The sequence below is a fragment of the Mycobacteriales bacterium genome (assembly GCA_035550055.1).
In the GTDB taxonomy this organism is placed as follows: domain Bacteria; phylum Actinomycetota; class Actinomycetes; order JAFAQI01; family JAFAQI01; genus DASZTV01.
This window is the reverse complement of sequence record DASZRO010000043.1, coordinates 1-57,671: the sequence shown is the minus strand read 5'-3', so window position 1 is coordinate 57,671 and position 57,671 is coordinate 1. Positions and strand designations below refer to the sequence as shown.

Genomic DNA, 57,671 nt, shown 5'->3' with positions numbered 1-57,671 from the left:
CGTACGGCACGAAGTCCACGTCGATGCCGAACGGGCCGAACGGCTCGCGAATCGCGGCCTTCCCGGTCAGAGCGAGCGCCCCGAGCGTGCGGCCGTGGAAGGACGACTCGGCGGCCACGAACCTGCGCCGGCCGGGCCGGGCGCGCAGCGCGGTCTTGATCGCCGCCTCGTTGGCAGTGGCGCCGTCATTGCTGAGGAAGACCCTGACGCCGGGTACGCCGATCAGCGCGGCGAGCCGTTCGGCGAGTGCAAGCGCAGGCGGGTTGATGAAGAGGTTGGAGGTGTGCGCCAGCGTGGAGACCTGGTCGGTCACGGCCTTGACGACCGCAGGATGGGCGTGGCCGAGCGAGGAGACGGCGATGCCGGCAATCAGGTCGAGGTATTCCCGCCCGTCCGCGTCGGTCACCGTCGTACCTGAGCCGCTGACGAGGGCAAGGTGCGGCGAACCGTAGTTGCGCATCATGACGGCGTCCCAGCGCTGCCGGAACTCGGCGTTGCCCGTCATCACGCAGTCACCATCGTGCCGACCCCGGAGTCGGTCAGGAGCTCGAGGAGGAGCGCGTGCGGCACGCGCCCGTCGAGGACATGAGCCGCTGCGACGCCACCCCGCACCGCGCGAAGGCACGCCTCCATCTTCGGAATCATTCCCTCGGACAAGGTGGGCAGCATCGTCGCGAGCTCATCGGCCCGCAGACTGCTGATGACCTCGCTGCTGTTCGGCCAGTCGGCGTAGAGCCCCTCGACGTCGGTGAGGACGACGAGCTTCTGGGCACTGACCGCGACGGCAACGGCCGCTGACGCCGTGTCGGCGTTGACGTTGTAGACCTCTCCGTTCGCACCACGGCAGACACTGGCCACAACCGGGATCCGGCCGTCCGTCAGCAGCCCTTCGAGCACGCCCGCGTCCACGTAGTCGACGTCACCGACCAACCCGATGTCGACCTCTTCGCCCTCGACGATGCCCGGCCGCCGCGACGCGGTCATCAGCCGCGCGTCCTCGCCGGACAAGCCGACCGCGAACGGGCCGTGCGCGTTGAGCAGGCCGACGATCTCGCGCTGCACCTGGCCGACCAGCACCATGCGGACGACGTCCATCGTCTCCGGCGTCGTCACCCGCAACCCACCGGCGAACTTCTGCTCGATGCCGAGCCGGTCGAGGTGGGCGTTGATCTGCGGGCCGCCGCCGTGCACGACGACCACCCGGACGCCGGCGTAGCGCAGGAACACGACGTCCTGCGCAAAGGCCTCCCGCAGCGGCTGGTCGGTCATCGCGTGCCCGCCGTACTTCACCACCACGGTCTTGCCGTGGAACTGCTCCAGCCACGGCAGCGCTTCGACCAGGGCTGCCGCGCGCGACTGGAGGTCGATCTTGCGGTTCATTCGCCGCCCCCGCAAAGCGGTGAGCGAAGCAAGGACCTCCGTTGCGACTTCATGTCGAGTACGCCGAGTTCTCGTGGACGTATTCAGCGGTGAGGTCACTGGTCCAGACCGTCGCGGACTCGCTACCGGCCTTCAGATCCACCACGATCGAGATCTCCCGCCCGCTCATGTCGACCGTCGCCGGATCCGCACCCGGCGCGCTGTCCCGGCAGACCCAGACGCCGTTGATCGCCGCGTCGAGAGTCAGCTCGTCGTAGGCCGCGTCGGTCGTGCCCACCGCAGCGAGGATCCGGCCCCAGTTGGGGTCCTCGCCGTGCAACGCGCACTTGAGCAGGTTGCTACGCGAGACCGCTCGCGCCACCTCGAGGGCATCTGCCTCGCTCGCCGCCCCACGGACCTCGACCTCGATGTCCTTGCTGGCGCCTTCAGCGTCCGCGATGAGTTGACGCGCCAACGACGAGCACACCTCGAACACTGCGGCGTCGAGGGCGCCCTGGCTCGGCGCGACACCCGAAGCGCCGCTGGCGAGAAGCAGAACCGTGTCGTTCGTCGACATGCAGCCGTCGGAGTCGATGCGATCGAAGGTCAGTGCGGTCGCCCTGCGCAGCGACCGTTCCAGGGTCTCGGGATCGGCCACCGCATCGGTCGTGACGACGCACAGCATGGTCGCGAGCGCGGGGGCGAGCATGCCGGCGCCTTTCGCCATGCCGCCCACCGACCACCCCTCGCCGGACGAGGTCGCCTCCTTCGTGACCGTGTCGGTGGTGCGAATCGCGTCCGCCGCGTCGTGGCCGCCGTCGGCGCTCAACGCCGCAACGGCCGCGGCGACACCGCCGCGCAACGTGTCCAGCGGCGGCGGCTCGCCGATCTTGCCGGTGGAGCACACCGCGATCTCACCCGCGCCAACCCCCAACGCCTCGGCAACCGCCTCTGCGGTCGAGTGCGAGATCTGGAAGCCGGCCGGACCGGTGCACGCGTTGGCGTACTTCGAGTTCAGGACGACCGCCTTGACCTCGCCGCCCACGAGGACCTGCTGGGTCCAGATGACCGGGGCGGCCTTGACCCGGTTCGCTGTGACGACGCCGGCCGCAGCAGACTGCGGTCCGTCGTTGACCACCAGCGCCAGGTCGCGCCCGCTGTCCTTCAGCCCGCACAACACCCCGGCAGCCCGGAATCCCTTCGGTGCGGTGACGCTCACGGCGCCACGCCGTTCACCGGCAAGCCCGTCGTCTCCGGCAGGCCGAGCATCAGGTTGGCGTTCTGAATCGCCTGACCTGCGGCGCCTTTTCCGAGGTTGTCGAGCGCGACGAGCACGACGGCCCGCCCAGCATCGGTGTCGGCGGCCACCTGAAGGTGTGCGCTGTTCGAACCCGACGTGGCACCCGTGTGCGGGAGCTGTCCTTCGGGCAGCAGCGTGACGAACGGCTCCCCGTCGTAGCAGGCAAACGCTGCCCGCAGCTGCGCCTCACCCACCCCTGGCCTCAGCCGGGCGGTGCAGGTGGCCAGGATGCCGCGCGGCATCGGGACGAGCATCGGGGTGAAGGAGAGGCTGACCTCGCTGCCTGCGATCGCGCGCAACGACTGCCTGATCTCGGCGATGTGGCGATGCGCGCCGCCGACTTTGTAGGCGGACAGGTCCCCCATCACCTCGGTCGCAAGCTGCTCGACGACCGGACTGCGTCCGGCGCCACTCGTGCCGCTGCCGGCGACCACGACGAGGTCGACCGGCTCCACCAGCTCCGCCGCGATCAGCGGTGCCAGCCCCAGCTGTACGGCCGTTGCGTAGCAGCCCGGGTTCGCGACCCGCAGCTTGCCGGAGATCGCGTCTCTCGCCCCTGGCAGCTCCGGAAGCCCGTACGTCCAGGTGCCCGGATGGTCACCGCCGTACCAGCGCCGCCAGTCGGCGGCGTCGGCCAGCCGATAGTCGGCGCCGATGTCCACGATGTAGGTGTCCGGGGACAGCGCAGCGACGACCGGGCCCGTCGCGCCATGTGGCAGGGCAAGGAAGACGAGGTCGGCCTCGCGGAGCTCCGGCGCGCTCGCGTCGACCAGCACGCGCTCAGCAAGTGTGACGAGCTGCGGATGGAGCTCGCCGAGGCGCCGCCCGGCGTTGCCTCCCGCGACGAGTGCTCCCACTTCGAAGCTCGGGTGGGCGTCGAGCAACCGCAACAGCTCGCCGCCGGCGTACCCGCTCGCGCCGACGACAGCGGCCTGCACACCCACGTCCCGGCCCTACCCTCCGACTCTCGCGTCGCACCGACGCTGGTTTTCCGAGGCTACTGCATTGCCATCCAGGTAGGCGAGTGGATATGCGACGCAGGTCAGCTACGAAGCTCCGCACCGAAACGGTCTGCGGCCGCCGCGACGGCTCGGTCGCGTGCTGCCGCCACCTCCTCCGCGGCCAGCGTGCGGTCGGCGGCACGCAGCCGCAGCGCGAAGGCCATCGATTTGCGGCCCGCGCCGACTTGGACGCCCTGGTAGACGTCGAAGAGCCGGATCGCTTCGAGAAGCTCACCCGCCCCGTCTCGCAACGCCTGCTCGAGGTCGGCAGCGGCGACGGTCTCGGCGACGGTGACCGCGACATCGATCGTGGCCGCGGGGTAGGCAGAGACCACCGGGGCCGCCTGCACCGGCAGTGCTGCGTCGAGCAGCGCGTCGAGGGACAGCTCCACCGCGACCGCACGGGCAGGAAGCCCGAACGCCTCGATCACCCGCGGGTGCAGCTCACCGCCGTGACCGATCAGCGTGCCGTCGACCGACAGCGAGGCGCAGCGCCCCGGGTGGAACGGCGCGTGGCGGTCATCGGCGACGGTGACGGGGAAACCGAGCTCGTCACCGAGCAGCCGAGCCACGTCGATCGCATCGGACCAGGCAGCCGCGCGGCCCGGTCCCCACCAGCCCCCCGGGTCACGTTGTCCCGCGAGCACCGCGGCGATGCGGCCGGGCTGGTCCGGAAGCGCGGCGTCGAGAGCAGCGAGGTCGTCATCGCTCGGCCGAACCGCCGCCGGGAGGACCGGCGCAGCGCCCGCATCTCGGTTGCGGAACACCGGCCCGGTCTCGAACAACGCGACGTCGTGCATGCCACGCCCCACGTTCCGGGCGACCGCGGCGAACAGCCCCGGCAGCAGGCTCGCCCGCAGGAACGGCTCCGCGTCGGAGACCGGGTTCGCGATCCGCACCGACGGAATGCGGCCGTCGCCAGGCTCGAGCATGAGGGCGGCAGCGGTCTCCGGGCCGACGAACGGCGAGCACAACACCTCGGTGTAACCGGCGCCGGCCATTGCGCGCCCGATCACGCGCCGCAACCGCTGCGCGTGGGTCAGCCCGCTGCCGGCGGTCGCCCGTGGCAGGGTCGATGGCAGGCCCGCGTAGCCCTCGAGGCGGACTACCTCCTCGACCAGGTCGACGTCGAGGCGAAGGTCCGGCCGCCACGACGGCGGACGCACGGTCAGCTCCCCGCCGTCACGTTCCGCCACCTCGCAACCGATCTGTGAGAGGCGTCGCACGACGGTCTCGGTCGGGTAGACGACGCCCGCGATGCGACTCGGCAGCGCGGCGTCGATCGTGATCACCTCAGCCGGCGTGCGGTCGTCGACGTCGGTCACCTCGCCGGTACGACGAGCGGCGCCGAGCTCGACAAGCAGCGAGACGGCGAGCTCCGCAGCAGCCGGCGCCAGCTCCTGGTCGACTCCGCGCTCGAAGCGGCGGGACGCCTCCGAGCCCAGCCGGTGGCGGCGCGCGGTGTAGGCCACCGTCGTCGGCTCGAAGTGGGCGGATTCCAGCAGGACGTCACGCGTCGAGCCGGTGATCTCGGTCGCGGCGCCGCCCATCACCCCCGCAAGCGCGATCGGACCGCTGTCGTCGGCGATCACGAGGTCGCGCGGATCGAGGTCTCGATCGACGTCGTCGAGGGTGCGCAACCGCTCGCCCGCCATGGCACGCCGCACCACGATCGCTCCCCTGAGGGAGGCCCGGTCGAAGGCGTGGGTGGGCTGCCCGACCGCGAGCATGACGTAGTTGGTGACGTCGACCATCAGGGAGATCGGCCGCATCCCGCCCTGCACGAGCCTGCGTTGCAACCACGCGGGCGAGTCGACCGTCGGGTCGAGATCGGCGAGGGCGACCGCGAGGTAGCGGTCACAGCCGGCGTCCTCGAGCCGCACCTGATGCCCGGGGCCGCTCGGACTCGGCAACGTCGACGCGGCGGGATCGCGAAAGGCGGTGTCGTAGGCGATCGCCACCTCACGGGCGACACCGCGGATCGACAGGGCGTATCCACGGTCCGGGTTGATCGAGATGTCGAGGATGTCCTCGCGCAGGCCGAGTGAGTCGACGACGTCGCTGCCGAGCTCGACGTCCGGCGACAGGATCAGGATGCCGCTGTGGTCGTCCGAGATGGCGAGCTCGCGGCCCGAGCAGATCATCCCGTCCGAGAGGTGCCCGTACGCCTCTCGTGCCTCGATCCGGAAGTCACCCGGCAGTGTCGCGGGCGGCCGGGCGTAGGCAATGACGTCGCCCACCGCGAAGTTCGTCGCACCGCAGATCACCTGCCGCTGGTCGGCGCCGTCGGACAGGGTCACCCACCGGATCGGCTTCTTGAATCCGGCCAGCTCCTCGATCGCGAGGACCTTCGCCGCAACCACGCCGTCGATGCCCTCGCCTTGGCGTTCGATTCGCTCCACTTGCAGCCCTGCCGCGGTGAGCCGTTCCGCGACCACACGCGCCGTGACGTCGGCGGGGAGCTCGACGTACTCACGCAGCCAGGACAGAGGGGCGAGCATCAGCTCTCACGCCCCAACGCGGCGGTGACACGTACGTCGCCTTCGACGAGGTCGCGGATGTCCTTCATGTCGTGGCGCGACATCAGTGTGCGCTCGAGACCCATCCCGAAGGCGAAACCGGTGAAGCGCTTCGGGTCGACGCCGGCCGACGCGAGCACGGACGGATGCACCATGCCGCTGCCGCCCCACTCGACCCAACCTTCGGAACGGCAGGTGTGACAGCGCGCAGCGCCGGGCTCGGTCGAGGTCCCGTGACACACCCAGCACTGCAGGTCCACGTCCGCCGACGGCTCGGTGAAGGGATAGTGGTCGGGCCGCAGCCGAGTCCGCGCCTGCGCACCGAACATCGCGCGCGCGAGCGCGTCGAGGGTGCCGCGCAGGTCCCCCATCGTGAGGCCCTCGTCGACCGCGAGCCCCTCGAGCTGGTGAAAGACCGCACTATGTGTGGCGTCGAGCGCCTCCTGGCGGTACACCCGACCAGGCACTGCGACGTAGCAGGGCGCCCCACGGGCGAGAAGCGCCCGGATCTGGACCGGAGAGGTCTGGGTACGAAGGAGCACACCCGCTTCCGGCGGGTCGATCCACAACGTGTCCTGCGTCTCGCGCGCCGGGTGTGCGGGCGGGATGTTGAGCGCGTCGAAGTTGTACCAGGCAGCCTCGACCTCAGGCCCTTCGGCGATCTCCCAGCCCATCGCGACGAAGACGTCGGCCACGCGCTCCTGAATCACGGTGAGCGGGTGGCGACCGCCCCGGAATCGGCGCTCCGACGGCAGGGTGACGTCGACCGCCTCCTCGATCAGCACGCGCTCGTCACGATCGCGTTCGAGCAGGTCGTGGCGCTCGTCGTAGGCCGCCGTGATCGCCGCCAGCGCCTCGTTGACCCGCCGGCCGGCGTCGGCGCGGGCCTGGGGCGGCAGCGCACCCAGCTCGCGGCGCGCGAGCGCTACGTCGGAGCGTGGTCCGAGATGCGCCGCGTGTGCGGCCGCGAGGGCGTCGAGGTCCGACGCGGCCGAGAACGCACCTAGGGCGGCTTGGACGGCGCTCGACAGTTCGTCGTCGGACAGCGCAGCCACTTCCTTGGGGTCGTACTGGGAGTTGGGTCCGGACATCTTCAGCTCGGCGTGATTCTAGTGAGCGGCGCTCCGGCGCCTTACGGCCAAACCAGCCTGCTGCCGCGGTACAGCGACGCGACGATCGCGGTGTTCTCCACCTCTGACAGCGGCGGGACGGACTTGGCCAAGCCGAATCTCGTCACCTCAGCGGCCTCCGGCGCCCATTCGGTGGCGCTCTGCACACCTATTCCGCGCCCGGGCAACGTGTGGCGTCGCGACAGCGCGGCCTCGAGCCGCCAGACGGCGCGCTCGTGACTGACCGAGAACTCGGCCCCGGCACTAGCCGCGTACCCCTGCTCGATCGCGACACACGACGCCTGGTGGGTCTCGCAATAGTCGAAGGCGTGCAGATCGGCACGCATGAAGTCGGCAACCGCAGCGGGATGCGCCGCGAGGAAGCCCGTGTTGAAGAACACCACGTTGTAGGTGCCCTTCACTCCGAACTCGGCCGGGGTGAACTCGTTGAACTTCGCATGCTCCGCGCGCAGCGTGAGGGGCTCGTTCGACTGGTAGCAGCCGACGGAGTCGAGCCGGCCTTGCACGATCTGGTTCGGGTCGAAGTCGGGGGTGTTGACCAGCTTCACCCGATCCAGGTCGACGCCCGCCGCCCGCAGCATCTCGAGGTCAGGTGCCTCTTCGACGAAGTGGTAGCCGAGCGTGTGGCCCTCGAGGTCAGTGAGCGTCGTGAACTGGGGCTTGGTGATGATGCAGTAGTCCGACGTGTCGCCGTACGTCGCCACGGCCGTGACGTGAGACCCGTTGGAGGCAAGGACCAGGAAGTCCGCCGCGGAACCCGTGCTCGTGGTCGTCGCCGTCCCCGCCGACACCAGCTCCGCCGAGTTCTGCGCGCTCGTGACGAAGCGCACCTTCAGGCAAAGATCGGCGAAGTAGCCGAGCTTGTCCGCCGCGAACACCTCGATGATCCCTGCCGACGCGTCGAAGCCGAAGGGCGAGACGTAGGTGATCGTGCCGGCGTCGCGGTTCGCCGCGCACCGGGCCGCGCTGACCAGGCCGTGGCTGGCCGTGCCCGACGTTGAGCCGCCGCTACAGCCGGCCAGGGCCCCGACCGCGGCCAGTCCGGCGCAGGCGAGCGACGCCACTTTGGTGCGCATCACGCACGACCTCCCACGACCCTGCGGCCCTGCCGGCGAAGAGTCAGCCGCTCGGTGATGACGACCACGAGGAACAGCGCCACCCCCAGCGCCGCGAGGACCACAACGGCGGCGTAGAGGGTCCCGAGGTCACCGAGCGACGCAGCGGTGACGACCAGGGTGCCCAAGCCTTTCGCCTCCCCCGCTGCTACGAACTCGGCGACCACCGCGCCGACCAGACTCAGCGGCAGGCAGATTCGCGCAGCCGCAAACAGGTACGGCAGGCTACTCGGCAGGCGGATCCGCCAGAGCACCTCGGTCCGGGTCGCATCGAGCGTGGCCGCGACGTCGAGCACCTGCGGGTCGACGTCGCGCAGCCCGGCGAGCACGTTGACGAGGAACGGGAAGAACACCAGCAGGGCCGCGATGACGAACTTCGGCGTCATCCCGAATCCGAGCGCCACCACGAGCGCCGGCGCGATCGCGACGAGCGGGGTGACGTTCAGAACCACCGCGATCGGCATGATCGCCCGCTCCACGACTCGTACGTAGAACATCAGCACCGCGAGCGCGAATGCGGCGCCCATCCCGATCACGCCGCCGACGACCGCTTCCTCGAGGGTCGTCACCGCATTTCGCACGAACAGGGTCGGCTCGTGGTGGAGCCGAGAGCCGACCTTCGACAACCGTGGCAAGACGTACGGATGATGGTCGGCGTACACCTGCCACAGCAGAAGCAGCACCGCGATCGCCACGACCGCCGGCAGCCATGCACTGAGCCGAAGCTTCCTCATCGCGATCGGCTCTCGACGCCACGCCGCAGCTCCAGGCGCACCTGCCGTTCGAGCTTCTGGAACTGTGTCGTCGTCTCGACCAGGTCGCCGCGGGGCCGGTCGAGCGGGATGTCGATCTCGCTCTGAATGCCATGCGTCACCGCGGACATCACCACGACTCGATCGGAGAGCAGCACCGCCTCAGACACCGAGTGTGTGACGAACAGAACCGTCTTGCCGCTCTGCTGCCACGCGGTCAGCAGCTCGTGGCGAAGCGTCTCACGGGTGAGCTCGTCGACCGCCGCGAACGGCTCGTCCATCAGCAGCACGGGCGGGTCGAGGACGAAGGCACGGGCGATCGCGACTCGCTGCTGCATGCCGCCGGACAGCTCGTGTGGCATCAGGTCCGCGACGCCTTCCAGGCCGAGAGCGGCAAGCAGCTGGTGGGCGTCCGGTGGGCGCGACGGCGAGTGCCGTCGGTTGACCTGGAGCGGGAACCGCACGTTGTCGAGCACGGACCGCCACGGGAGCAGCGCCGGGGACTGGGGCACGAGGCCGATCTGCTTGGCCGCAACGGCTTGCGACACCGGTCGGTCGAACAGCGTGACGCTGCCGCTGTCGGGCGTTGCCAACCCGGCGACCAACCGCAGCAACGTCGTCTTGCCGCAGCCGCTCGGACCGATCACGGTGACGAACTCGCCGCGCCCAATCGTCAGGCTCAGGTCGTCGAGCACCTCGACGTCGTCCGGCTCACGCCGGTACGCCTTGAAGACGTTGCGGAAGGCGATCGCCGTTTCGCCGGCCGAGCCTCAGCCCTCCGGGTGCGCAGGTGCACCGACCGGCAGCGCGAAGCCGATCGCGGCACCACCGTTGGCGGCCCGGCCTGCTTCGATGACCCCGCCGTGCGCCTCGACGATGCCCTTCGCGATGAACAAGCCGAGACCGGTCCCGCCGCGTCGGGCGTCGCGCCAGAACTTGGTGAAGATTCGCGGCAGCGCCTCGGCAGCGATGCCTTCGCCCTCGTCGGAAACCGTCAGGCGCGCCCCGTCAGGCTCGGCCGCGAGCTGGACCGTCACGGTGCCCGCCCCGTGGCGCAGCGCGTTCTCGATGACGTTGCCGATCACCTGACCGATCTTGTCGGGATCAGCCCACACTTCGGGGACGTCGTCCTTCTCGACCACGAAGCGGCTCTCCGCCTCGCCGGCCGCGATCCGGCCCGCGACGTCACGCTCGACCAACGCTCGGAGGTCGACGAGCTGCTTGTGCAGCTCGAGGCGCCCCGACTCGATGCGAGAGACGTCGAGCAGCTCGCTGATCAAGCGGGTCAGCCGATCGGCGTCGGCGTTGATCGTGCGGAGCATGTGCAAGCGCTGTTCGTCGGTGAAGCGCTCCCACTTGCTGATCAGCGTCGCGGTGAAGCCCTTCACTCCGGTCAACGGCGACCGGAGCTCGTGTGCGACGACGGACACCAACTCGGTGCCGCTGCGCTCGGTGCGGGCGCGCGCCTTCGTGTCGCGAAGCGACACGACCAGCGAGGTCACCCGTCGGTTCTCGTCGCGCTGGTAGGCCGCCGTCACCAGGAAGGTCTCGTCGGGCCGCCCGGGGCGGCTCAGCGTGAGCCATCGCTCCGGCTGGCGTACCCGGGTCGGCAAGCCGTCGTACGGACGGCTGCACTCCCACCAGTCGCGACCCTGCGGATCGATGAGCGGGAGGACCTCCGCGAGCGGACGTCCGACCCATCCGCCGGAAGTGGCGCCGAGCAGCCGGTTCGCCGCAGCGTTGACGTCGACGACGATCCCGTCGGCGTCAGCCACGACGACGCCGTCGGGCAGCGCGTCGTACGCCGACCCGGTGCCGCCCCGCTCAGGCACGTCCCCGCCTCCCTGGTCCGACCTCAGAGCCTAGGACCTCCCGCGGATCGTTGAGCGTGAGCGGAGGCGTAGAGGCAGATGGCGGCCGCCGCAGCGAGGTTCAGGCTCTCGGCGCGGCCGTGGATCGGGATGCGGACCACCCGGTCGGCGCGATCCAGCAGCTCGCGGGGCAGGCCGTGGGCCTCGCTCCCGAACAGCCAGGCCGTCGGCGAGACCAGATCGCCACTGTCGATGAGCTCGTCGAGGTCGGCGTCACCGTCAGCGGCCGTGGCGAGGATCTGGCACCCGGCATCGCGTAGCTCGTCGACCAGGCTGTCCGTCTGGCGCCCCACGACGAGCGGGAGGTTGAACACGCTCCCGGCGCTCGCCCGCACCGACTTGCCCGACCAGACGTCGACCGACCGCGCCCCGAGGGCGACAACGGCGGCACCGGCGGCGTCGCCGTTGCGAATCACGGTGCCGGCATTTCCCGGGTCGGCACAGTCGTGGAGCACGACCGCGAGCCGCGGTGAATCGGGCAGCGGCGGCGGGTCGGGCAGCTCGACGACGGCAACGACACCCTGCGGCGTCGTGGTCTCCCCGACGGCGCGCATCGCCCGCTCGCCGACCGTGTGAATCGTGACACCGGCGCGCGCCAAGCCGCGCATCAGCTCAGGCTCGCGCGCCGCTGCGGGGTCGGTGACGAAAGCCTCACGAACGGTGAAGCCGGCGTCGAGCGCCGCCAAGACCGCGTGGACTCCCTCGGCGAGGAATGCGCCGGCTGCCCGGCGTCCGCGCGCGTTGTGGAGCTGCCGGGCGGCGACGATCCGCGGGTTGCGCGGCGAGTCGATCGCGTCCGGCGTACCGGCGGGCACCGGCGCCGAGCGTTACGCGGCGGAGCCGGCGGCGCTGCCCGTCGCGGGCAGGTTGGCGCGGGCAAGCTCCACGAGAGCGGCGAACGACGCCTCGTCCGACACCGCGAGCTCCGCGAGGTTCTTGCGGTCCACCTCGACACCGGCCGCCTTCAGACCCTGGATGAACCGGTTGTAGGTCATCCCGTTGGCCCGCGCCGCCGCGTTGATCCGCTGGATCCACAGCTGCCGGAAGTCACCCTTGCGGGCGCGCCGGTCGCGGTAGGCATAGTTCATCGAGTGGAGCATCTGCTCCTTGGCCTTGCGGTAGAGCCGCGACCGCTGACCGCGGTAGCCGCTCGCCCGCTCGAGGACGACTCGACGCTTCTTGTGGGCGTTGACCGCCCGCTTCACCCGTGCCACGGGACTCTCCTTGAAAGATCAGGCCTCGGCTCGTAGCCGAGGAAGACAACGGAATGGCGCGTTCGCGCCGGGGAGACGACGCGCGCCTAACGTCCGAGCAGCTTGTTGGCCTTCTTGGTGTCGGCTGCCGACATGACCTCTTCGTTGGCAAGGCGGCGGGTTCGTACCGACGACTTGTGCTCGAGCAGGTGGTTGCGGTTGGCGCGCCGGTGCATGAGCTTGCCGGAACCGGTCACGCGGAACCGCTTCTTCGACCCGCTGTGCGTCTTCATCTTGGGCATTGCTGCCTGTCTCCTACCTCGTTGTCGGTGCTAGACCGCAGCTTGCTCGGGAGCCTCGGGCCCAGCGTCGGCGTTGCTGGCCGCCTCGCTGTCCGCCCGCCGTGCTCGTGCCGGCTGCGCCTGGTGCTTTCGGTGCGGGGCCATCACCATGATCATGTTGCGGCCGTCCTGCTTGGGCGACGCCTCGACGTACCCGAGCTCTTCGACGTCCGCGGCAAGTCGCTGCAGCAGCCGGAAGCCCAGTTCGGGGCGGGACTGCTCGCGGCCGCGGAACATGATCGTGATCTTGACCTTGTCTCCTGCCTTGAGGAACCGCACCACGTGACCCTTCTTGGTCTCGTAGTCGTGCGGATCGATCTTCGGCCGGAGCTTCATCTCCTTGATGATCGTGTGCGACTGGTTGCGTCGCGCCTCCCGCGCTTTCTGCGCGTTCTCGTACTTCCACTTGCCGTAGTCCATGAGCTTGCAGACCGGAGGACGGGCCTCGGCGGCTACCTCGACCAGGTCGAGATCTGCCTCCTGGGCCAGTCGCAGCGCGTCGCCGATGGCGACGATGCCGACCTGCTCACCGTTCGGACCGACCAGGCGCACCTCGGGGACGCGAATCCGGTCGTTGATACGGGGTTCGACGCTGATGGGACCTCCACGTTTGGGTTGGCTTCCGCGAGGCCTTCACGGGAAAGGCCCCGCACGACGCGCATGCGAGGCCTCGACGACAACGGCGGACCCCACCACCGAAATCTGCTCCCCGGCGGTGCGGCGACCGGTGACCCGTCAATCCGCGGACCGAACGGGTGGGAGTTGAGGCTCCACTTGCAAGTAGGCGATTTCCACCCACTAGTCGCAGCAAACAGCGTACCAGGCCTTTCCCTCGGTGATCTTGACGCTTTCGGCCTGTTGACCACCTCATGGGGCCGAAAACGTCAAGATCAGCGGGGTGGGGGCGCTCAGGCGGCGCGGCGCATTTCCCGGCGTACCTGGTCGACGATCAGCCCAGGCGCGTTGAAGTAATCCTCCGCGCTCACCACGATGACGGTCCAGCCCAGCGCACGAAGCCGATCCCGCCGGCGATCGTCTTCGCGTCGCTGCTCCCAGTGCAGTGCGCCGTCGTACTCGATCGCCAGCTTGATCCCGACGTAGGCGAGGTCGAGGCGGGCGACGAAGCTGCCGGCAACGTCGCGTACGACGTGCTGCGCGGTCGGTCGCGGCAGTCCCGCGGACGTGAGCAGGTGCCGCACCCGGGTTTCCATCGCAGACTCGGACAGCGGTTCGATCGTCCGGATCAGCTGGTCGACCCGAGTCACGTTGCGGATGCCGCGATGACAGTTGCGGTAAGTGCTGAGCTCCTCCACGGTGAGCAGGCCCTGGCCGACCAGCGCGTCGGCGACGACGAGCGCCTCGACCGGGGACAGCCAGCGGGCGCAGTCGTACACCGTGCGGACCGGCGTGGTCAGCAGTACGCCGTTGAACAGGTCCAGATCAGCAGCCGTCACCGTGATCTCGCGAGTGAAGCATCCCCGACGGGTCCGCAGCCGGCTGCCGGTCGGGCAGCCGACCCAGACCAGCTGCCAGCGCCGGTCACGGGCGTCGATCCCGTACATCCACGCCGCAGTCAGGCCGCACACGAACGCGTGCTTGCCGAGGACGAGCCGGACCGCCTCGACGCGGGTCTCCCGGTTGTCGGGGACGTCCTCGTGAACCCATACCTCCCGGAACACATGTCGCCACGGCCCTCGCCGCAGTGCGGAGTCGCTGACCCCGGCGACGGCAGCTTCGGCGGAGGTGAAGGGCGCGTGGGTCAAGGCCAATGGCACGTACGGCGTCGGAGGCACCGCGACAGCATCGACAGTTCGGCCGCGCGGCGGCGCCGGCCATCCACAGGCCTGGCCATACCCGCGGTGATCTTGACGTTTTCGGCCCGATGAGGCGGCTTTCAGGCCGAAAACGTCAAGATCACCGGGGGTGTTATTCGACGATTTTGGCGATGGGGAGTTCGAGGATGTCCCGCGCTCCGGCTGCCTTCAGCGCAGGGATCAGCTCGTTGACGCCCTGTTTGGGTACGACGGTCCCGAGCGCGTACCCACCCCCGGCGAGCTGCGTCTGCGTCGGTGAGCTCATCGACGGCAGCTGGGCCAGCACGGCGCTGAGGTCGCCTTCGGAGACGTTCAGCATCAGGTAGACCGTCCCCCGGGCCCGGATCGCCCCCTGCAGCAGCAGCGCGATGTCCTCCATCGCGGCGCGCTTCTCCGGATCGGCGTAGGCCTGCGGGTTCGCGATGAGCTCGGTACGGGAGGTCAGCAGCGTCTCGAGGATCCGCAGCCCGTGCGCGCGAAGCGACGAGCCGGTCTCGGTCACGTCGACGATCGCGTCGACGATGTCGGGCACCTTGGCCTCAGTGGCGCCGTACGACGGCACGATGACCGCGTTGACGCCGGCATCGGCGAAGAACCGCCGGGTGAGCTCGGGGTATTCGGTCGAGACCCGTACGCCGTCGGGAAGCTGCGCCCCCGTCTGCGCCGGGTGGTCGGCAGGGACGGCAAGGATGATCCGGACCGGGTTCGAGGTCGCCTTCGAGTACTCGAGCTCACACACCGATTCGACCTTCGCCGAGGTCTCGGTGATCCAGTCACGACCGGTGATGCCGAGGTCGAAGAGCCCTTCCTCGACGTAGCGCGGGATCTCCTGCGGCCGCAGGAACATCACGCGGTCGACCCGGGGATCGGAGATGCCCGCGCGGTAGTCGCGGTCGGACCCGCGCCGCACGGCCAGGTCGGCAGCGTCGAACAGTTCGAGGGTCGCCTTCTCCAGCGAACCCTTGGGAAGCACGAGCGAGAGCACGGTGATGGCCTTTCGAAGAGGACAGGACAGGGCGCCGAGATGCGGGCGGAGCGGTCAGCGACCGTCCGCCGGTGCATGGCGGTGGGCGCGGATCGCCCGCAGCACCAGCGCCGTCTCGACCGCAGCCATCGCGGCCTCCCGTCCCTTGTCCTCGCTCGACCCAGGCAGTCCCGCCCGGTCGATTGCCTGCGCAGTGGTGTCGCAGGTCAGCAACCCGAAGCCTACCGGGACGCCGGTGTCGGTCGCGATCCGCGACAGGCCGTCGGTAGCCGCCGAGCACACGTACTCGAAGTGCGGTGTGCCGCCACGGATGACAACGCCCAGCGCCACGACGGCGTCATGTTCTGCGGCGAGGTCGCGGGCTATGACGGGCAGCTCGAACGCACCGGGCGCCCGACAGACGTACGGCGCATCGACTTGCGCGTCCTCGAGGCCGCGCAGGGCGCCGGCGAGCAGCGCATCAGTGATCTCGCTGTGCCAGCGAGCCGCAACGACGGCCACCCGCAGACCGCTGCCGTCGGGCACCTCCTCGATCGGCGCTCCGCTGCCGCTCATTCGGCCTCCTCCACCGGTGTCGCTAACGGCGAGAGCGCGTAGGCCATCCGAACGGCGCTGCGGTAGAGGTCCGGCGCCGCGCGGACCGCGCTCTCCGCTACGGCCGCGGGAAGTACGTCGGCACTCGCCTCGGTCAGCTCCTCTTCGACGACAGCCGGCAGCCCGGGGATGTCGTGGCCCATCCGATCGCGCTTGGTCGTGAGGTAGCGCAGGTTCTCCGGTGTCACCCGCACCGGAAGCGGGACGCGGGCAATGATCGACAGGTCGTAGCCCTCCAGGCCCGCACGCTTCTCGGGGTTGTTCGTCAACAGCCGCATGGAGCGAACTCCGAGGCTCGACAAGATCTGCGCGCCCGTGCCGTAGTCCCGCGCGTCCGCCGGCAGCCCGAGGGACACGTTGGCATCGACGGTGTCCTGACCCTGGTCCTGGAGCTGGTAGGCCTGCAGCTTGTGCATCAGCCCGATGCCGCGCCCCTCGTGGCCGCGGACGTAGAGGACCACTCCCCTGCCCTCCGCGGCGACGGCCGCCAGCGCCGCGTCGAGCTGCGGGCCGCAGTCGCAGCGACGGCTGCCGAACACGTCACCGGTGAGGCATTCGGAGTGGACCCGCACGAGCACATCCTCGCCGTCGCCGATGTCCCCCCGGACCAGGGCGACGTGCTCGATGCCGTCGACCAGGCTGCGGAAGCCCACCGCGCGGAACTCGCCGTGGTTGGTGGGTATGCGGGCGTCCGCGACCTGCTCGACCTGGCTCTCGGTACGACGGCGGTAGGCGATCAGGTCGGCGATCGCGATCAGCGCGAGATCGTGCTCGGCCGCGAAGACCTCGAGCTCGTCGAGCCGCGCCATGCCTTCGACGTCCTTCTCGCTGACGATCTCGCAGAGCACCCCGGCCGGCCGCAGGCCGGCGAGCCGGCACAGGTCGATGGTTGCCTCCGTGTGCCCCGCCCGACGGATCACGCCACCGTCTTTGGCCCGTAGCGGAACCACGTGACCGGGACGGGTGAAGTCCGCCGGGGTGGAGTTCGGGTCCGCGAGCGCGCGCATGGTCAAGGCACGGTCGTGAGCAGAGATCCCGGTGGTGGTGCCTTCGATCAGGTCGACCGTCACGGCGTACGCCGTCCCACGCCGGTCCTGGTTCGTGTGGTACATCGGCGGCAGGTCGAGGCGGTCGCAGTCGGCCTCGGTCAACGGCACGCAGATGTAGCCGGAGGTGTAGCGCACCATGAACGCGACCAGTTCGGGCGTGGCCATCTCGGCGGCGAAGATCAGGTCGCCTTCGTTCTCCCGGTCCGCGTCGTCGACGACGATCACCGGCTTCCCGGCGGCCATGTCGGCGATCGCGCGTTCCACCTCGCTGAAGCCCGCCACCGGCTGATGTCCTCCTGACCTACCCATCACGCGCCCTCCCTGGAACCCAGCAGCCGCTCGACGTACTTCGCCAGCACGTCCACCTCGACGTTGACCCGGTCACCGACCTCGCGCTGCCCGAATGTCGTGCGCGCCAACGTTTCGGGAATCAGGCTGACGCCGACGGTGGTGCCGGCTACGGACGCGACGGTCAGACTCACGCCGTCGAGTGCGATCGAGCCCTTCTCGACGACGTAGCGGACCAGGTCGGCCGGCACCTCGAGATCGACCTCGCGCCAGTGATCCGACGGGCGTGAGGCAACAACGGTCGCCACGCCGTCGACATGGCCCTGGACGATGTGGCCACCGAGCCGGGTGGTCGGCGTGACGGATCGCTCCAGGTTCACCCGGTCCGCCACCGCGAGCCCGCCCAGCGTCGAACGCCGCAAGGTCTCCCGCATGACGTCTGCGGTGAACCCGGAAGGGTGGATGTCGGCGACGGTGAGGCACACCCCGTTGACCGCGACCGACTCGCCGCCGGCCAGTCCGTCGAGCGACTTGCCGGTGAGAGTGAGGCGGACCGCGTCAGTCTGATCCTCGATCGCCGCAACCTCGCCGACGGACTCAACGATCCCCGTGAACATCACGCACCTCCGAGCTCAGCGATGATGCGTACGTCGTCACCCATGGCTGCGACGTCACGCAACCGCAGTCGCTTCACGTCATTGATCGTGCCAACCCCGAAACCTCCGAGCACGTCGCTCCCCGCGCCGAGGAGCGCCGGCGCGAGATAGCCGACCACCCGATCGACCAGACCGTCGCCGACGAACCCGGCGGCGAGCGTGGCTCCGCCTTCCACCAGGAGCAGGTAGAGCTCTCTGGCGAACAGCGTGGACACCAGCGAGCCGAGATCGACTCGGCCGTCCTTGCTCGCCACCTCGATCACCTCCGCGCCGGCGTCACGCAACGCCGCTCGGCGCTTGGCAGGCGCACTTGCCGTCACCGCGATCAGGGCCGGAGCAGCACCGTCGAGCAGCTTCGAGCCCACGGGAGTACGCGCATGGCTGTCGACCACGACGCGCACCGGCTGCCGCCCGACGTCGACCGCGCGCACAGTCAGTGCCGGGTCGTCCGCGAGCAGCGTCCCGATGCCGATCACAACCGCGTCGGCGCGGGCGCGCAGCTGATGGACGTCGGCGCGGGCGGCCTCGCCGGTGATCCAGCGGCTGGTGCCGTCCCGGGCCGCGGTCCGCCCGTCCATCGTCGCGGCGTACTTCCACGTCACGTGGGGTCGGCCGCGGCCCATCGCCACCAGCCACGGGCCGAGCTCCGCCTCCGCCTCGTCGAGGAGCAGGCCCGCTTCGACGTCGACCCCGGCATCCCGCAACAGGTCGACCCCGCCCGAGGCGACGGCGTTCGGGTCGGTGGCGGCGTAGACCACTCGCGCGATACCGGCCGCGACGACGGCCTGGGCGCAGGCGCCGGTACGACCGCGGTGCGCGCAGGGTTCCAGGGTCACGACGAGAGTGCCGCCGCGGGCGGACTCGCCGGCCGCGGTCAGTGCGACCACCTCGGCGTGCGGCCCGCCGACCGGCGCGGTCACCCCTGCCCCAGCCTCCCGGCCATTTCGGTCAAGGACGACTGCGCCGACCGCGGGATTCGGGTTCGTCGTGCCGAGCGCCCCCCGCGCGAGCGCGAGTGCGCTGCGCATGGCGGTGGTCTCGGCGGGGCTGGCCACTCGTCTCCTCGGGTCGAACCGGCGGACCGGGACGAGGAGCCGCGAACGAAGCAGCCCGGCGGGCACGTCGCAACGGACGGCACCCTTCGGGTGTCGCTCGCGCGCTGCCTCTCATCCGGACTCTCACCGTCGGCCCTGGAGTCCCACCAGGTCCACCGGCCGATGGCTTCGGCCGGGTCGCGGGCTTCGAGCGGCCCGGACTTCGGACCATCTCGTCACCGCCGGTTCGGACTTTCACCGATCCCGGAGCGCGCGGGGCTTGCCCGACCATTCTGCTCCCGCCGGATGACCTTGCAAAACCGACGATCTAGGGAGCAGACCACCATGCCGTCGCGGATGCGCTCTTGGCAGCATCGCGCAAGCGGGTGACGGCCTGAGCCGGGTCGTCGCGCCCGTAGACCGCCGAACCCGCGACGAACACGTCCGCGCCGGCGGTGGCGCACTGTTCGATCGTGTCGAGGTCGACCCCACCGTCGACCTGCACCCACACCGAGTGCTCACCCTCCCGGACCAGCTCCCGCGCCCGGCGGATCTTCGGCAGCATGACGTCGAGGAACGCCTGACCGCCGAAACCGGGCTCCACGGTCATCACGAGCACGGTGTCGATCTCGGGCAGCAGGTCGGCGTACGCGTCGATCGGCGTGGCCGGCCGCAACGCCAGTCCCGCGCGGGCGCCCGCCGAGCGCAGCACGCGGGCAAGGCGGACCGGGGCCTGCGCAGCCTCAGCGTGGAAGGTGACGCTCGCAGCGCCAGCCTCGGCGTACGCCGGGGCGTGCCGATCGGGGTCCTCGATCATCAGGTGGCAGTCCAGCGGCAGCGTCGTGTGCTTCAGCAACGCCTCGACGGTTCCCAGCCCCAGGGTGAGGTTCGGCACGAAGTGGTTGTCCATCACGTCGACGTGAACCCAGTCGGCCACGTCCGCGACCGCTGCAACCTCGTCCGCAAGCCGCGCGAAGTCCGCGGACAGGATGCTCGGCGCGATCTGCATTGGTCGCATGGTAGGTGGCGGACCGCTTCGGCACCGCGCTACACGCGGCGCAGCAACGCGATGAACATCGCGTCGGTCCCGTGCCGGTGCGGCCACAGCTGGGCCGCCGGGCCGGCACCGAGCTCGGGTACGCCGGGCAGCGCCGATCGCGCGTCGATCTGCTCGACGTCCCGGCGCTCGGCGAGCAGGTGCGCGACGATCTGGGTCGTCTCGGCCGGATGCGGCGAGCATGTCGCGTAACAGACGATGCCACCCGGCCGGGCCGAGGCGATCGCCCGGTCCAGCAGCGTCTGCTGAAGCGGCACGAGCCGGTCGACATCGGCGGGGGTACGCCGCCACCTGACCTCGGGTCGGCGCCGCAGCGCCCCGAGGCCACTGCAGGGCACGTCGGCGAGCACACGGTCGAACGAGTCGCTGCGCCACGCCGGCCGGGTCGCGTCCGCGACGACCACTGCAGCCCGCGTGCCGCGCAGCCCGGTCGTGACCAGCGCGGCCCGGTGCGGCTGCAGCTCACCGGCCAGCAGACGGCCACCGGGCGGCAGCAGTCCGGCCAGCAGGCTCGCCTTGCCTCCAGGCCCGGCGCACGCATCCAGCCAGCGACGATCCTCCCCCTCGACCGGCGCGGCGGCGAGCGCCAGTGCCACGAGCTGGCTGCCCTCGTCCTGAACCCGCGCCCGGCCGTCGCGAACCGCCTGGATGGCACCGGGATCACCGGCGGGCAGGTGTACGGCGTACGGCGACAATGCGCCCGGCGCGGCACGCGGGCCGGCCTCGGCGAGCAGCGCATCGCGGGCGATGGCACCGGGACGGGCCAGCAGATGGGTGGTCGGGCGATCGAACGACAGCGCCCGGCCGAGCTCGGTCAGGTCGCCGGCCAGGGCGTCGAGCAGCGCCTCGGCCACCCACCTGGGGTGGCCGTGTTCGAAGGCGAGCCTGCCGACCGGATCGGGCGGCGCGAGCGAAGCGGACCAGCTCGCCCAGTCGCGCTGGCTGACCTTGCGCAGGACGGCGTTGACCAACCCGGCCGGTCGATGGCCGGCGAGAGCCTTGGTCAGGTCGACGGTCGTCGACACCGCCGCGTGTGGCGGGACCCGAGTGTGCAGCAGCTGGTAGGTCCCGACGCGCAGCACGGCGCGCACCGGCAGGTCGAGGGTCGTCACGTCACGGCGCGCCGCTGCGCCGATCACCTCGTCGAGCACGCCCTGCCATCGCAGCGTGCCGTACCCGAGCTCGGTGGCGAACGCCGCATCGAGCGGGACGAGGCGGCGGTCCCGAATCATCCGCGGGAGCACCAGGTTGGAGTACGCGCCGTCCTCGTCCACCGCGAGCACCAGGTCGGCGGCAACCCTGCGTGCCGGGTCCGGCGTCAACCGTCGGCCTGCCGGGACGCGCCGCCCGCGACGCCCGCTCTCACGTGACGCGCTCGCCGGGCTGCAGCCTGGCACCGCGGGCCCAGTCGGTCGCCTCGCGGTCCGGCTTGCCGGCGGGCCGCACCGTGCCGAGCCGGACCGGATTGGTCGCTGTGCCGACGAGTACCCCGTCGCGGCCGCGGTCGAGGAGCTCTCCGGGAGCGAGCGCCACGTCGCGGACCGCCTCGACCGGCTCGACCGGTCCGAGCCCGAGCCGCTGGTCCCGGAAGACCGTCCACGCCCCGGGCTCCGGTGTGCACCCGCGCACGACGCGATCGACGACGATGGCAGGACGCTCCCAGCTCACCCGGGCGTCCTGTGCGGTCAGCTTCGGCGCCAGCGAGACCCCGTCCTCCGGCTGCGGCACCGGGGCCACGGTGCCGTCCTCGATCGCGTCGAGCGTGGCGGTGAGCAGTACCGCGCCGTCGACGGCGAGCCGGTGCAGCAGCTCGCCCGCGGTCTCCCGTGGCCGCACGCTGACGGTCATGGCGCCATAGACCGGCCCGGTGTCCAGGCCCGCCTCGAGCTGGAAGGTCGTCGCGCCCGTGACGTCGTCGCCGGCCAGCAACGCGTGTTGCACCGGCGCCGCACCACGCCAGGCCGGAAGGAGCGAGAAGTGCAGGTTCACCCAGCCGTGGGTCGGGATGTCGAGGGCGGCCTGCGGCACCAGCGCGCCGTAGGCGACGACCGCGACACAGTCCGGCGCCAGCTGCGCGAGCCGGTCGAGGAACTCGGGATCGGACGGGCGGTCAGGCGTGAGCGTCTCGATGCCCGCCTCGTGGGCGCGCTCCTTCACCGGGCTGGCCACGACCCGCCGGCCGCGGCCGGCGCGCGCGTCCGGCCGGGTCACGGCGGCGATGACCTCGTGGCGGTCCGACGCGAGCAGCGCCTCGAACGAGGGAAGCGCAGCCTCCGGCGTACCGGCGAACATGATCCGCACGGGTCGATGCCGGCTAGACCGGCAAGCCGCCGGTGACGTGCGGCGACTCGCGTACCGCGGGCGGCGTCAGGCCGGACCACTCGGCTTCCCGGATGGCCTTCATCGCCGCTTTCCGCTGCTCCGGATCCAGCCGGTCGATGAACAGGATCCCGTCGAGGTGGTCGGTCTCGTGCTGGATGCAGCGCGCCAGCAGCTCGGTGCCTTCGACGACGACCGGCTCGCCGTGCATGTCGACGCCCGTCGCCACGACTCGCTGCTTGCGCACCGTCTGGAACGTCAGACCCGGCAGCGACAGGCAACCCTCGTCGCCGTCCTGTTCCTCGTCACCGATCGCCCGCACGACCGGGTTGACGAGATGGCCGGCCTGTTCGTCGTCGACGTGGTAGGTGAACACCCGCAGCCCGACCCCGATCTGGGGCGCCGCGAGACCAACTCCCGGCGCGTCGAGCATCGTCTCGGCGAGGTCTCGGACCAGCTGGCGCAGCTCCTTGTCGAAGACGGTGACCGGCTCGGCCGGTGTGGTCAGCACCGGGTCGCCGAACAGACGAATCGGCTGGACCGGCACTGGTGGACTCCTCGACGCGACGACAGGCGCATCAATGTTAGGGAACCGATACCGCCGATTGGCGCGTCCAACCCGCATGATGGCTCGCATGGCTGCATCTCTTCGCATCACCGGTGTCGCAGCGGCTGCCGCTGCGCTGCTCCTCGGCAGCGGCGTCGCCGCCCAGGCCGCGCAAGGCCACGGCGCCCCCGTCTTCCGCGCCGCGCCGCGCTCCGGGCCGGCGGCTACGCGCTCAGCCGGCAGCTGCTCGGCCGCGGGAGTGACCGCCGCTGGACCGTCGGCGAGCGACGAGAAGCTGATGTGGGTTGATGGCGATCCCACCTCGTTGACAGCGGTGTGGCTGCCCGGACTCAACGCCAAGCGCTGCGTCGCCCGGCGTACCGTCAGCTCGGCCGCGCTTGCCGCTCGGGTGGCCAGGGCCATCGAGCAGGCCAAGCCGATGCCCGACGAGCCGCTGCCGTGCCCGTTCTCCGACGGTACGACGGTGCGGCTGTACTTCGGCTACGCCAACGGCAGCACGGAGTACGCCGAGGCCGCCCTCGACGGGTGCCGGCCGATCTCTGCCCCCGACCGCGCCGCCCGCTGGGGCAACACGACGCGGTTCGAGAAGACGCTGCTGCCGGCGGCGCCCCCGGCGTGGCGGACCTACCTCGGCGGCGGCGCCCCAACCGCGCACTTCGCAACGGCGGGCGTCCGGCGCCACGGCACGCCCGTCAACGAAGTCGCTCCCGCCAACGCGCCGCTGACCAAGGAGCACAAGGGCGTCTGCACCGTCGAATCCCCCGCTCCTGGCGGGAACGTCGACACGTCCAAAGGCCTGGTCTGGGTGTACCGCAACGCCCGGCGCGTGGTGTCGGTGTGGCTGCCCAGCGAGAACACCGGTCACTGCGTCGCCGTCCGCAAGATGGACACTGCCTCGTACGCGGACGCGATCGCGGCAGCCATCGAGCACGCTCCGCCGATGCCGCGCGGCATCTTCTGCCCGCGCGATGACGGGTCTGCGGTGCGGATCTATCTCGGCTACAACAGCGGCGTGCAGCAGTACGCCAACGTCGAGCTGAGCGGCTGTCACACCGTGTCGGCGCCGGGCCGCGCGCCCCGCGAGGTCACCCCCGCCCTCACCCGAGCGCTGCGGCACATCGTCCCGCCCGGGTGGGACCACTACCTCCGCGACTAGCCCAGAACCATCGGGTCCATCTCGACCCGGACCGAACCGTCCGCCTTCTTGGCGCTGCGAACGGCCTGCGCCGCTTTGAGGCTGGTGGCGAGCTCCAGTGCGCGGACGCGAGGCACGCGGACGAGCACCCGCTCGGCGTCAGGCTCTGCGCTGTCGACCGGCACCGGGCCGAGGAGTTCGGCGGCCGGTGGTAGCGAGGCGGAGTCGAGCAGATCCCTGATGGCGCCGGCATCGCCGGTCAGCGCGGCCATCCGGCCCGCCGGCGGCAGGTGCAGCGCTCGACGGTCCTCGAGCTCCCGTTCGGCGTGCCAGCGCGGCTGCCAGCGCATCAGCGCCTGCACGGGCCGCAGCTCACCGGGCGCGACGACGACGACGCGCCCACCCGCTGCCGCGCCTCGGACCAGGCTCGCGGCGTTGAGCCAGCGCCGCAGCGCCTCCTCGCTTGCCCGCAGATCCGGCCGGGACAGCGCCAGCCAGCCGTCGAGCAGGATCGCTGCGGCGTACCCGCCGGCGGCCACCGGCTCCGCGCCCGGAGTGGCGACCACGATCGCCGGGTCACCCTTGACCGTCGCCAGCACCTTGCTGCCCCCGGAGGTGCGCACCGCGAAGCCCGGGAAGACCCGGCCGAGCTCCTCTGCGGTACGCCGGGCGCCGACCACCACCGCGCGCAGCTTCAGCGAGGCGCAGTGCGGGCAGCGCCACGCGGTGGCGACCACGCCGCACCACCGGCAGATCGGCGGTGCGTCCTCCCCCACTCCGGCGAGTGGCCCGGCACAGTGCTTGCACTGCGCCGTACGACGGCACTGCGCGCAGCCCAGCGCCGGCAGGTAGCCCTGCCGCGGCACCTGGAACAGCACCGGACCGTTGGCCAGCGCCTCCTTCGCGGTACGCCAGGCGAGCGTCGGCAACCGGGCCGCCCGTGCGGCTTCGTCGGTGGCGAGCTCCTCGTCGCCGCCGGAGGCGCGGACCGCGGGCAGGTCGGTGGTCCTGGCGGGGGCGCTCGGGCCGAGCTCGCTGGCCCAACCGGTTGCCAGCAGCTGAGCGCCCTCGGCGGTGACGGCGTGGCCCGCGAGCAACAGCGACGCACCCGCTCGATGGGCCCGCAGCAGCGCGACCTCGCGGGCGTGGCAGTACGGCGATCGCGGCTCGGCGAGCAGGTCGTCCCCGTCGTCCCAGACGACCATCAACCCCAGGTCGTGCACCGGCGCCCACACCGCAGCCCGGGTGCCCACCACGGCCCGCACCGCGCCTCGGGACACCGCGAGGAACCGCTCGTAGCGCTCCGACGGCCCGAGGTCAGCCGTCAGCGCGACGTGGTGCCCGTCCCCGAGGCAGGCCTGCAGGGCCCGGTCGACCCGGTCGACGTCGCGGGCGTCCGGTACGACGACGACGGCGCCGCGCCCGGCCGCCACCACCGCCCCGACCGCGGCCGCGATCTCCCCCGGCCAGTCGCCCGGGAGCACCGTCCAGACCCGGCGGGCGGTGCCGGTGGCGAGCTCGTGGAGGAGCTCCGCGCCGCCGGCGTACCGGCCCAGCGCCCGAGGCTCGGGGGCCGAAACCGGGGCGTCCGCCGGTTTGCGCTTCGTTCGCTCGACGGCGGCGTGCCGGGGCGGCACAGCGAGCCGGGTGACGTCGGCGAACACTCCCGCCTGCCGGTCGGCCACCTCGCGCGCGATCTCGATGATCTCCGGCCGCAGCACGGGTTCGGATCCGAGTACTCGCTCGAGAAAGGACAGCCGCCCTTCGTGCTCGCTCTCGGCGGCTCGCTCGAGCACGAAGCCGCCCACCAGCGCACCGGCGAACCGCACCCGCACCCGCACGCCGGGCTGGGCGGCGCGATCCTGCTCCTCGCTCACCAGATAGTCGAAGGGCCGATCCAGGTGCGCCAGCGAGACGTCGACGGACACCCGAGCGATCGGCAAACGTTCGGCCCGCCGCTGGACCCCTGCCTTCGCGGGCTTCGCCGGCTTGGCTGCCTTCGCGGGGCTCACGCCTCGACTGTCTACCAGCACAAACTGTTGCAAAGCCCGACAGCCAACAACCCCACCACCCCAAGGCACGTCGACGAGCGACCCAAGCACGCGCCGAAAGGCCGCCGCTCGATCAAGATCAAAAGCTAAGACGCAACGACAGGAAGATCGGCGGGTGGCGGGTGGCCGTCCGAGGAGCGACCCAAAGGAGCGCACCCAGAGTGTGCGCGACAGTCGCGACTGGATGTCGCCTGCCGCCCGCGACCAGCCGGCGGCGCCTTACTTGCCGGCGGCGGCCTTGAGCGCGTCGACTCGCGAAGTCGACTCCCAGGTGAAGTCGAGCTCGGGCCGGCCGAAGTGGCCGTACGCCGCGGTCTGCGAGTAGATCGGTCGCAGCAGGTCGAGGTCCCGGATGATCGCGGCCGGACGCAGGTCGAAGACCTCGAGGATCGCTTCCTGGATCTTGTCGTCGTCCACGACCCCGGTGCCGAAGGTGTCGATGAACATGCCGACCGGCCGTGCCTTGCCGATCGCGTAGGCGACCTGCGCCTCGCATCGCTGCGCCAAGCCGGCGGCGACGACGTTCTTGGCGACCCAGCGCATCGCGTACGCCGCGGAGCGGTCGACCTTCGAGGGGTCCTTGCCGGAGAAGGCGCCGCCGCCGTGGCGTGCCATCCCGCCGTAGGTGTCGACGATGATCTTGCGGCCGGTGAGGCCGGCGTCGCCCATTGGGCCGCCCACCTCGAAGCGCCCGGTCGGGTTGACGAGCAGCCGGTATCCGTCGGTGTCGATGCCGAGGTCTTTCAGCTCGGGATCGACGACGTGTTCGCGGACGTCGGGAGCGAGCAACGTGTCGATGTCGATGTCCGCCGCGTGCTGGCTCGACACGACCACGGTGTCGAGGCGCACCGGCTTGTTGTCGGCGTACTCGATCGTCACCTGCGTCTTGCCGTCCGGGCGCAGGTAGGGCACCGTACCGCTCTTGCGCACCGCCGACAGCCGGCGAGCGAGCCGGTGGGCCAGCGCGATCGGCAGCGGCATCAGCTCGGGGGTCTCGGTGCACGCGAAGCCGAACATCAGGCCCTGGTCGCCCGCGCCCTGCCGGTCGAGCGGGTCGTCGTCGCCCTCGGCCCGGTGCTCGAACGCGTCGTCGACGCCCTGCGCGATGTCCGGCGACTGCGAGCCGATGGACACGCTGACGCCGCACGAGTTGCCGTCGAAGCCCTTGCGCGAGGAGTCATAACCGATGTCGAGCACCTTCTCGCGGACGATGCTCGCGATGTCGACGTAGGTCTCGGTGCGAACCTCGCCGGCGACATGGACCTGTCCTGTCGTGATCAGCGTCTCGACCGCCACCCGGCTCGTGGGGTCTTCCTTGATCATCGCGTCGAGGATGGCGTCGCTGATCTGGTCGGCGATCTTGTCCGGGTGACCCTCGGTGACGGACTCAGAGGTGAACAGGCGGCGAGACACGTACGGCTCCTATCGGTCCCACTGGGAAGGCGGGCGCAGCGACGCCGGCCCGCGGGGAGTCTACCGATTCCGGCGCTCACCGGTTCCATACGCGGCGAGGACGGTGCTGGCGCCCGCCCACTCGGACGCGAGCACCGAGTACACGGCCAGGTCGACGAACCCGCTCGGCAGCCGTTCGGCCTGCCGGCGTACCCCCTCGAAGGTCATCCCGAGCCGCTCGGCGACGGCACGGCTGCGGTGGTTGCCGGTCGGCGCCTGCAGCTCGATGCGATGCAGCTCGGCCACGCCGAACCCGAGGTCGATCAGCTCGGCGACCACGCGGGTCATCACCCCTCGGCCGAGTGCCCTCGCCGCGAGCCAGTAGCCGACGTGACCGTTGTCGAGGCCGTCGAAGGTCAGGTCGGCGACCCCAGCTGCTCGCCCGTCGAGGCGAACCACGGTGTGGATCCCGTTGCGACGTTCGGAGGAGGCTTCGACACCCGCGAGAAAGGTACGCACCGTGTCCGCGGTGGCGGTGCCGTCGACCCACGGCAACCATTCGCGCAGCCGTTGCCGGTCGGCATCGACGAGCGAGAACAGCTCGTCGGCATCGGCCGTGCGGGCCGGGTGGAGGACCAGGCCCCCTCCGAGGTCGAGCGGGAACAACTTCAGCCGAGGCGTGCGGCGACGAGGTCCAAGATCGCGTGGCCGAGAGCTTCCTTGCTGCCGTGTTCGACCACAGTCTCGCTGCCGTCGGCGCCGAGGATCGTTGCCGCGTTGTGCTCGGACTCGAACGTGCGGTGCTCGCCGACCTCGTTGACGACGATCAGATCGCAGCCCTTCGCCTCGAGCTTTGCCCGGCCGTTGGCGATCACGTTGTCGGTCTCGGCGGCGAACCCGACGATGATTTGACCGCTGCGCCGGCGGGTCCGCGAGATGTCGGCGAGGATGTCGACGTTGCGGACGAGCTCGATCGGGTCGGGGTCGACCGCGCCCTTCTTGATCTTGCTGCCGGCTCGGACCGCGGGCCGGAAGTCGGCGACAGCCGCCGCCATCACGATGGCGTCTGCGCTACCGGCAAGCTCCTCCACCGCGATCCGCATGTCCTCGGCGGTGCCGACGCGCACCACCTTCGCACCTGCCGGATCGGCCAGCGACGAGTTGGCGGTGACCAGCGTGACCTCGGCGCCGCGGGCAAGCGCGGCCCGGGCGATCGCGTACCCCTGACGGCCACTCGACCGGTTGCCGAGGAAGCGCACCGGGTCGAGTGGCTCCCGGGTCCCGCCCGCGGTCACCAGCACGTGCCGGGACGTCAGGTCATGCGCGAGCGAGGCCACGCCACGCTCGAGCACGGTCCGCGCGACGCGGAAGATCTCCTCCGGGTCCGGCAGTCGCCCGATGCCGGTGTCGGCGCCGGTGAGCCGGCCGACTGCGGGGTCGAGCACGATCACGCCGCGGGCCCGCAACGTCGCGACGTTCGCTTCGGTCGCCGGGTGCTGCCACATCTCGGTGTGCATCGCCGGGGCAACGATGACCGGGCAGCGAGCCGTCAGCAGCGTGGCGGTGAGCAGGTCGTCGGAGCGACCGATGACGAGCCGGGCGAGAAAGTCCGCCGTCGCGGGCGCGACGACGACCAGGTCGGCCTGCCGGCCGAGCGTCACGTGCGGGACGCGATGCGCCTCGGTCCACACCTCGGTCGAGATCGGGTTGCCGGACAGCGCCGCCCAGGTGGTCTCGCCGACGAACTTCAGCGCGGCGGCCGTGGGCACGACGCGCACGTCGTACCCGGACTCGGTGAAGCGACGCAGCAGCTCACATGCCTTGTAGGCAGCAATGCCTCCGCAGACGCCGAGGACGACGCGCCTGCGCTCGGTCGACATGAGCCGTTACGCGGTGACTTCGACCTGCTCGAAGGTCAGCAGGTCCTGGTTCGCCTCGCGCAGCGCCACCGACAGCGGCTTCTCCTGCACGTGCGCCGGAACCAGCGGACCGACGTACTCCAGCAGGCCCTCGCCGAGCTGGGAGTAGTAGGCGTTGATCTGTCGCGCGCGCTTGGCGGCGTAGATGACGAGGGCATACTTGCTCTCGACCTTGTCGAGCAGCTCGTCAATGGGCGGATTGGTGATGCCCTCGGGGCGAGCAGCGGTGCCGGCCAACGCAATGCCTCATCTCGGTCGCGGAAGTGCCCGTCAAGCCTACAGGAGCCCCGCCTTCCCTCGGTGATCTTGACGTTTTCGGCCTCATGGGGGCGCCATCAGGCCGAAAACGTCAAGATCACCGGGGGTTGGCCGAGATGAGGGCGGCCAGTGCTGCGGCGGCTTCGGGGATCGAGGTGTTGACGATGACCTCGTCGAACTCGCCTTCGGCGGCGAGCTCGACCTTGGCCTGGGCCAGCCGGCGCTCGATCACCTCGGCGTCCTCCGTGCCCCGTCCGCGCAGCCGCCGCTCGAGCTCCTCCCACGACGGCGGCGCGAGGAAGACCAGCAGCGCATCGGGATCGATCGCCCGGATCTGACGTGCGCCCTGCAGCTCGATCTCGAGCAGGACCGGGATCCCGGCGGCCAGCCGTTCCCGGACCGGTCCGCGCGGCGTGCCGTAGCGGTTGCCGGCGTAAACGGCCTGCTCGAGCAGCTCGCCGTTCTTGGACATCTCCTCGAACTCGTCGGCGCTGAGGAAGAAGTACGACTCCCCGTCGACCTCGCCGGGCCGTTGCCGCCGGGTCGTTGCGCTGACCGAGTGCCAGACCTGCGGCGCGAGCTCCCGCAAGGCAGCGCCGACCGAGCTCTTGCCGACCCCGGCGGGCCCCGACAGGACGGTCAGGCGGCTAGTCGGAGAACTCACGTACGAGGGCCGTCCGCTGGTGCGCCCCCAGCCCCCGCACCCGCCGGCTCGCGGAGATCGAGAGCCGTTCCATGATCCGCTGGGCTCGGATCTTGCCGACGCCGGGCATCGACTCGAGGACCGCGCTGACGCGCATCTTCCCGATCGCCTCGTCGCGCTCGCCTTCGGCGAACACCTCCGCGAGCGACACCGTCGACTGCTTCAAACGCTCTCTGAGGTCGGCCCGCGTCCGACGAGCAGCAGCCGCCTTCTCGAGCGCGGCGGCCCGCTGCTGCGGAGTCAACGGCGGGAGTGCCAAGGAGTGCCACCTCGAGGTCACATCGGTGAGGTCCGGCGCGGCGCCGCGCTCGCTGCCTCATATCGCTAGCGGCGGCGAACCTAGCGAGGCTGACACAGGTCGCGCAACTGGCCGCGGCCCTCACTGACGCGACAGTGCCGCCGCGATCGAACCAGCCGCCTCACCCGGATCATCGGCACCGGTGATCGGCCTGCCCACGACCACCAAATCGGCCCCGTCGGCGAGTGCCTGTTCGGGAGTCGCGACCCGCGCCTGGTCATGGGTGTCGGTCCCGGCCGGCCGGACCCCCGGGGTGATCAGGCGTACGCCGTCCCCGACCGCAGCACGCACGAGGGCGACCTCCTGCGGCGAGCAGACCAACGCCCGCGCTCCCGCGTCGACCGCGATTTGCGCGAGTCGTACGACGGCGTCGGCCGGCGGCCCGGCGATGCCGAGGAGGTCCAAGTCGTCGGCCGTCAGAGAGGTCAAGATGGTGATCGCGGTCACTCTCGTCTCGGGCAGCGCCTCGGCGGCAGCGGCGATCACGGCAGGACCGCCCGAGGCGTGGACCGTCAGATAGTCAGGGGCCAGCGACGCCACGGATCCGGCAGCGCCACGGACCGTCGCGGGGATGTCGTGCAGCTTGAGGTCGAGAAAGATCTCGACCTCTGCCGCCGCCCGGATCTTCTCGACCGCGCCCGGGCCCTCCGCGCAGAACAGCTCGAGGCCGACCTTGACCGTGCTGACGTACGGCGCCACGGACTGCGCCCAGCGCACCGCGGTCGCCAGGTCGCCCGTATCGAGGGCGACTGCAATCGGAGCTCTCTGATCCCTCACGCGTCCTGGTCCTCCCACCAGTCGTCGGCCAACGGGTCGTCCTCTTCGGCCTCGATGCCGTCCGCCTCGCTCGTCCCGTCCGTGATCTGCTCGCCGTCGCCGGGCGGGTCCGGCAGCTCCGGCACGATCAGCTCGGGGGCGCGGTGCGCCAACCCGATGGCCTGCTCGAGCCGGTCGATGCCACGCGCTGCGAGCGCCTCGCGCAGCTCGCGGGAGATGCGGGCAGGTGCACCCGGGTCGTGGAAGATCACCGTCCCGACCTGTATGGCGCTGGCACCGGCGAGGACGAACTCCAAGGCGTCGTTGCCGGTGCGGATCCCGCCGATGCCGAACAGCGGTACGTCGGGCATCGCCTGATGGACCTGCCAGACGCAGCGAAGCGCCAAGGGGCGTATCGCGGGACCCGACAGGCCGCCGGTGACACCGGCCAACAGCGGCCGCATCGTGACGGTGTCGATCACCATCCCGAGTGTCGTGTTGATCAGGCTCAGTCCGTTGGCGCCGGCGTCGACGCAGGCCTTGGCGATCTCGACGATGTCAGTGACGTCCGGCGACAGCTTGGCGAAGATCGGCAGGCTGGGCGGAGCCGCCCGGCGTACCGCTTGGATCACCGACGCCGCGGCGCTGCGGTCGCACGCGAACACCTGACCGCGGTCCTCGACGTTCGGGCAGCTGATGTTGACCTCGATCATGCCGACCGGCTTCCCGCGCAGCTTGCCGGCGAGCTTGCCGTACTCCTCGACGGTGTGACCGGCGATCGAGGCGACCGTGGTGACGCCGTGCTCCTCGAGCCAGGCGAGGTCGCGGTTGATGAAGACGTCGATGCCCGGCCCCTGTAGGCCGATCGAGTTGAGCATCCCGCTCGGCGTCTCCGCCATCCGAGGGGTCGCCCGGCCCGCCCGCGCCGTGAGCTGGATCGACTTCGTGACGACGCCACCGATCGCAGTGAGGTCGTTGTACTGCGCCACCTCCTGTCCGGCGGCGGCGCACCCCGAGGCGGTGAACACCGGGTCGGCGACGGTCAGTGAGCCGAGCTTCGTCGTCATGTCGACGTTGAAGTGACGGATCGGCTCGACCTGCCGCTTGAGTGTCACCGTCACGTCACGACCTCCGCCTCGACCATCGCTGCGCGCTTCCCTGCCGCGGTCACTGCGTGGCTCCGACCGCGTCGTCGGGAACGGTTCCCAAGGCGTCCCAACGGATCCGGTCGCCGGGGAACACCGGCCCGTCGGCACACGATCGCGACATCCGGGTCTGGCCGTCGTTGCCGATGATCGGCAGCACACATGTCATGCAGACGCCGATGCCACATGCCATCGACTCCTCCACCGACAGCTGCGTCGGGATGCCGGCGCCGTCGTAGGCCGCACTCGCGACCGCCTGGACCGCCTGCAGCATCGCCATCGGCCCGCAGGCGTAGATCACGTCGGCCTTCACCCGATCGATCACTTCGGGCAGTACGTCGGACACCCGGCCTTTCTCGCCGTACGTGCCGTCGTCGGTGGTGAAGGCGACGCTGGCGGCCATGCGCTTCGCGTCGAGGGCACCGAAGAGCCGGTCCCCGGTCGAGGCACCGAGCACCGCGTCGATGCGACAACCGCGGGTGCGCAGCGCGTCGGACAGCATGAACAGCGGAGCAGCGCCGTAGCCGCCACCCACGACGACGCAGTTCGCCGGCTCCCGCGGGAGCGCGAACGGTCGGCCGAGCGGCCCGACGATGTCGATCGGGTCGTACGGGCGCTGCGCCGCAAGCCACGCTGTGCCGCGACCCGCGACCGAGAAGATGAACTCGACCGTTCCGCCGTACACCCCGGTCTCGCGCACCGAGTAGATCGAGAACGCGCGGCGCAACAGCATCCCGCCGCCGTCACCACCGACCGCAACCGCGACGAACTGACCCGGCCGGGTCAGCTCGGCGATCCCGGGAGCGACCACGGTCATCGAGTAGTACTCGCCGACCGGCTTGACGTTGAGGACCTCGCCTTTGACCTGGATTCCCATCAGGCGGACCCTCCCTCGCGCTCGGTGCTCCCGCCACCGTAGCGAGCGGTCTGGATCAGCACGTGGTGGCGTTGCAGCGGCGCGACACCGATCTCGCCGCCACGCAACGCCTCGATGCCTTGTACGGCGGCGGCGAGCGCCTGCACCGTCGTCAGGCAGGGCACGCCTCGCATCACCGCCGCGGTACGAATCTCGTAGCCGTCCAGCCGGGGCCCGGAGTTCCCGAACGGCGTGTTGACGATCAGGTCGACCTCACCCGCGGCGATCCGGTCGACGATCGTCGGCTCGCCGTCGGGACCGCGGCCGTCGGAGTTCTTCCGTACGACGGTGGAAGGCACACCGTTGCGTTGCAACACCTCCGCGGTGCCCTCGGTGGCGAGCACCTCGAAGCCGAGATCGGCGAGCCGCTTGACCGGGAAGATGAGGTGGCGCTTGTCGCGGTTGGCGACCGAGACGAACACCCGGCCCTTGGTCGGCAGCGCGCCGTAGGCCGCCTCCTGCGACTTGGCGAAGGCAGTGCCGAAGGTGGCGTCGACCCCCATGACCTCGCCCGTCGACTTCATCTCCGGCCCGAGCACGGTGTCGACGCCGGCGAACCGTGACCACGGGAGCACTGCCTCCTTGACGCAGATCGCCGCGTCGAACGGCAGGTCGGCGCCGTCGCCCGCCGGAAGCATCCCTTCCCGGCGCAGCTCGGCGATCGAGGTGCCGAGCATGACCCGGGCGGCCGCCTTGGCCAGTGGTACGGCGGTCGCCTTCGAGACGAACGGGGCGGTCCGGCTGGCTCGCGGGTTCGCCTCGAGGACGTAGAGCACGTCGCCGGCGATCGCGAACTGGACGTTGAGCAGCCCGCGTACCCCGACGCCCTTCGCGATCGCCTCGGTGGCGTCGCGGATCCGGGCGATGTCGGCGCGGCCGAGGGTGATCGGCGGAAGCGCGCACGCCGAGTCACCGGAATGGATGCCGGCCTCCTCGATGTGCTCCATCACCCCGCCGAGGAACAGCTCCTCGCCGTCGTAGAGGGCGTCCACGTCCACCTCGATCGCGTCGTCGAGGAAGCGATCGACGAGCACCGGATGTTCGGGACTGACCTCGGTCGCCCGGTCGATGTAGTCGCGCAGGGTGGGGTCGTCGTAGACGATCTCCATGCCGCGACCACCCAGCACGTACGACGGGCGCACGAGCACCGGATAGCCGATCTCGTGAGCGATCTCCACGGCCTCGTCGTACGAGCGCGCCGTGCCGTGTTTGGGCGCGGCGAGGCCGGCAGCCGCTAGCACCCGACCGAACGCGCCGCGCTCCTCCGCGAGATGGATGGCCTCCGGCGGCGTACCGACGATGGGGACTCCGGCGTCCTTGAGCCGTTGCGCGAGCCCGAGCGGCGTCTGCCCCCCGAGCTGGACGACGACCCCGACGACCTCGCCGCTGCGGCGTTCGGCGTCGACGACCTCCAGCACGTCCTCGCAGGTGAGCGGCTCGAAGTAGAGCCGGTCGGAGGTGTCGTAGTCGGTCGAGACCGTCTCGGGGTTGCAGTTGACCATGACCGTCTCGAAGCCGGCGTCGTGCAACGCGTAACAGGCATGGACGCAGGAGTAGTCGAACTCCACGCCCTGCCCGATGCGGTTGGGGCCGCTGCCGAGGATGAGGACCTTCGGTCGCTCACCCGGACCGATCTCGTCCTCCTCGTCGTAGGACGAGTAGTGGTACGGCGTCTTCGCCGCGAACTCCGCGGCGCAGGTGTCGACGGTCTTGTAGACCGGCCGGACGCCGAGCTCGTGGCGGAGGGCGCGCACCTCGGTCTCGGTCAGCCCGCGAATCGCGGCGATCTGCGCATCGGAGAAGCCGTGCTGCTTGGCGGCCCGTAGCGCGTCGGCGTCGAGAGTCGTCGCCGCGGCGAGGTCGGCGGCGACTTCGCCGAGCAGCGCGAGCTGGTCGAGGAACCACGGGTCGATGCCGGTCTCGTCGTGCAGCCGGTCGATGTCTGCGCCTGCCCGCATCGCCTGTACGACGGCCTGCAGCCGGCGGTCGTGCGGCCGCCGCGCCTTGGCAATCCAGTCCTCGACGTCGCCCGGAGCAGAGGCGAAGTCCAGCTCGGCGCCCTTGGCCTCCAGCGACCGCGTTGCCTTCTGCAGCGCCTCGGTGAAGCTGCGGCCCAACGCCATGACCTCACCGACGCTCTTCATGTGAGTGGTCAGGGTCGTGTCCGCCCCCGGGAACTTCTCGAAGGCGAAGCGCGGGATCTTGACCACGACGTAGTCGAGGCTGGGCTCGAAGCTGGCCGGCGTCTCGCGGGTGATGTCGTTGGGGATCTCGTCGAGGGTGTAGCCGAGGGCGAGCTTCGCGGCGATCTTCGCGATCGGGAAGCCGGTCGCCTTGGACGCGAGCGCGCTCGACCGCGACACCCGCGGGTTCATCTCGATGACGACCTGCCGACCGGTCTCGGGGTCGACCGCGAACTGGATGTTCGAGCCACCGGTCTCCACGCCGACCTGGCGGATGACCGCGAAGGCCATGTCGCGCATCTTCTGGTACTCGCGGTCGGTGAGAGTCATCGCCGGTGCCACCGTGATGCTGTCGCCGGTGTGCACGCCCATCGGGTCGAGGTTCTCGATGGAGCAGACGACCACGCAGTTGTCCTTGCGGTCGCGCATCACCTCGAGCTCGTACTCCTTCCAGCCGAGCACGCTCTCTTCGACGAGCACCTCGTGCACCGGGCTGGCGGCGAGTCCCGCCGCGATCATCGTGCGCAGCTCGGCTTCGTCGTGGGCGAAGCCGGATCCGCCGCCGCCGAGGGTGAACGACGGCCGCAGCACGAGCGGGTAGCCGAGCTCCGCCGCCACCGCGACCGCCTCCTCGACGGTGCGCACGAGTGTGCTGCGGGCGTAGTCGGCGCCGATCGCGTCGCAGACGCCTTTGAACTTCTGGCGATCCTCACCGGCGTGGATCGCCTCGACCGACGCGCCGAGCAGCTCGACGCCGTACTTGTCGAGCACACCGCGGTCGTGCAACGCGATCGCGGTGTTGAGTGCGGTCTGGCCGCCGAGCGTGGCGAGCAGCCCGTCGGGCCGCTCGATCGCGATGACCTTCTCGACGTACTCCGGAGTGATCGGCTCGATGTAGGTCGCGTCGGCGAACTCCGGATCGGTCATGATCGTTGCCGGGTTGGAGTTGACCAGGCTCACCCGCAGCCCCTCGTCGCGCAGCACGCGCAGCGCCTGCGTGCCGGAGTAGTCGAACTCGCAGGCCTGCCCGATGACGATCGGGCCGGACCCGATGACCAGGACGCTGCTGATGTCGGTGCGCTTGGGCATGTCAGCGGCTCGCAGTCATCAGGTCGGCGAACGTGGCGAACAGGTCGGTCGCGTCGTGCGGGCCGGGCGCGGCTTCCGGGTGGTACTGCACGGAGAACGCCGGTACGTCGAGACACCGCAGCCCCTCGACCACTTGGTCGTTCAAGTCGACGTGGCTGACCTCCACCTTGCCGAACTCGGTCGATGCCGGCTCGTCGAGCGGGGCGTCGACGGCGAAACCGTGGTTGTGGCTGCTGATCGCGATCTTCCCGGTCCGCCGGTCCTGCACGGGCTGGTTCACACCCCGGTGTCCGAACTTCAGCTTGTAGGTGCCGAAGCCGAGCGCGCGCCCGAGGATCTGGTTGCCGAAGCAGATGCCGAACACCGGCTTGACGCCGAGCACGCCGCGCAGCGCGGCGACCGGACCGTCCGCGGTCGCCGGGTCGCCAGGACCGTTGGAGAAGAACACGCCGTCGGGAGCGACCGCGAGGATGTCCGCAGCGGTCGAGCTGGCCGGCAGCACGTGGACCTCGCAGCCCAGCTCTGCCATGTAGCGCGGCGTCGAGGCCTTGATGCCGAGGTCGACCGCGGCGACCGTGAACCGCTTCTCCCCCACCGCAGGCACGACGTAGGCGTCAGCGGTCGACACCTCGTCGGCGAGGTTCGCGCCTTCCATTTCCGGGCTGGCCAGAACCCGCTCCAGCAACGCGTCACTGTCGGTCTCGACGCTGCTGACGCCGACTCGCATCGCGCCGCGCTCCCGCAGGTGGCGGGTGAGCGCACGGGTGTCGACGCCGCAGATGCCGACGACACCTTGCGCCGCGAGCTCCACGTCGAGAGTGCGGCGCGAGCGCCAGCTGCTGGGGATCCGTGCCGGATCCCGGACGACGTAGCCCGACACCCAGACTCGGCGCGACTCCGGGTCGTCGTCGTTGACGCCGGTGTTGCCGATGTGAGGCGCCGTCTGCACCACGACCTGGCGGTGGAACGACGGGTCGGTGAGGGTCTCCTGGTAGCCGGTCATGCCGGTCGTGAAGACCGCCTCGCCGAAGGTCTCGCCGGTCGCGCCGTACGAGCGCCCGCGAAAGGTCCGGCCGTCCTCCAGCACGAGGATCGCCGGCTCAGTCATCGTCGTTGTCCTTTCCGTGACGGACCCGCTGGAAGACGATCCAGCCGGAGAACAGCAGGAAGATGACGGCCGCGGCGATCGCCACACCGAGGCTTCCCCACGCCGGATGAGGGTCGATCAGCACCTTCTTCGCGGCGTCAGCGGCAAGCGTCATGTGGGTTTGCCGTCCATCGCCGTGGGTCTGCCCCGCAGGAACGTCGCGACAACGCGTGCCGAGAGCTCGCGTCCGGCGAACGGTGTGTTGCGGCTGCGGCTGGCGGTTGCCGCCGGGTCGACGGTCCACCGCGCCGCCGGATCCACGAGCACCAGGTTCGCGGGAGCGCCCGGCTCGAGCGGTTGGCCGTGTTTGGGTAGCCGCCCGATGGCGGCGGGCCGCACGCTCATCCGGTCCGCGACGCCGGCCCAGTCGAGCAGGCCGGTCTCGACCATCGAGGTCGCGACGACCGCAAGTGCCGTCTCGAGCCCGGTCATCCCGAACGCGGCAGCGGCGAACTCGGTCTCCTTGTCCTCGAGCGCGTGCGGGGCGTGATCGGTGGCGACCGCGTCGATGGTCCCGTCGGCGAGGGCTTGTCGCAGCGCGACGACGTCGTCGTGCGTACGCAGCGGAGGGTTCACCTTGAACACCGGGTCGTAGGAGGCCACGAGGTCGTCGGTGAGCAGCAGGTGGTGTGGGGTGACCTCTGCGGTCACGTTCCAGCCCTTGCCCTTCGCCCACCGCACGAGCTCCACCGAGCCGGCGGTCGAGACGTGGCAGAAGTGCACCCGGGAGCCGACGTGCGCTGCCAGCAGGCAGTCCCGCGCGATGATCGCCTCCTCGGCGACCGCCGGCCAGCCGGCAAGGCCCAGGGTCGCAGACCACTCGCCCTCGTTCATCTGCGCCGACTCGGTCAGTCTCGGGTCCTGGGCGTGCTGCGCGACGACACCGTCGAACGCCTTCACGTACTCCAGCGCCCGCCGCATCAGCAGCGGGTCGTGGACGCACTTCCCGTCGTCGGAGAACACGCGTACCCGCGCCGCCGAGTCCGCCATCGCGCCGAGCTCGGCGAGCCGCTCCCCGGCGAGGCCGACCGTGACCGCCCCCACCGGATGCACGTCGCAGTGACCGGCTTCCTGGCCGAGCCGCCACACCTGCTCGACGACCCCGGCGACGTCGGCGACCGGGTCGGTGTTGGCCATGGCGTGCACCGCCGTGAAGCCGCCGAGCGCCGCCGCACGCGTGCCGGTCTCGACGGTCTCGGCATCCTCCCGGCCGGGTTCGCGCAGATGGGTGTGCAGGTCGACGAACCCGGGCAGCGCGATCAGGCCATCGGCGTCGATCGTCTCGGCCCCGCTCGGGGCGGTGTCGACGAGCTCGCCGCCATCGACGTACAAGTCCCGGATGTCGCCGCCGAGCGGGCGGGCGCCGCGAATGACAAAACCACCGCGTCGGCTCATGCCGCCGCCGCCTCGCTGTCGGAGACGTCGATCAACCCGCCGAGCAGCAGGTAGAGCACGGCCATCCGTACCGAGATGCCGTTGGCGACCTGCTCGACGATCGTCGAGCGCACGCTGTCGGCGACCTCGGCGGCGATCTCGACACCCCGGTTCATCGGGCCCGGATGCATCACGATCGCATCGTCGGGCAGCGCCGCCATGCGACGCGCGTCGAGGCCGTAGCGGCGCGAGTACTCGCGGGGCGTCGGGAAGAAGCCGCCTTGCATCCGCTCGTTCTGGACCCGCAGCATCATGACGACATCACTTTTGGGCAGCACCGCGTCGAGGTCGTAGGAAACCGCGCAGGGCCAGCTCGGTACGCCGACCGGCAGCAAGGTCGGGGGCGCGACGAGGGTGACCTCGGCACCGAGAGTGGACAGCAGCAGAACGTTGCTGCGCGCCACCCGAGAGTGCAGGACGTCGCCGACCACGGTGACGTGCAGGCCTTCGAGTCGGCCGGTCCGGCTCCGCATCGTGTACGCGTCGAGGAGCGCCTGGGTGGGGTGCTCATGAGTGCCGTCCCCGGCGTTGACCACGCTGCCGCGGATCCAGGTGGCGAGCCGGTGGGGGGCGCCGCTTGCCCAGTGCCGGACGACGACCGCGTCCGACCCCATCGCCTCGAGAGTGAGTGCGGTGTCCTTGAGGGACTCCCCCTTGCTCACACTCGAGCCTTTGGCCGAGAAGTTGATGACGTCGGCGGACAGCCGCTTGGCCGCGACCTCGAACGAGGTCCGGGTGCGGGTGGAGTCCTCGAAGAACAGATTGACGACGGTGCGGCCGCGCAACGTGGGCAGCTTCTTGATGCTGCGGCCTGCCAGAGCCGCCTCCATGTCGGCGGCGGTGTCGAGGACGAGCAGCGCGTCGTCGCGGCTGAGGTCGGCGGCGGAGAGCAGGTGACGGTTCATCAGGCCGCCCCTCCGCTGGTCGGCTCGGGGCTGGGCTCACGTTTCAGGTCGGCCGGACCGACCAGGACGGCGTCTCGGCCGTCGTGCTCGCACAGCAGGGCGTGAACCGTCTCGGTCAGCGAGGTGGGGATGTTCTTGCCGACGTAGTCGGCCCGGATCGGCAGCTCGCGGTGGCCGCGGTCGACCAGTACGGCGAGCTGTACGGCTTGAGGTCGTCCGATGTCCGACAGTGCGTCGAGGGCCGACCTGATCGTCCGGCCGGAGAACAGCACGTCGTCGACGAGCACGACCACGAGGTCGTCGACGCCGCTCGCGGGGATGTCGGTCTCCTCGAGCGCGCGTACCCCGCGCAACCGCAGGTCGTCGCGGTACATCGTGACGTCGAGCGCCCCGACCGGCACCTCGACGCTTTCGATTGCGGCGATCCGGTCGGCGATCCGCCGGGCCAGGGTGACACCGCGGGTCGGGATGCCGAGCAGCACGATCCGGTCGGCGCCGTGGTTGCGCTCGACGATCTCGTGAGCGATCCGGGTCAGCCCCCGCTGAACGTCGTCGGAGGCGAGGACGGGTCGGGCGACGTCGGGATCCCCGGTGGTCGGGCGCGCAGCAGTCATCGAGACACCTCCTTGCCCGCCTCGCAGGACGGGATTAAAGGACGTTGTCGTACCACCCCGACCGTAGCACTCAGGAAGCGCTGGTCTCCTTGGCGACCCGGGCAAGCACGCCGTTGACGAAGGCAGGGGACTCGTCCGTCGACAGTGACTTGGCGAGCTCGACCGCCTCGTCGATCGCGACCGCGGCCGGCACGTCGTCGCACCAGAGCAGCTCATAGACCGCGAGGCGCAGCACGGTGCGGTCGACCGAGGGCATCCGCTCCAGCGTCCAGTCCGTCACGCTCGCGGTCAGCAGCTCATCGATCGAGGCGCGGTGGTCGACGACGCCCGCGACGAGCCGGCGCGAGTACTCGGGCACCGGGGGGTCGGCGCGCGTCACCCACTCACTCAGAGTGGCGCGCGGGTCGGTCGCCCGCTGGTCGGCCTCGAACAGGATGTCGAGCGCGCGCTTGCGGGCCTTGCTGCGGGCGGGCACGGGGCGGTCGGCTCCTAGCCGCTGACGCGACTGATGTATCGGCCGTCGCGGGTGTCGACCTTGATCTTCTCGCCCTGCACCACGAACAGCGGCACCTGCACGGTGGCGCCGGTCTCGAGCGTCGCCGGCTTGGTGCCGCCGGTCGACCGGTCGCCCTGGATGCCGGGCTCGGTGTAGGTGATCGTGAGTTCTACCGATGCCGGCAGCTCGACGTAGAGGACCGTGCCGTCGTGGACCGCGACCGTCGCGTTGGTGTTCTCCAGCAGGTAGTCCTTGGCGTCACCGACCGCGGCAGGCGGGACGTGGATCTGCTCGTAGGTCTCGACGTCCATGAAGACGAAGTCCGAGCCGTCGGCGTAGAGATAGGTCATCTCCCGCTTGTCCACGGTGGCGGTGTCCACCTTCACGCCGGCGTTGAAGGTGCGTTCCACGACCTGCCCGGTCAGCACGTTCTTGAGCTTGCTGCGGACGAAGGCGCCGCCCTTTCCGGGCTTGACGTGCTGGAACTCCACGATGTTCCACAGGACACCGTCGAGGTCGAGAGTCATGCCGTTCTTGAAGTCGTTCGTCGTCGCCACGGCGAACAGACTACGGAGTGCGACTACACCTCCACGAGGTCGCGGGTGGCCGCGGTCAAGATGTCGGGGCTGCCTGAGGTGACCACGACGCTGTCCTCGATGCGCACTCCGCCTCTGCCGGGCAGGTAGACGCCTGGCTCGATCGTGATCACCGAGTCGCAGGCGAGCGGCGCCGCCGCCGACGACTCGGTGAGGAACGGGTCTTCGTGGATGGCGAGACCGATGCCGTGTCCGAGCCCGTGCGCGACCTCGCGCCCCTGCGCATGCAGCCCGGAGCGCATCTGCGCGTCCAGGTCGGCGGGGACCACTCCGGCGGTGACCGAGTCGCGCAGCTCGGCCTGCAGCTCGGCGACCTCGCCGTGAATCTCACGCTGCCAGTCGGCTGCGGGCCCGCAGACCGCGGTGCGGGTCATGTCGGCGTGGTAGCCGGCCACCTTCGCCCCGAAGTCGAGCTTGATGAGGTCGCCGCGCCGCAGCTCGCGGTCGGTCGGCGTGTGGTGCGGGATCGCCGAGTGCTCGCCGAAGGCCGCGATGATGTCGAACGCCGGGCCTTCCGCGCCGTGGCGCCGCATCGCCTCGGTCAGCCGCCAGGCGACGTCACGCTCGCAGATGCCGGGCCGCAGCGCGGACAGCACCTCGGCGTACGCCGCGGCCGTGATCTCGCACGCCCTCCGCAGGTGGGCCAGCTCGCCGGGGTCCTTCACCACCCGCAGGCCCTCGACCGGCCGGCCCGCCGGGGCCAGCCTGACCGCGCCCCCCGCCGCCTGTTCGAGTGCGGCGTGCTGGTCCACGGTGACCACGTGGGCCTCGAACCCGACGGTGGTGAGCTTCCGCTCGACCGCCCGTCCGACCAACGCCCCGAGGATCGATCTCGCCGGCAGACATTTGCAGTCCGCGGCCTCCGTCGCGGCCTGCGCCACGTAGCGGCCGTCGGTCGCGAGAACTGCCTCGCCGGTGCCGTCGACCAGCAGTGCGCCGTTCGAGCCGGTGAAACCGGACAGATAGCGCATATTGTCACGAGAGGTGACGAGCATCGCGTCATAGGATGACTCGCCCAACACGGTCGCAAGTGCCAGGCGTCGCCGCGCAGGCGCTGACTCATCCGGCGAGGGCACCAGCACTACTCCGTTCGGGTGATGGACGTACAGCGCACGAGGGGGTCCGCCGATGCCACATGCAACGCCTGTGACAGGCGGGCCGCCCACGAGCACAACCGGGAGTCACATCGTGGCATCAGTTTCGCGCCGGATCGCATTGGTGCTGGCGACCGTGGGGGCCGTCATCGCGAGCGTCGCGGTGCCGCTGACCCCGGCTTCGGCCGCCCGAGACGTCAACACCCCGGTGCTGCTCAGCCCCGCGAACGACCCGTCGACGCAGCTCAAGGACGTCATCCTCAAGTGGCAGCCCGTCGCCGGTGCCTCGCAGTACCAGGTCCAGGTCAGCCCCAACGGCGAATGGACGAACAACGCGGTCACGCTGCCGAACAACGGCGACGTCGTCGACCCGACGTTCGAGATGCCAGTGTCGTTGCCGAACGCGACCTACTACTGGCACGTGCGCGCGCAGGTCGGCGGCGTCTGGGGCAGGTATTCCGGCCAGTGGACGTTCGTCAAGGACTGGGTCTCCCCGATCACGATCCTCCAGCAGCCCTCGTCAGCGGACCCGACGATCAGCTGGGCGCCGGTGAAGGAGGCCTCGCTCTACCTGGTTCGCTACTGCCCGGGCGCGTGCGGGACCGGCACGATCGGCCTGCAGACCGGTGAGGTCGACTGCTACACCGCCGAGACCTCGGTCACCCCGTACACCGACGGGCTCGTGACCGCCACCGAGCCGAAGTCCGGGCCTGGAGCGCCGAAGGGTTGCGAGAGCGCGACGACCTTCTCGTTGGTCCAGGGACTGGTCTACGGCTGGGAGCTGATCGCGTACGACGACACCACGGCGGCCAGCATCGCCGCCGAGGACGCCCCCGGCGTCCAGCTCGACTGTGAGCAGGGCCAGCAGCCGCTGTGCGACACCGTCCGCTACTTCGGCCAGGCGTTCCAGTTCGAAGCGCCGGTCGCCGGCAACCCGGCTCGCGGTGCCACCGCGACCGGGCTCAAGACCACGTGGCACACCAGCGCGCTGCCGGGCAGCACCTGCGACGTCACGGCGACCTGCCCGATGACGCCGACGTTCTCCTGGAACCCGGTCCCCGGCGCCAACTACTACCTCGTCGACATCTACCGCGACCCGAACCTCACCAACGAGTACCAGCAGTACGCGACGTCGTGGCCGCATTTCACCCCGGCGCTCACGATGTTCGACGCGCAGGCGGGTCAGCCGTACTACTGGACCGTGACGCCCGGCACGTGCGAGGTCAGCGCGGCCGACCCGAGCTGCGCGAAGCCCGGGGAGACCGGGACGGACACCTGCCCGACCGCGGGCGGGACGAGCAAGCCGACCCTCGGCACCGACGCCGCTGACATCAAGGCCACCCCGCCCGGTCCCGAAGGTGACCAGTCGATGTTCGGCGGGAGCACGGCCACGATCACCCTGCTCGGTTCCGGAGTCCTCGCACCTGCCTGCGTCATCCCCACGGACGGTTTCGTCGATGAAAGCACCGTCGACGTGGGGTTCGGCGGGCTCATTACCTTCACTTATGAAGCGCCCGCGGCGGCCAACGAGGAAGTCACCTTCAAGGTGGTCAACCCGGACGGCGGGACCAGCAACTCCAGCGCCCCGCTGACGATCGTGGGCGGCGCGCAGATCTTCACCGGCGTCACGAGCGACCCGGTGACCTTCGCCAAGCGCAGCGGTCCGATCACGCTGACCTCGCCGGCCAACCACGCCGTGATCTCCGGGACCAGCCCGACGTTCAAGTGGCAGGACTTCATGACCTCCGGCGCGCTCGACTCCTACGACGCGCGGAACTACGAGCTCCAGGTCAGCCAGGACCACAACTTCGACTCGACGGTGCTCGACGAGAAGGACGTCGACCTCACCCAGTTCACGAACCCGACGACGCTGCTGTCCGATGGGTCGTACTACTGGCGCGTCGCCGCGATCGACGAAGCCGGCAAAGTCCTCACCTGGAGCACCATCTGGCAGCTCACGGTCAACGCGGTGGCACCCACGGTGTCGTTCCTGTCACCCGCCGGTGCCGCGGTGAACCAACCGCTCGTGATCCAGCTGAGCACGCCGCTGCGCGACCTGAACAGCCAAACGCTGAAGGTGGTCCCGCAGGGGGCACCGACCGCCAACGCGATCCGCGGCCGGATCGTCGAAGGCGCCTCGAACACGCTCTACAGCTTCATTCCCCACACGCCACTGGCGACCGGCGGCACCTACCAGCTGCGGTTGACCCAGACCGTGCTGGACACGAGTGGCGATCCGGCCGTCGTCAGCGGCAGCCCGATCCGGGTCAACCAGACCGCGCTCAACACCAGCGCCGGCTGGCAGTACAGCCGGGGCTGGACGAGGCACTCGGCGTCGAGCGCGCTCAGCGGGAGCTGGGTCCAGGCGAAAGCCGGTAGCATCGCGACGATCCAGGTGGCCGGTTCGGAGCTGGTGATCTACGGCTGCAAGGCGCCGCACATGGGCCGGCTGTCGATCAACATCGCCGGTCAGAACTTCACCGCGAGTGAGTTCCAGACGTTCACCCGCTGCGGGGAGATCCTCTGGCAGGGCGCGATTCCGGGCGGCATCCGGACGCTGACGCTGCGGTCGGCGAGCGGGATCGGCAACTTCGACGCGATCGCGGTCGACCCGAAGCCGGCCGGCAGCACCGGTCCGGTGTCCACGACCGGCTCGGGCGGCAGCCCGGTCTCGACGACCCCGACTAGCTGAGGGCGCTGATCGCCCGCAGGGCGAGCAGGTAGGACTCGACCCCGAACCCGGCGACGAGCCCGCGCGCGAGACCCGCGGTGTAGGAGGTGTGGCGGAACTCCTCGCGCGCCAACGGGTTCGACAGGTGCACCTCGACGAACGGGACGGCCAGCTGGGCGGCGGCGTCGCGGATGGCGACGCTGGTGTGGGTCCACGCCGCAGGGTTGAGCACGGCCGCATCGGCTCCCCCGCCGGCGATCTCGTGCAGCCAGCCGACGTACTCGGCCTCGTCGTCGGTCTGGCGGACCTCGACGTGCAGGCCGAGCTCAGCGGCGCACGCCTCGCACGCCGCGACCAGGTCCGCATGGGTCAGCGAGCCGTAGATCGCCGGCTCGCGCGTCCCCAGCTGCCCGAGGTTGGGTCCGTTGAGGACCAGCACCCGCTGTTTCATCACGCAGCAACCTCTCGGTAGGCGGCGTCGAGGAGGGACGGTTCCGGATTCTCGAGCATCATCGGCTTCGCGATCTCGTCGAGCACGACGAAGCGCAGCGTCGCTCCTCGCGACTTCTTGTCGATCCGCATCAGCTCGAGCAGCTCGGGCAGCGCGTCAGGCCGGTAGCTCGTCGGGAGCCCGAGCGCGGTGAGGATCACCTTGTGCCGCATGAGCGTCTCGTTGTCGATCATGCCGGCGGCGCGGGCGAGACCCGCCGCGAAGACCATCCCGATCGAGATGGCGTGACCGTGGGGCATGCGGTAGTCCTCGAGCCGCTCGATCGCATGACCGAGAGTGTGACCGTAGTTGAGGATCTCCCGGGGTCCGGTTTCGCGCAGGTCTCGTGAGACGACGTCGACCTTCACGGCGACGGCCCGCTCGATGAGCTCCGTCGCGAGGCCACCGGTGGGCAGCGCGGCCGCGGGCACGTCCGACTCGACGAGAGCGAGGATCTCCGGGTCGGCGATGAACCCCGCCTTGACCACCTCCGCCATCCCGTTCACCCACTGCTCGGGCGGCAGGCCGGCCAGGACGTCCAGATCGACGAGCACACCGGCCGGCGGGTGGAAGGCGCCCACGAGGTTCTTTCCGGCGGCGGTGTTGATGCCGGTCTTGCCGCCGATCGCGGCGTCGACCATCGCCAGCAAGGTGGTCGGCACCGAGACGAGCTTGACCCCCCGCAGCCAGGTTGCCGCCGCGAAGCCCGCAACGTCAGTCGTCGCGCCGCCTCCGACCGCGACGATCGCGTCGGAGCGGGTCAGGCGCATCCGGCCGAGGTCGTCCCACAACCCGGCCACCGTGATCAGCGACTTGCCACCCTCACCGGCCGGAATGGTGAGCGTCTCGACGCAGATGTCGTGGGCACCGAGTGCCGCAGCGACCGTCCCGGCGCGGCCGGCAACCGCCGGGTCGGTGATGAGTGCCACCGACGACGCGGCGCCGACCAACCCCGGGACCTGACCTTCCAGGCCGTGGCCGATGACGACGTCGTACGACGCGTCGCCGCCCACCCGCATGACCGTGGTCACGAGCTCACCGACAGGCCGCTCCGGGGCATCACAGCGCTGCCAGCACCGCTGCCGCGACGGCCTCGGTGTCCCGCCCGTCGGTGTCCACGGTCGCCGTCGCGACCTCGAGGTAGAGCGGCCGGCGCTCCGCCAGCATCGTCCTCAGCTGGGCGCGCGGGTTGCCGAGCAGCAGCGGGCGGTCGCGGTTGAGCCCGACCCTCGCCGCAGCGTCGGACAGGCCGACGTCGAGGAACACCACCCGGTGTCCGGCGAGGGACGCCCGGGTGCCGGCATCGAGCACCGCGCCGCCGCCGAGCGCGAGCACGCCGTCGTGTGCCTGTAGCGCGACCTGGACGGCGTCGCGCTCGAGATCGCGGAAGGCTGCTTCGCCGTGCTCGACGAACAGGTCGCTGATGGTCTGCCCGCTCGCCGTCTCGACGTCACGGTCGGTGTCCCGGAACGCCACCCCCGCGCGCTCGGCGACCAGCTGTCCCACGGTCGACTTCCCGGCGCCGGGCGGTCCGACGAGGACGACGAGCGGCGTCACCGAACCACCAGCGACGCCAGGTAGGCGTCCCGGTTGCGGCGAGTCTCCGCGACGGAGTCGCCGCCGAACTTCTCCACGGCGGCGTCGGCGAGCACGAGTGCCATCATCGCCTCGGCGACCACGCCGGCGGCGGGCACCGCGCAGACGTCCGAGCGCTGGTTGATCGCCTTGGCCGGTTCGCCGGTGGCGACGTCGACCGTCGCCAGGGCACGTGGCACGGTCGAGATCGGCTTCATGGCCGCCCGGACCCGCAGCAGCTCGCCGGTGGTCATGCCGCCCTCGGTGCCCCCCGCGCGGCCGGTCAGCCGCCGCAACCCGTCGGAGGTGGACTCGATCTCGTCGTGAGCCTGGCTCCCCCGCCGTCGAGCGCTGGTGAACCCGTCCCCGACCTCGACGCCCTTGATCGCCTGAATCCCCATCAGCGCTGCGGCCAGCCGGCCGTCGATGCGTCGGTCCCAGTGCGTGTGGCTGCCCAGGCCCGGCGGCAGCCCGTAGACGACGACCTCGACGACGCCGCCGAGGGTGTCTCCGTCGGCCTTCGCCGCGTCGATCTCCGCGACCATCGCGGCGCTCGCGGTCGCGTCGACGCAGCGCACCGGGTCCTTGTCGACGAGCGCCAGGTCGTCGGGACCGGGCACCACGCCGTCCGGAGCCGCCACGGATCCGATCGCCACGACATGGCTGAGCACCGTCACGTCGAGGGCCTGGGACAGGAACGCCCTCGCCACCGCGCCGAGCGCGACGCGGGCCGCCGTCTCGCGGGCGCTAGCCCGCTCGAGGACCGGCCGGGCGTCGGTGAAGGCGTACTTCTGCATGCCGACGAGGTCGGCGTGCCCTGGCCGCGGACGGGTCAGCGGTGCCCCTCTGCCGGTGCCGTCGAACGCCCCGTCCGGCACCGGGTCGGGCGCCATGACGACGTCCCACTTCGGCCATTCGGAGTTGCCCACCCGGATCGCGATCGGCGAACCGATCGTCAGCCCGTGGCGTACCCCACCGAGCAGCTCGACCTCGTCCTGCTCGAACGACATGCGCGCGCCGCGACCGTACCCGGCACGGCGGCGGAGCAGCTCGTGCGCGATGTCGTCGCTGGTGACCGCCGTGCCAGCGGGCAGCCCCTCGAGCACACCGACCAAGGCGGGTCCGTGCGACTCTCCAGCCGTCAGCCAGCGCAGCATGGGTACATTCTGCCTGGCCGCGGCCAGGGACCTTCGGACGCCGAGCGGGTCAGACCGGGTGGGACACCCCAGGACGCAGGTCGAACGGCGTCGCGTCGCCGACCTGCACCGTCACTCCCCCGCTCTGGATGCCGAGCAGCGAGAACTCCTCGTCGAACACGGTCCCCTGCACCGAGGTCGGGCTCGGCGCGGTCACGTCGAACTGGAACTTCTTGCCGTGCGCGTAGCCGACGGCGAACACCGCGTCCGACGAACCGTTGACCTTGACCAGCTCGATCCAGATCGGCGGTCCGTAGCTCGACGGCACCGACGTCGGCACGCCGCCGCCGCTGGCGCCACCGCTCGGGAAGCTGAAGCCACCGGACCCGCCGCTCACGTCGGCACTGCCGAGACTGGATGCGGCCTGCGTGGGAGCGACGATCAGCGCCTTGAACGGGTCGCGGGCGAGCACGACGTGAGTCTTCTTGGGCAGCTTCGTCCCGGCGGTCGCGCTGCCGCCACCGGCGGCGGACGTGCTCGTCGAGGACGGTGACGGGCTCGCCAGCGTCGTGGGAGGCGTCCCGTGCGGCACCGGCCCGAGGTCGTTGTCGGAGCTCCCGCCACCGCCGTGCAGCAACAGGAATCCGACGACCAGCACGAGCACGAGGGCCGCGGCCCCACCGATGATGAACAGCCTGCGACGGTCGTCGCCCGCGGGCTCGTCGAAGTCCGGGTAGGGGGCGTCGCCAGCCGGCGCCGGAGGCAGCTGCGTGCCAGGGAGGATCGAGGGGTCGCTCATCCTGCGCTCCTAGCTCGTCGTCCCGGCGGCTGCGCCGGTCGTGCTCGGACCGGTCACGTCCGGGGCGCCGGCCGCCGTCGTCGCCGGGGTGCTCGGCGGCGTAGCCAATGTCTCGGTGGTTGACGTCGAGGTTGGGGTGGTCGTCGGGGTGAAGAAGACGTCCCCGGACAGGGCCACGCCGACCGATCCCGGTGGCGCAACCTTGTTGGCAGGCTCCGCCGGGCCCTGACACGGGGTGCCGACTCCTGACGACACCTCCGGACACACTGAGAAGCTGGTGACGAGCATCGCGCGCGGCAGGTGCTCGATCGCGTTGAAGAACGACTCGACGTTGGCGTAGGAGCCGATGACCGACAGCGCGACGGGCAGCTCGTCCAGCGACCCCGCCGCTGCCGGCGCCGCCGAGCCCAACGTCGAACTGGTCGTCGCGGCAGCCGTCGCGCTGACCGGCGCGACCGAGCCGGGCGCGATCGACACGAGCTCCACGTCAGCGTGCTGCGCCGCGGCGGTCAGCTGCCGGACCAGCGTCGGCTCCGCCGTGCTGTCCGGGATCTCCGTCGAGAATTTCTGAAGCGCCAGCTGCTGCTGCGGCAGCTCCTTCTGCTCAGACTGCAACGCCGAGATCTGGGTCAGCAGCAGGTTGTTGGCCGACACCTGGGTGGCGGTCTGCGCGTTGAGATCGGAGACCTTCGACTTCTGCGGCTTGACGACGAGCACCCAGCCGGCCAGCAGCACGACGAGCGCGGTCACGACACCGATGACCAGCCAGCGCCTGGTGGGCGTCATGAGCTACCCGCCGTCTGCACGAAGCGACCCGACAGCAGGTTCGACATGAGCTCCGCCGAGGAGGCGAACGTCACGTAGCCCCGCGTCCCGGCCGCGGACTCGGTCGAGGAGGTGAACAGCGGGCTGTAGAACCCGCGCTCCTTGGCCAGCGCATCGAGCCAGGTCGCCACGTCGTCGTGGCGCAACCCGACGTTGCCGAAGGTGATCGTGCCGATCTGAACCGGAGCCGAGCCGGCCGCCGGCGGGGCGGTGCCCGGCGTCGTCGATTCGGTGACCGCCAGCGAGGTCAGGAACACGTTGCTCGGCATCCGCAGGGAGAGGTCGTTCAGCACGTAGGACCAGCGAACCTCCTGGCCCATCGCCTCAGCCAGCAGTCCCTGCTTGGCTTGCACGTCCGCGAACGTCTGCTGGACCGAGGCGAGACTGGCCAGCTTCGACTGCAGCGACGTCTGCTCCTGCTGCGCCTGGTCGAGCGAGCTCTGCGCCGAGCTGACGCCGCTGTGGGCGTGCAGGTAGAGGAGCACCACGATCGCGAGCGCGAGCACGACGCACAGCCCGGAAGCGAGCTGGACCTGACGAAGCCGCGCGCCCTCGGCGATCTCCGGGGGCATCAGGTTCACCCGCGGCATCGCTCCGCTGGCGACGGGACGGGTGGCCTCGGGGGCAGCGACCGTCATGATGCCATCCCGAGCGCCAGGCCGACCGGTACGACGATCTGCGGCTCGACGTACTGGAGCTGGTCCGGCGAGAGGCCGGTCTTGCCGATGCGCAGGGCCGCCATCGCGGCACCCGGCTGGACCGGCAGGCGACTCGCCGCGGCGAGCCGCTGCGCGAGGCCGGTGAGGCGGGCGCCGCCGCCGGAGAGCACGACACGCTGCAACGGGACGGACCCGGGCTGGGCCAGGTAGTAGTCCAAGGACCCGCGCACCTCCTCGACGAAGGAGCTCGCGGTGGCTTCGATCACCCGAGCCGCAGGGTGGTCGGTCGCGACCTCGCCGCGCACCGGCGACATGCCGAGCTGCTGCTTGACCCCCACGGCCTGCTCGAAGGGCACCCCGAGGCGGTCGCTGACCGCGTCGGTGATGTTGTCGCCGCCCATGAGCAGGATCCGGACGAAGCGCGGCACGCCGTTCTGGTGGACGACGATGTTGGTGACCTTCGCGCCGACGTCCACGAGCGCCTCCGTGCCGCGGTTGCCCATCGTGCCGGTCTCGTCGACCAGCCCGAGGGCGCGAAGCACGGCGAACGGCGTGAGGTCGATGTGGACGGTCTGCAGTCCTGCCTTGCTGACCGCGTCCAGGGTCGAGCCGATCATGTCGCGTGAGGCAGCGACGAGGAGCACCCGCAGCGACCGGCTGCCGTCCTCCCCCGAGACGGTCTCGATCGGGTGGTAGTCGAGGATCGCCTGCTCGACCGGGATCGGGATGAAGTCCTGGACCTGCAGCGCCAGTGACTTGCGCAGCTCGGCTTCCGGCATCCACGGCAGGTCGACCTGACGGACGATGACCTTCTGGTTGGCGACGCCGAGCACGACCCGCTTCGTCGAGAACTTCGCAGTCGACCAAAGGTGGCTGATCGCCTCGGCGACCGTGTTGGCGTCGATCACCTCGCCGTCACGGACCGCACCGACCGGCAGCGCAACCTGACCGAAACGCTGAAGCGTCGCCGGCCCACGACCGAACGCCAGCTCGGCCGCTCGGACACCGGAGGTACCGATGTCGAGGCCGACCGCTGCGCCTGCCACTGCGTACCGCCTTCCCGTGCCCCGGGTGCCGCACGAGGCGCGCCGCGAGACGTTTCTGGTGTGACGTCTGGTGCTGAACTCCAAAGACGGGATCGGTACGTATTGGCTCGGCCTTAAGCGAGGTGGGCCGACGGATTGCGCCGGACGGCCTACGGACCCGCGCAGATGCGCGTCAGTGGGTCAACGAGTGGGTGTAGGAGTGCGCCAGCGGGTGCCCGGCGTAGATCCCGATCAGCACGCCGACCAGCATGAACGGCCCGAACGGCACCTGCGTCTTGCGGCCACCACCACGGGCGAGCACGACGGCGACGCTGACGACCGCGCCGACCAGGAACGCCGCGAACGCGCCCACCACGAGCTGACCCCAGCCCAGCCACGCCAGATAGAGGCCCAGCACACCCGCCAGCTTGACGTCACCCAGCCCCATCCCGGCCGGGTAGATGAACCAGACAATTCCGTAGAAACCGAACAATGCGGCCATGCCGATCAGCGCCCGCGCGTAGTCGCCGCCACCGCCGCCGCTGCCCAGGCCCGCCGCCAGGCCGAGCAGCGCCGCAGCGACGACGTACGACGGCAGCGTGAGCGGGTCGGGAAGCCGCTTGTGGTCGAAGTCGATGACCGCGAGCGCCACCCCGACCGCCGCGAGGTACAGGAACGCGACGACGTCGACGTGGGCACCGAACCGGACCGCGAACGCGACGAACAGCGCGCAGGTGGCGAGCTCGACGGCCGGATAGCGCCAGGCGATCTGCGCCCGGCAGTGCCGGCAGCGCCCGCGTAGGACCAGCCAGGACACCACCGGCACGTTGTCGCGCGGCGCGATCTCGGCGTCGCAGGACGGGCAGTGCGAGGGGGGTGACACGACGGACTCCCCGCGGGGCACCCGCCAGATCACGACGTTGAGGAACGAGCCGATCGCCAGCCCCAACAGGCCGAGCAGCACGACCGCGACGACAGGCACGCGGGCGAGACTAGTGCGCTGTGCCGGCTACTTCGGGGCGCCTTCGACGAACTCCAGCGGGTTCCACTCCGAGGCGGCCAGATCGGCCAGGTGCGGCGGGGCGAGCGTCACCAGTCGCTGGTCGTAGTTGTAGTCCTTGAGGTAGCCGCTCTGGCTGGTCGAACAGCCGGTGCAGCCCACCGGACCTCGGAAGCGCTGGATCATGCCGCCGTCGACGGTGAGGACGCCGAGCTGCGGGCCGGAACCCCAGTCCTCGACCAGGAACGAGCCCTGCGAGGCCACGATCGCCGCGTCGATCTCGAGGTTGGTGCGCGCCGATCCTGCGTTGCCCGCGTTGGTCGGGCAGTACCCGCCCGAGCTGCGGCCGGACCCGCACTTGGTGAGCGGGTGGTAGACCTCGACGAAGTTGTTGGCGGACAGACCGAGCACGTCCGTGCCGTTGGTGTCGGCCGAGGGCGGGGCCGAGTTGGAGTTCGAAGGGATCCCTGAGTCGAGGTTGGTGGCCGTCGGGTTGCTGTTGCTGCCCACGTAACGGATGCTGTCGGTGATGTAGATGTTGTTCGTCGAGGCAATCGTGAGCTGGCCTTTGAGCCACCCCTGGACGAACACGTCGCCGTTGGCGCAACTCGACGAGTTCCCGGTCGCCAGGCCGGTCGGCTGGCCCGTCGTGTTGGTGTCGCCGCTGGCGGGGAAGCCGGCGAGGCCGGTCGGGTAGCTGCTGCACGTGGCGGGTGACTGGCTCTCGTCGTAGATCACCTGTCCCGACGGGACGTTGACCGTCACGCCCGACGTCCACGAGTGGGTGCCGCAGGCGCCGGTGTTCATCCCGCTCGGCGTCTCGGGACTCACCACGGTCATCGTGCCCGCGGCGTTGAGCGTGATCGAGGTCGGGCCCACGAACAGGCACCCCTGTCCACCCACCGACGGGTCCGCGTACTGCTCGAGCTGGTTGTTCGTCGACGGGAAGGTCAGGCTCTCGTAGAACGGCGCCTGGGCGAAGGTCGGGTGGCAGCTTGCGCCGTCCTCGCACTCCCAATACTGCTTCGACGGGTCCTGCCAAGCAGTACCGAAGGTGGACTGGAACGTCGGGCTGCCGCTGAACTGCATGACGTCGTTGCTGTAGACGGGGCCCTTCAGCACGTCACCAGACGTGAAGTAGATCGGCTGGCAGTAGGCATGGTTTGCGTCGGGTTGCTGCCGGTTCGCGTAGAGGTAGTTCTTGCACGCCGTCGTCAGCGCGCCGATCCCGCCGGAAGGCCATTCGCTCTGCGGGTACGTCACCGGCGACTGGGTCTCGTAGTCGGTGAAGTACATGTAGTCGAGGAACGAGGTCTTAGCCAGCTTCGCCGTCACGGTCCGGTCCACACCGTCGACGCGACCGGTCGACGTCAGCGTCAGCACGCCGGTCGTGTACTCCTGTGAGGTGTTGACGCTGTAGTGGAACGACGCATTTGACGCCGTTCCCGGCACCGGCGCCCAGCCCGTCATCGCCGCGTTCTTCGGGTCGTTGTTGCCCAGCGTGAAGTAGTTGCCGTTCGCCTGGAGTCGGGCGATGTAGTCGTCGACGCCGGAATCGGCCGCCTGGCCCGCCGCCGTGAAGTCCTGGTCGCGCTTTGCGCTCTTCTGACGTCCCGAGGCGAGCTCGAGTGCGGCCGTGACGAAGATGGTCATCACCAGCAGGGAGGCGATCACGGTCAGCATCGCCCACCCGCCATCGCGTCCCTCGGCGAGCCGGATGCGTTGTCTCAGCACGAGTTCCCCAGCAGTGTGACGCCCTGCCGCGACTGGACGAGATGGTTGACCAGGTCGACGGTCGTCGACGCCGTACTCGCCTGGACCTTGGCGCCCGGCGTGCCGTAGACGCTCAAGCTGATGTTGACCATCTCCACCTTGCCGATGTCGTCGTCGTTGTGCTGCTGGGCGAGCACCGGGTCGGGGTCGCTGCGCAGCAGCTTCGGCGAACCCACGAACGGCAGCGGCGAACCACTCACCTGCGACGGCGTCGGGGCGGCGTCGTAGGTGAACAGCGACGGGTCGCCGCTGGTGACGCCGCTCGCCAGCACGCGCGAGGTAGTGGCGCCGTAGGTGAACGGTGGGGTGCAGTTGGTGGCTGCGGTGCGCTGTTCGACCAGCTGGTTCGACGAGTTGATGAAGAACCGGATCTTCGACGGACCTTTGCCCGTCGTGTCGTAGGCGTAGAACGACAGGTCGCTCGGTCCCGCCGAAATGATCGCGTCCGGCGCGACCCCGCTCACGACCGGCGGCACCGTGGCGGTCTGCAGCGCCTTCGCCATGGCGTCGACCGCCACCTGCACACCGTTGAGGTCGCTCGCTCGAGCCGACGTGCTGCGGAAGAAGCCGAGCGTCGAGGTCATCGTCGCGACGACAGCTCCGGCGAGGATCCCGAACACGATGATCGAGACCAGCAGCTCGGGCAGAGTCATGCCCAAGTCCTGGCGGGCAGAGTTGCGGCGGATCATGACGACAGCGTCACCGTCTTGGTCGCCCCCATCGTCGGGGTCACCGACGTCGCCGTCGTCGCGGCGTGCGTCGTCGAGCCGGACTTGAGCGACCAGCTGAACGATCCGTACGGGATGGAAAGGGCGACGCCGAGCGAGCCATTGATCGTCTTGCCGGTCCAGGTGTAGGTGTCCGTGCACCCGCCGCTCGTGTCGGACGCCGTGATCGTCGCGTTGGTCATGGTCACCGGCGTACCCGACCGGCTGAACACGAACGTCGCCGATGCGAGCGGGATCGTGATCGTGCCCGTGCCGCCCGGGGCGGGCTGCGAGCTCGTCGCGACCGTGTTGCTCTTGTTGGCGTCGGTGCACGTTCCCGCGAAGCCGTTGTACGAGCCCCCCGTCGTCCCGGTGAACGGGAAGACCGGCGACTTCGTGACCGGCGAGCCGCCGTTGCCGACAACCGTCGCCGAACCACCCGGCCAGCCGGTCTGCAACACGGTGTACTTGAAGCCGCTCGGCGCCGGCGGGTACGCGCTGAAGCTGCACACCGCGGGCCCGGTGCATGACGGCATCACGGTGAGCGACGCCGGCTGGTCGTAGAGGATGCGAACCACGGGCACGATGCCCGGCTGCGACTGCCCGTCCTGCTCCACGTGGTCGGTCACGCCCGAGACGTCGACGTAGCCGGCTGTGTTGACCTCGACCTTGTACAGCCCCGGTGCGAGCTGAGCGAAGACGGCGCAGCCGTAGGAGTCGGTCTCCTCGGAGACCGTGGCGCCACCCGCCACCGGCGTGACCTTGACCGTCTGGTCGGCCAGTGGCCCCAGGGACCCCGTTACGAGCTGGATGGGCAGCGTGATCGTGTCGGCGGACAGCACGTTCGCCGGCGGCGTCACCACGGTGTCATCGGTGACCGGCGCGGTCCCTCCCGGCCAGGTGACCGAAACGGCCACTCGTTGGTAGGCGACAGAGCCCTGCAAGGCACCGGTCGCGCAGTCGTTGCCGGCCTGCCCGAGGCTGGTCCAGTTGGTGTCCTGGGTGATGGTGTAGGTCGTGGAGCCGACCGTGGTGGTCGTGATCGTGCGGCCGATGGGATCGGTCACGCTGTTCTTCACCTGCTCGCGGACCAGGTCGACCCGCTGCTGAGCGATGGTGGCGGCCTGCACCCGCTGCCGGTTCGTGCGGCTGAGCTTCCCCGTCATCGTGAGCGCCCCGACGACCGCCAGCGCGCCGAGCGCGAACACCACGAGCGCGGCGATGACCTCGACCAGCGTGAACCCGGCGGAGGGCAGGGTCGAGTGGCGGCGTTGCTCCAACCGCCTGATCACGCCTGGGCTATCGGCACCTGCCAACCGTGATTTGAACGGAGCAGCGCAGATTAGATCGAATGGAGTAGCGGGGCGCCGTTTCCCGCAGCGGGGCTGGCTACGGGTTGCTGACGCTCCCGCCAGGTAGGCCCGTGGTGACGTCCGGGCAGCCGGTCGAGCCATAGGGCTGCAACCCGCCACCTTCGCTGTCGTAGTACCAGGTGTGCGAGTTGCTGCTGTTCATCGCGGACAGGCAGTAGCCGCTCACGCCGTCGTAGTCGACGACGGTGAGGGTGATGTTCTTGCTCGGGAAGATGTTGGGCTCGTCCAGGCGGACGTTGGCGATCGAGGAGTACGTGCCGTAGTCGTTGAGGTAGATCTCCTCGAAGTTGGCGAGGTTGCGGAGGTCGCCCTTGGCGGTGGCATCGTCGGCCTTCGATCGCTGGTTGAGGAAGACCGGAATCGCGATCGCGGCGAGGACCGCGATGATGATCATCACGACGAGCAGCTCGATAAGGGTGAATCCCTCGTCGGTGTCGCTGACCCTTTGCTCGAGTGCGCGCATTTCACCGTCTCCCTTCGGTGTCCTAAATCTCGGACACCGCAATCCGGATCGTAATCCCCCGTCCGGCCTAATGCACGGAGGCCCGCGGCGTACGCCGCG

The 57,671-nt window shown here is 70.4% G+C and carries 58 protein-coding genes and 1 riboswitch (1 of these 59 running past the window's edge); of the genes, 2 read left to right on the top strand and 56 right to left on the bottom strand.

The annotated features are described in order from the left end of the window. From VG899_07195 to def, 24 genes are all read right to left on the bottom strand, one after another. Nucleotides 1–505, bottom strand: partial view of an acetylornithine transaminase gene (locus VG899_07195; GenBank protein ID HWA66138.1) — the beginning only. The gene continues 698 nt to the left of window position 1, outside the view; the window shows 505 of its 1,203 coding nt (coding positions 1–505); its start codon is at nucleotides 503–505; the stop codon falls past the left edge of the window. Next, nucleotides 505–1,380, bottom strand: coding sequence for an acetylglutamate kinase (gene argB, locus VG899_07190; protein HWA66137.1), 876 nt, complete (start codon nucleotides 1,378–1,380; stop codon nucleotides 505–507). Before argB ends, VG899_07195 begins: the two co-directional genes overlap by 1 nt. Before the next feature lie 49 nt (nucleotides 1,381–1,429). Next, nucleotides 1,430–2,578: a bifunctional glutamate N-acetyltransferase/amino-acid acetyltransferase ArgJ gene (gene argJ, locus VG899_07185; protein ID HWA66136.1), complete on the bottom strand. Its 1,149-nt coding sequence runs from the start codon at nucleotides 2,576–2,578 to the stop codon at nucleotides 1,430–1,432. After that, entirely contained in the window at nucleotides 2,575–3,603 is a 1,029-nt protein-coding gene (gene argC / locus VG899_07180; GenBank protein HWA66135.1) for an N-acetyl-gamma-glutamyl-phosphate reductase, read from the bottom strand. Before argC ends, argJ begins: the two co-directional genes overlap by 4 nt. A 98-nt stretch (nucleotides 3,604–3,701) precedes the next feature. Further along, complete coding sequence (pheT, locus tag VG899_07175) at nucleotides 3,702–6,161, bottom strand: phenylalanine--tRNA ligase subunit beta (GenBank protein HWA66134.1); 2,460 nt, start codon at nucleotides 6,159–6,161, stop codon at nucleotides 3,702–3,704. Beyond that, nucleotides 6,161–7,270, bottom strand: a complete 1,110-nt coding sequence (gene pheS / locus VG899_07170) for a phenylalanine--tRNA ligase subunit alpha (protein HWA66133.1) — start codon at nucleotides 7,268–7,270, stop codon at nucleotides 6,161–6,163. Before pheS ends, pheT begins: the two co-directional genes overlap by 1 nt. 41 nt (nucleotides 7,271–7,311) lie before the next feature. Next, nucleotides 7,312–8,385 (bottom strand): ABC transporter substrate-binding protein, encoded by a 1,074-nt coding sequence (locus VG899_07165; protein ID HWA66132.1) that lies wholly within the window; start codon nucleotides 8,383–8,385, stop codon nucleotides 7,312–7,314. Continuing rightward, nucleotides 8,385–9,158: an ABC transporter permease gene (locus VG899_07160; protein HWA66131.1), complete on the bottom strand. Its 774-nt coding sequence runs from the start codon at nucleotides 9,156–9,158 to the stop codon at nucleotides 8,385–8,387. The genes VG899_07165 and VG899_07160 overlap by 1 nt, the downstream gene beginning before the upstream one ends. Then, nucleotides 9,155–9,871, bottom strand: coding sequence for an ABC transporter ATP-binding protein (locus VG899_07155; protein ID HWA66130.1), 717 nt, complete (start codon nucleotides 9,869–9,871; stop codon nucleotides 9,155–9,157). The genes VG899_07160 and VG899_07155 overlap by 4 nt, the downstream gene beginning before the upstream one ends. A gap of 75 nt (nucleotides 9,872–9,946) precedes the next feature. Then, the gene (locus VG899_07150) at nucleotides 9,947–11,008 is read right to left on the bottom strand and encodes an ATP-binding protein (GenBank protein HWA66129.1); all 1,062 of its coding nucleotides are present in this window, start codon (nucleotides 11,006–11,008) and stop codon (nucleotides 9,947–9,949) included. Nucleotides 11,009–11,031: 23 nt separating this feature from the next. Continuing rightward, a complete protein-coding gene (locus VG899_07145; GenBank protein HWA66128.1) occupies nucleotides 11,032–11,838 on the bottom strand; it encodes an RNA methyltransferase in 807 nt (268 codons plus the stop codon). A 36-nt stretch (nucleotides 11,839–11,874) separates the two neighbouring features. After that, a complete protein-coding gene (gene rplT / locus VG899_07140; GenBank protein HWA66127.1) occupies nucleotides 11,875–12,261 on the bottom strand; it encodes a 50S ribosomal protein L20 in 387 nt (128 codons plus the stop codon). Nucleotides 12,262–12,347: 86 nt separating this feature from the next. Beyond that, the gene (rpmI, locus tag VG899_07135) at nucleotides 12,348–12,542 is read right to left on the bottom strand and encodes a 50S ribosomal protein L35 (GenBank protein HWA66126.1); all 195 of its coding nucleotides are present in this window, start codon (nucleotides 12,540–12,542) and stop codon (nucleotides 12,348–12,350) included. Nucleotides 12,543–12,572: 30 nt separating this feature from the next. Then, a complete protein-coding gene (infC, locus tag VG899_07130; GenBank protein HWA66125.1) occupies nucleotides 12,573–13,178 on the bottom strand; it encodes a translation initiation factor IF-3 in 606 nt (201 codons plus the stop codon). Nucleotides 13,179–13,489: 311 nt separating this feature from the next. Next, nucleotides 13,490–14,374 (bottom strand): DUF559 domain-containing protein, encoded by an 885-nt coding sequence (locus VG899_07125; protein ID HWA66124.1) that lies wholly within the window; start codon nucleotides 14,372–14,374, stop codon nucleotides 13,490–13,492. Nucleotides 14,375–14,507: 133 nt separating this feature from the next. Further along, on the bottom strand, nucleotides 14,508–15,380 hold the full coding sequence (gene hisG, locus VG899_07120) for an ATP phosphoribosyltransferase (protein HWA66123.1): 873 nt from the start codon (nucleotides 15,378–15,380) through the stop codon (nucleotides 14,508–14,510). Nucleotides 15,381–15,434: 54 nt separating this feature from the next. Beyond that, nucleotides 15,435–15,935, bottom strand: coding sequence for a 6,7-dimethyl-8-ribityllumazine synthase (gene ribH, locus VG899_07115; GenBank protein HWA66122.1), 501 nt, complete (start codon nucleotides 15,933–15,935; stop codon nucleotides 15,435–15,437). Next, a complete protein-coding gene (locus VG899_07110) occupies nucleotides 15,932–17,305 on the bottom strand; it encodes a bifunctional 3,4-dihydroxy-2-butanone-4-phosphate synthase/GTP cyclohydrolase II (GenBank protein HWA66121.1) in 1,374 nt (457 codons plus the stop codon). Before VG899_07110 ends, ribH begins: the two co-directional genes overlap by 4 nt. A gap of 26 nt (nucleotides 17,306–17,331) precedes the next feature. Next, nucleotides 17,332–17,928 carry a riboflavin synthase gene (locus VG899_07105; protein ID HWA66120.1) on the bottom strand — a complete coding sequence of 199 codons (597 nt, stop codon included), beginning with the start codon at nucleotides 17,926–17,928 and terminating at the stop codon, nucleotides 17,332–17,334. Beyond that, complete coding sequence (ribD, locus tag VG899_07100; GenBank protein ID HWA66119.1) at nucleotides 17,928–19,022, bottom strand: bifunctional diaminohydroxyphosphoribosylaminopyrimidine deaminase/5-amino-6-(5-phosphoribosylamino)uracil reductase RibD; 1,095 nt, start codon at nucleotides 19,020–19,022, stop codon at nucleotides 17,928–17,930. Before ribD ends, VG899_07105 begins: the two co-directional genes overlap by 1 nt. Before the next feature lie 97 nt (nucleotides 19,023–19,119). Then, a riboswitch (FMN riboswitch) is annotated at nucleotides 19,120–19,278 on the bottom strand. A gap of 51 nt (nucleotides 19,279–19,329) precedes the next feature. Further along, the gene (rpe, locus tag VG899_07095; protein ID HWA66118.1) at nucleotides 19,330–20,019 is read right to left on the bottom strand and encodes a ribulose-phosphate 3-epimerase; all 690 of its coding nucleotides are present in this window, start codon (nucleotides 20,017–20,019) and stop codon (nucleotides 19,330–19,332) included. 29 nt (nucleotides 20,020–20,048) lie between these two features. After that, nucleotides 20,049–21,380, bottom strand: coding sequence for a transcription antitermination factor NusB (locus VG899_07090; protein HWA66117.1), 1,332 nt, complete (start codon nucleotides 21,378–21,380; stop codon nucleotides 20,049–20,051). 40 nt (nucleotides 21,381–21,420) lie between these two features. Next, nucleotides 21,421–22,359: a methionyl-tRNA formyltransferase gene (fmt, locus tag VG899_07085; protein HWA66116.1), complete on the bottom strand. Its 939-nt coding sequence runs from the start codon at nucleotides 22,357–22,359 to the stop codon at nucleotides 21,421–21,423. 13 nt (nucleotides 22,360–22,372) lie between these two features. Next, nucleotides 22,373–22,924: a peptide deformylase gene (gene def, locus VG899_07080; GenBank protein ID HWA66115.1), complete on the bottom strand. Its 552-nt coding sequence runs from the start codon at nucleotides 22,922–22,924 to the stop codon at nucleotides 22,373–22,375. An 88-nt stretch (nucleotides 22,925–23,012) separates the two neighbouring features. Here def and VG899_07075 point away from each other — a divergent pair, with 88 nt between their 5' ends. Next, nucleotides 23,013–24,101 carry a hypothetical protein gene (locus VG899_07075; GenBank protein HWA66114.1) on the top strand — a complete coding sequence of 363 codons (1,089 nt, stop codon included), beginning with the start codon at nucleotides 23,013–23,015 and terminating at the stop codon, nucleotides 24,099–24,101. Here the strand turns inward: VG899_07075 and VG899_07070 are convergent. From VG899_07070 to VG899_06980, 19 genes are all read right to left on the bottom strand, one after another. Further along, nucleotides 24,098–26,092: a primosomal protein N' gene (locus VG899_07070; GenBank protein HWA66113.1), complete on the bottom strand. Its 1,995-nt coding sequence runs from the start codon at nucleotides 26,090–26,092 to the stop codon at nucleotides 24,098–24,100. The two genes, VG899_07075 and VG899_07070, sit on opposite strands and share 4 nt — an antisense overlap. A gap of 258 nt (nucleotides 26,093–26,350) precedes the next feature. Beyond that, nucleotides 26,351–27,544 carry a methionine adenosyltransferase gene (metK, locus tag VG899_07065; GenBank protein ID HWA66112.1) on the bottom strand — a complete coding sequence of 398 codons (1,194 nt, stop codon included), beginning with the start codon at nucleotides 27,542–27,544 and terminating at the stop codon, nucleotides 26,351–26,353. Nucleotides 27,545–27,604: 60 nt separating this feature from the next. Next, nucleotides 27,605–28,189 (bottom strand): GNAT family protein, encoded by a 585-nt coding sequence (locus VG899_07060; protein ID HWA66111.1) that lies wholly within the window; start codon nucleotides 28,187–28,189, stop codon nucleotides 27,605–27,607. Nucleotides 28,190–28,191: 2 nt separating this feature from the next. Beyond that, a complete protein-coding gene (coaBC, locus tag VG899_07055) occupies nucleotides 28,192–29,403 on the bottom strand; it encodes a bifunctional phosphopantothenoylcysteine decarboxylase/phosphopantothenate--cysteine ligase CoaBC (GenBank protein ID HWA66110.1) in 1,212 nt (403 codons plus the stop codon). Between the two features lie 6 nt (nucleotides 29,404–29,409). Next, nucleotides 29,410–29,679: a DNA-directed RNA polymerase subunit omega gene (gene rpoZ / locus VG899_07050; GenBank protein HWA66109.1), complete on the bottom strand. Its 270-nt coding sequence runs from the start codon at nucleotides 29,677–29,679 to the stop codon at nucleotides 29,410–29,412. Between the two features lie 118 nt (nucleotides 29,680–29,797). Further along, a complete protein-coding gene (gene gmk / locus VG899_07045) occupies nucleotides 29,798–30,364 on the bottom strand; it encodes a guanylate kinase (protein HWA66108.1) in 567 nt (188 codons plus the stop codon). Next, complete coding sequence (gene mihF, locus VG899_07040) at nucleotides 30,348–30,662, bottom strand: integration host factor, actinobacterial type (GenBank protein ID HWA66107.1); 315 nt, start codon at nucleotides 30,660–30,662, stop codon at nucleotides 30,348–30,350. Before mihF ends, gmk begins: the two co-directional genes overlap by 17 nt. 120 nt (nucleotides 30,663–30,782) lie before the next feature. Then, on the bottom strand, nucleotides 30,783–31,478 hold the full coding sequence (gene pyrF, locus VG899_07035; protein HWA66106.1) for an orotidine-5'-phosphate decarboxylase: 696 nt from the start codon (nucleotides 31,476–31,478) through the stop codon (nucleotides 30,783–30,785). After that, a complete protein-coding gene (locus tag VG899_07030; GenBank protein HWA66105.1) occupies nucleotides 31,475–32,578 on the bottom strand; it encodes a dihydroorotate dehydrogenase in 1,104 nt (367 codons plus the stop codon). The genes pyrF and VG899_07030 overlap by 4 nt, the downstream gene beginning before the upstream one ends. A 46-nt stretch (nucleotides 32,579–32,624) precedes the next feature. Next, nucleotides 32,625–33,479 (bottom strand): dihydroorotate dehydrogenase electron transfer subunit, encoded by an 855-nt coding sequence (locus tag VG899_07025; protein ID HWA66104.1) that lies wholly within the window; start codon nucleotides 33,477–33,479, stop codon nucleotides 32,625–32,627. After that, nucleotides 33,479–36,790 carry a carbamoyl-phosphate synthase large subunit gene (gene carB / locus VG899_07020; GenBank protein ID HWA66103.1) on the bottom strand — a complete coding sequence of 1,104 codons (3,312 nt, stop codon included), beginning with the start codon at nucleotides 36,788–36,790 and terminating at the stop codon, nucleotides 33,479–33,481. Before carB ends, VG899_07025 begins: the two co-directional genes overlap by 1 nt. A gap of 1 nt (nucleotide 36,791) precedes the next feature. Continuing rightward, nucleotides 36,792–37,898 carry a glutamine-hydrolyzing carbamoyl-phosphate synthase small subunit gene (gene carA, locus VG899_07015; protein ID HWA66102.1) on the bottom strand — a complete coding sequence of 369 codons (1,107 nt, stop codon included), beginning with the start codon at nucleotides 37,896–37,898 and terminating at the stop codon, nucleotides 36,792–36,794. Further along, on the bottom strand, nucleotides 37,891–38,052 hold the full coding sequence (locus VG899_07010; protein ID HWA66101.1) for a hypothetical protein: 162 nt from the start codon (nucleotides 38,050–38,052) through the stop codon (nucleotides 37,891–37,893). The genes carA and VG899_07010 overlap by 8 nt, the downstream gene beginning before the upstream one ends. Then, nucleotides 38,049–39,332 (bottom strand): dihydroorotase, encoded by a 1,284-nt coding sequence (locus VG899_07005; protein ID HWA66100.1) that lies wholly within the window; start codon nucleotides 39,330–39,332, stop codon nucleotides 38,049–38,051. The genes VG899_07010 and VG899_07005 overlap by 4 nt, the downstream gene beginning before the upstream one ends. Next, nucleotides 39,329–40,276: an aspartate carbamoyltransferase catalytic subunit gene (locus VG899_07000; GenBank protein ID HWA66099.1), complete on the bottom strand. Its 948-nt coding sequence runs from the start codon at nucleotides 40,274–40,276 to the stop codon at nucleotides 39,329–39,331. The genes VG899_07005 and VG899_07000 overlap by 4 nt, the downstream gene beginning before the upstream one ends. Further along, complete coding sequence (pyrR, locus tag VG899_06995) at nucleotides 40,276–40,890, bottom strand: bifunctional pyr operon transcriptional regulator/uracil phosphoribosyltransferase PyrR (protein HWA66098.1); 615 nt, start codon at nucleotides 40,888–40,890, stop codon at nucleotides 40,276–40,278. Before pyrR ends, VG899_07000 begins: the two co-directional genes overlap by 1 nt. A 70-nt stretch (nucleotides 40,891–40,960) precedes the next feature. Continuing rightward, nucleotides 40,961–41,365 (bottom strand): transcription antitermination factor NusB, encoded by a 405-nt coding sequence (gene nusB, locus VG899_06990; GenBank protein ID HWA66097.1) that lies wholly within the window; start codon nucleotides 41,363–41,365, stop codon nucleotides 40,961–40,963. A 14-nt stretch (nucleotides 41,366–41,379) separates the two neighbouring features. After that, nucleotides 41,380–41,943: an elongation factor P gene (gene efp, locus VG899_06985; GenBank protein HWA66096.1), complete on the bottom strand. Its 564-nt coding sequence runs from the start codon at nucleotides 41,941–41,943 to the stop codon at nucleotides 41,380–41,382. 23 nt (nucleotides 41,944–41,966) lie between these two features. Next, nucleotides 41,967–43,058: a Xaa-Pro peptidase family protein gene (locus VG899_06980; protein HWA66095.1), complete on the bottom strand. Its 1,092-nt coding sequence runs from the start codon at nucleotides 43,056–43,058 to the stop codon at nucleotides 41,967–41,969. A 112-nt stretch (nucleotides 43,059–43,170) separates the two neighbouring features. Here VG899_06980 and VG899_06975 point away from each other — a divergent pair, with 112 nt between their 5' ends. Continuing rightward, a complete protein-coding gene (locus VG899_06975; protein ID HWA66094.1) occupies nucleotides 43,171–45,768 on the top strand; it encodes a DUF4962 domain-containing protein in 2,598 nt (865 codons plus the stop codon). Here the strand turns inward: VG899_06975 and aroQ are convergent. The 13 genes from aroQ to VG899_06910 form a co-directional block, all read right to left on the bottom strand. Beyond that, nucleotides 45,761–46,198 (bottom strand): type II 3-dehydroquinate dehydratase, encoded by a 438-nt coding sequence (gene aroQ, locus VG899_06970; GenBank protein ID HWA66093.1) that lies wholly within the window; start codon nucleotides 46,196–46,198, stop codon nucleotides 45,761–45,763. The two genes, VG899_06975 and aroQ, sit on opposite strands and share 8 nt — an antisense overlap. Next, nucleotides 46,198–47,256 (bottom strand): 3-dehydroquinate synthase, encoded by a 1,059-nt coding sequence (aroB, locus tag VG899_06965; GenBank protein HWA66092.1) that lies wholly within the window; start codon nucleotides 47,254–47,256, stop codon nucleotides 46,198–46,200. The genes aroQ and aroB overlap by 1 nt, the downstream gene beginning before the upstream one ends. 40 nt (nucleotides 47,257–47,296) lie before the next feature. Next, a complete protein-coding gene (locus VG899_06960; protein HWA66091.1) occupies nucleotides 47,297–47,794 on the bottom strand; it encodes a shikimate kinase in 498 nt (165 codons plus the stop codon). Further along, on the bottom strand, nucleotides 47,791–48,969 hold the full coding sequence (gene aroC, locus VG899_06955) for a chorismate synthase (GenBank protein HWA66090.1): 1,179 nt from the start codon (nucleotides 48,967–48,969) through the stop codon (nucleotides 47,791–47,793). The genes VG899_06960 and aroC overlap by 4 nt, the downstream gene beginning before the upstream one ends. Before the next feature lie 49 nt (nucleotides 48,970–49,018). Continuing rightward, a complete protein-coding gene (locus VG899_06950) occupies nucleotides 49,019–49,747 on the bottom strand; it encodes a hypothetical protein (GenBank protein HWA66089.1) in 729 nt (242 codons plus the stop codon). 9 nt (nucleotides 49,748–49,756) lie between these two features. Beyond that, nucleotides 49,757–50,533, bottom strand: a complete 777-nt coding sequence (gene pilO, locus VG899_06945; protein HWA66088.1) for a type 4a pilus biogenesis protein PilO — start codon at nucleotides 50,531–50,533, stop codon at nucleotides 49,757–49,759. Beyond that, on the bottom strand, nucleotides 50,530–51,210 hold the full coding sequence (locus VG899_06940) for a PilN domain-containing protein (protein HWA66087.1): 681 nt from the start codon (nucleotides 51,208–51,210) through the stop codon (nucleotides 50,530–50,532). The genes pilO and VG899_06940 overlap by 4 nt, the downstream gene beginning before the upstream one ends. Then, nucleotides 51,207–52,277: a type IV pilus assembly protein PilM gene (gene pilM / locus VG899_06935; protein HWA66086.1), complete on the bottom strand. Its 1,071-nt coding sequence runs from the start codon at nucleotides 52,275–52,277 to the stop codon at nucleotides 51,207–51,209. Before pilM ends, VG899_06940 begins: the two co-directional genes overlap by 4 nt. 172 nt (nucleotides 52,278–52,449) lie before the next feature. After that, a complete protein-coding gene (locus VG899_06930) occupies nucleotides 52,450–53,238 on the bottom strand; it encodes a prepilin peptidase (protein HWA66085.1) in 789 nt (262 codons plus the stop codon). A gap of 27 nt (nucleotides 53,239–53,265) precedes the next feature. Continuing rightward, a complete protein-coding gene (locus tag VG899_06925) occupies nucleotides 53,266–54,990 on the bottom strand; it encodes a hypothetical protein (GenBank protein HWA66084.1) in 1,725 nt (574 codons plus the stop codon). Further along, nucleotides 54,984–55,718 (bottom strand): type II secretion system protein, encoded by a 735-nt coding sequence (locus tag VG899_06920; protein ID HWA66083.1) that lies wholly within the window; start codon nucleotides 55,716–55,718, stop codon nucleotides 54,984–54,986. Before VG899_06920 ends, VG899_06925 begins: the two co-directional genes overlap by 7 nt. Next, entirely contained in the window at nucleotides 55,715–57,028 is a 1,314-nt protein-coding gene (locus tag VG899_06915) for a prepilin-type N-terminal cleavage/methylation domain-containing protein (protein HWA66082.1), read from the bottom strand. The genes VG899_06920 and VG899_06915 overlap by 4 nt, the downstream gene beginning before the upstream one ends. A 97-nt stretch (nucleotides 57,029–57,125) precedes the next feature. Further along, nucleotides 57,126–57,572 (bottom strand): prepilin-type N-terminal cleavage/methylation domain-containing protein, encoded by a 447-nt coding sequence (locus VG899_06910; GenBank protein ID HWA66081.1) that lies wholly within the window; start codon nucleotides 57,570–57,572, stop codon nucleotides 57,126–57,128. Between the last annotated feature and the right edge of the window lie 99 nt (nucleotides 57,573–57,671).

Coding starts and splice junctions, on each gene's coding strand:
- VG899_07165 (HWA66132.1), bottom strand. CDS start 8,385: ATGCGCACCAAAGTGGCGTCGCTCGCCTGCGCCGGACTGGCCGCGGTC.
- argB (HWA66137.1), bottom strand. CDS start 1,380: ATGAACCGCAAGATCGACCTCCAGTCGCGCGCGGCAGCCCTGGTCGAA.
- VG899_06950 (HWA66089.1), bottom strand. CDS start 49,747: ATGAGCGACCCCTCGATCCTCCCTGGCACGCAGCTGCCTCCGGCGCCG.
- VG899_07010 (HWA66101.1), bottom strand. CDS start 38,052: ATGACGCTTGCCGCTGACGCCGCGAAGAAGGTGCTGATCGACCCTCAT.
- aroB (HWA66092.1), bottom strand. CDS start 47,256: ATGCGGGTGGGCGGCGACGCGTCGTACGACGTCGTCATCGGCCACGGC.
- aroQ (HWA66093.1), bottom strand. CDS start 46,198: ATGAAACAGCGGGTGCTGGTCCTCAACGGACCCAACCTCGGGCAGCTG.
- VG899_07025 (HWA66104.1), bottom strand. CDS start 33,479: ATGGGAATCCAGGTCAAAGGCGAGGTCCTCAACGTCAAGCCGGTCGGC.
- VG899_07000 (HWA66099.1), bottom strand. CDS start 40,276: ATGAACCGTCACCTGCTCTCCGCCGCCGACCTCAGCCGCGACGACGCG.
- VG899_07005 (HWA66100.1), bottom strand. CDS start 39,332: ATGAGCCGACGCGGTGGTTTTGTCATTCGCGGCGCCCGCCCGCTCGGC.
- VG899_06920 (HWA66083.1), bottom strand. CDS start 55,718: ATGATCCGCCGCAACTCTGCCCGCCAGGACTTGGGCATGACTCTGCCC.
- rpmI (HWA66126.1), bottom strand. CDS start 12,542: ATGCCCAAGATGAAGACGCACAGCGGGTCGAAGAAGCGGTTCCGCGTG.
- ribH (HWA66122.1), bottom strand. CDS start 15,935: ATGAGCGGCAGCGGAGCGCCGATCGAGGAGGTGCCCGACGGCAGCGGT.
- pyrR (HWA66098.1), bottom strand. CDS start 40,890: ATGACTGCTGCGCGCCCGACCACCGGGGATCCCGACGTCGCCCGACCC.
- aroC (HWA66090.1), bottom strand. CDS start 48,969: ATGCTGCGCTGGCTGACGGCTGGAGAGTCGCACGGACCCGCCTTGGTC.
- pheS (HWA66133.1), bottom strand. CDS start 7,270: ATGTCCGGACCCAACTCCCAGTACGACCCCAAGGAAGTGGCTGCGCTG.
- VG899_07160 (HWA66131.1), bottom strand. CDS start 9,158: ATGAGGAAGCTTCGGCTCAGTGCATGGCTGCCGGCGGTCGTGGCGATC.
- pheT (HWA66134.1), bottom strand. CDS start 6,161: ATGCTCGCCCCTCTGTCCTGGCTGCGTGAGTACGTCGAGCTCCCCGCC.
- carA (HWA66102.1), bottom strand. CDS start 37,898: ATGACTGAGCCGGCGATCCTCGTGCTGGAGGACGGCCGGACCTTTCGC.
- VG899_07075 (HWA66114.1), top strand. CDS start 23,013: ATGGCTGCATCTCTTCGCATCACCGGTGTCGCAGCGGCTGCCGCTGCG.
- VG899_06940 (HWA66087.1), bottom strand. CDS start 51,210: ATGACGGTCGCTGCCCCCGAGGCCACCCGTCCCGTCGCCAGCGGAGCG.
- rpe (HWA66118.1), bottom strand. CDS start 20,019: ATGCGACCAATGCAGATCGCGCCGAGCATCCTGTCCGCGGACTTCGCG.
- coaBC (HWA66110.1), bottom strand. CDS start 29,403: ATGTCGACCGAGCGCAGGCGCGTCGTCCTCGGCGTCTGCGGAGGCATT.
- carB (HWA66103.1), bottom strand. CDS start 36,790: ATGCCCAAGCGCACCGACATCAGCAGCGTCCTGGTCATCGGGTCCGGC.
- VG899_06910 (HWA66081.1), bottom strand. CDS start 57,572: ATGCGCGCACTCGAGCAAAGGGTCAGCGACACCGACGAGGGATTCACC.
- VG899_07105 (HWA66120.1), bottom strand. CDS start 17,928: ATGTTCACGGGGATCGTTGAGTCCGTCGGCGAGGTTGCGGCGATCGAG.
- pilO (HWA66088.1), bottom strand. CDS start 50,533: ATGACGCCCACCAGGCGCTGGCTGGTCATCGGTGTCGTGACCGCGCTC.